Source organism: Paenibacillus sp. FSL H7-0756, from assembly GCF_038006765.1.
Lineage (GTDB): Bacteria > Bacillota > Bacilli > Paenibacillales > Paenibacillaceae > Paenibacillus_AQ.
Map to the genome: position 1 here is coordinate 1034603 of NZ_JBBOVT010000003.1, position 57671 is coordinate 1092273.

45 protein-coding genes and 1 pseudogene (2 of these 46 running past the window's edge) are annotated in these 57671 nt (G+C 53.7%); 32 read left to right on the forward strand and 14 right to left on the reverse strand.

What is annotated here, in order from left to right; genetic code table 11:
- The 9 genes from NST04_RS30555 to NST04_RS30595 all read left to right on the forward strand — a co-directional run.
- A protein-coding gene (locus tag NST04_RS30555; protein ID WP_341187590.1) for an RNA polymerase sigma factor crosses the window boundary here: on the forward strand, window positions 1-212 show its end. The gene continues 346 nt to the left of window position 1, outside the view; only the last 212 of its 558 coding nucleotides appear in the window; the start codon falls outside the window, past its left edge; it ends in the stop codon at window positions 210-212.
- Complete coding sequence (locus NST04_RS30560) at window positions 194-1378, forward strand: hypothetical protein (protein ID WP_341187591.1); 1185 nt, start codon at window positions 194-196, stop codon at window positions 1376-1378. The genes NST04_RS30555 and NST04_RS30560 overlap by 19 nt, the downstream gene beginning before the upstream one ends.
- Before the next feature lie 201 nt (window positions 1379-1579).
- The gene (locus NST04_RS30565; protein WP_341187592.1) at window positions 1580-2929 is read left to right on the forward strand and encodes an ABC transporter substrate-binding protein; all 1350 of its coding nucleotides are present in this window, start codon (window positions 1580-1582) and stop codon (window positions 2927-2929) included.
- Window positions 2930-3209: 280 nt separating this feature from the next.
- Window positions 3210-4172, forward strand: coding sequence for a carbohydrate ABC transporter permease (locus tag NST04_RS30570; protein ID WP_341187593.1), 963 nt, complete (start codon window positions 3210-3212; stop codon window positions 4170-4172).
- The gene (locus NST04_RS30575; RefSeq protein WP_341187594.1) at window positions 4169-5014 is read left to right on the forward strand and encodes a carbohydrate ABC transporter permease; all 846 of its coding nucleotides are present in this window, start codon (window positions 4169-4171) and stop codon (window positions 5012-5014) included. Before NST04_RS30570 ends, NST04_RS30575 begins: the two co-directional genes overlap by 4 nt.
- A gap of 102 nt (window positions 5015-5116) precedes the next feature.
- On the forward strand, window positions 5117-6880 hold the full coding sequence (locus NST04_RS30580) for a sensor histidine kinase (RefSeq protein WP_341187595.1): 1764 nt from the start codon (window positions 5117-5119) through the stop codon (window positions 6878-6880).
- A 43-nt stretch (window positions 6881-6923) separates the two neighbouring features.
- Entirely contained in the window at window positions 6924-8528 is a 1605-nt protein-coding gene (locus tag NST04_RS30585) for a response regulator transcription factor (protein WP_341188099.1), read from the forward strand.
- Between the two features lie 28 nt (window positions 8529-8556).
- Window positions 8557-9723: a Gfo/Idh/MocA family protein gene (locus NST04_RS30590; RefSeq protein WP_341187596.1), complete on the forward strand. Its 1167-nt coding sequence runs from the start codon at window positions 8557-8559 to the stop codon at window positions 9721-9723.
- A gap of 542 nt (window positions 9724-10265) precedes the next feature.
- Window positions 10266-10652 (forward strand): hypothetical protein, encoded by a 387-nt coding sequence (locus NST04_RS30595; protein ID WP_341187597.1) that lies wholly within the window; start codon window positions 10266-10268, stop codon window positions 10650-10652.
- 466 nt (window positions 10653-11118) lie between these two features.
- Here the strand turns inward: NST04_RS30595 and NST04_RS30600 are convergent, their stop codons facing one another.
- Both NST04_RS30600 and NST04_RS30605 read right to left on the reverse strand, forming a co-directional pair.
- Window positions 11119-12168: a HAMP domain-containing sensor histidine kinase gene (locus NST04_RS30600; RefSeq protein ID WP_341187598.1), complete on the reverse strand. Its 1050-nt coding sequence runs from the start codon at window positions 12166-12168 to the stop codon at window positions 11119-11121.
- Window positions 12165-12839, reverse strand: coding sequence for a response regulator transcription factor (locus NST04_RS30605; RefSeq protein WP_341187599.1), 675 nt, complete (start codon window positions 12837-12839; stop codon window positions 12165-12167). The genes NST04_RS30600 and NST04_RS30605 overlap by 4 nt, the downstream gene beginning before the upstream one ends.
- Before the next feature lie 215 nt (window positions 12840-13054).
- Here NST04_RS30605 and NST04_RS30610 point away from each other — a divergent pair, with 215 nt between their 5' ends.
- Window positions 13055-15433, forward strand: coding sequence for an ABC transporter ATP-binding protein/permease (locus tag NST04_RS30610; RefSeq protein WP_341187600.1), 2379 nt, complete (start codon window positions 13055-13057; stop codon window positions 15431-15433).
- 178 nt (window positions 15434-15611) lie between these two features.
- Entirely contained in the window at window positions 15612-15953 is a 342-nt protein-coding gene (locus NST04_RS30615) for a hypothetical protein (RefSeq protein WP_341187601.1), read from the forward strand.
- A 44-nt stretch (window positions 15954-15997) separates the two neighbouring features.
- On the opposite strand, the gene NST04_RS30620 is transcribed toward NST04_RS30615, so the two are convergent.
- Window positions 15998-16288, reverse strand: a complete 291-nt coding sequence (locus tag NST04_RS30620) for a hypothetical protein (RefSeq protein WP_341187602.1) — start codon at window positions 16286-16288, stop codon at window positions 15998-16000.
- 162 nt (window positions 16289-16450) lie between these two features.
- Window positions 16451-17881 carry a DHA2 family efflux MFS transporter permease subunit gene (locus NST04_RS30625; RefSeq protein WP_445667975.1) on the reverse strand — a complete coding sequence of 477 codons (1431 nt, stop codon included), beginning with the start codon at window positions 17879-17881 and terminating at the stop codon, window positions 16451-16453.
- 299 nt (window positions 17882-18180) lie between these two features.
- Between NST04_RS30625 and NST04_RS30630 the strand changes: the two genes are divergently transcribed.
- The 4 genes and pseudogenes from NST04_RS30630 to NST04_RS30645 all read left to right on the forward strand — a co-directional run bounded on the left by NST04_RS30630 (window position 18181) and on the right by NST04_RS30645 (window position 21035).
- Complete coding sequence (locus NST04_RS30630; RefSeq protein ID WP_341187604.1) at window positions 18181-18762, forward strand: TetR/AcrR family transcriptional regulator; 582 nt, start codon at window positions 18181-18183, stop codon at window positions 18760-18762.
- A gap of 123 nt (window positions 18763-18885) precedes the next feature.
- Complete coding sequence (locus NST04_RS30635) at window positions 18886-19713, forward strand: metallophosphoesterase family protein (protein ID WP_341187605.1); 828 nt, start codon at window positions 18886-18888, stop codon at window positions 19711-19713.
- Window positions 19714-19860: 147 nt separating this feature from the next.
- Window positions 19861-20312, forward strand: a pseudogene (locus NST04_RS30640) (VOC family protein).
- A 24-nt stretch (window positions 20313-20336) separates the two neighbouring features.
- On the forward strand, window positions 20337-21035 hold the full coding sequence (locus tag NST04_RS30645) for an SDR family NAD(P)-dependent oxidoreductase (protein WP_341187606.1): 699 nt from the start codon (window positions 20337-20339) through the stop codon (window positions 21033-21035).
- Between the two features lie 225 nt (window positions 21036-21260).
- On the opposite strand, the gene NST04_RS30650 is transcribed toward NST04_RS30645, so the two are convergent.
- On the reverse strand, window positions 21261-22472 hold the full coding sequence (locus NST04_RS30650; RefSeq protein ID WP_341187607.1) for a sugar efflux transporter: 1212 nt from the start codon (window positions 22470-22472) through the stop codon (window positions 21261-21263).
- A 275-nt stretch (window positions 22473-22747) separates the two neighbouring features.
- Here NST04_RS30650 and NST04_RS30655 point away from each other — a divergent pair, with 275 nt between their 5' ends.
- Window positions 22748-25570: a glycoside hydrolase family 3 protein gene (locus tag NST04_RS30655; RefSeq protein WP_341187608.1), complete on the forward strand. Its 2823-nt coding sequence runs from the start codon at window positions 22748-22750 to the stop codon at window positions 25568-25570.
- 77 nt (window positions 25571-25647) lie between these two features.
- Here the strand turns inward: NST04_RS30655 and NST04_RS30660 are convergent, their stop codons facing one another.
- Both NST04_RS30660 and NST04_RS30665 read right to left on the reverse strand, forming a co-directional pair.
- On the reverse strand, window positions 25648-26037 hold the full coding sequence (locus NST04_RS30660) for a hypothetical protein (RefSeq protein ID WP_341187609.1): 390 nt from the start codon (window positions 26035-26037) through the stop codon (window positions 25648-25650).
- A 17-nt stretch (window positions 26038-26054) separates the two neighbouring features.
- Window positions 26055-26966, reverse strand: a complete 912-nt coding sequence (locus tag NST04_RS30665; RefSeq protein WP_341187610.1) for a helix-turn-helix transcriptional regulator — start codon at window positions 26964-26966, stop codon at window positions 26055-26057.
- Between the two features lie 183 nt (window positions 26967-27149).
- Between NST04_RS30665 and NST04_RS30670 the strand changes: the two genes are divergently transcribed.
- Together NST04_RS30670 and NST04_RS30675 are read left to right on the forward strand one after the other, a co-directional pair.
- Window positions 27150-30326 (forward strand): alpha-mannosidase, encoded by a 3177-nt coding sequence (locus tag NST04_RS30670; protein WP_341187611.1) that lies wholly within the window; start codon window positions 27150-27152, stop codon window positions 30324-30326.
- Window positions 30317-31456, forward strand: coding sequence for a glycoside hydrolase family 88/105 protein (locus NST04_RS30675; RefSeq protein ID WP_341187612.1), 1140 nt, complete (start codon window positions 30317-30319; stop codon window positions 31454-31456). Before NST04_RS30670 ends, NST04_RS30675 begins: the two co-directional genes overlap by 10 nt.
- A 410-nt stretch (window positions 31457-31866) precedes the next feature.
- Here NST04_RS30675 and NST04_RS30680 read toward each other — a convergent pair whose 3' ends face one another.
- The 7 genes from NST04_RS30680 to NST04_RS30710 all read right to left on the reverse strand — a co-directional run bounded on the left by NST04_RS30680 (window position 31867) and on the right by NST04_RS30710 (window position 36832).
- The gene (locus tag NST04_RS30680) at window positions 31867-32244 is read right to left on the reverse strand and encodes a hypothetical protein (RefSeq protein ID WP_341187613.1); all 378 of its coding nucleotides are present in this window, start codon (window positions 32242-32244) and stop codon (window positions 31867-31869) included.
- Window positions 32225-33154, reverse strand: coding sequence for a phosphotransferase enzyme family protein (locus NST04_RS30685; RefSeq protein ID WP_341187614.1), 930 nt, complete (start codon window positions 33152-33154; stop codon window positions 32225-32227). Before NST04_RS30685 ends, NST04_RS30680 begins: the two co-directional genes overlap by 20 nt.
- A gap of 76 nt (window positions 33155-33230) precedes the next feature.
- Window positions 33231-33683 carry a GNAT family N-acetyltransferase gene (locus NST04_RS30690; protein WP_341187615.1) on the reverse strand — a complete coding sequence of 151 codons (453 nt, stop codon included), beginning with the start codon at window positions 33681-33683 and terminating at the stop codon, window positions 33231-33233.
- A 37-nt stretch (window positions 33684-33720) separates the two neighbouring features.
- On the reverse strand, window positions 33721-34176 hold the full coding sequence (locus tag NST04_RS30695; RefSeq protein ID WP_341187616.1) for a DinB family protein: 456 nt from the start codon (window positions 34174-34176) through the stop codon (window positions 33721-33723).
- 64 nt (window positions 34177-34240) lie between these two features.
- Entirely contained in the window at window positions 34241-34753 is a 513-nt protein-coding gene (locus tag NST04_RS30700) for a GrpB family protein (RefSeq protein WP_341187617.1), read from the reverse strand.
- A 46-nt stretch (window positions 34754-34799) separates the two neighbouring features.
- On the reverse strand, window positions 34800-35810 hold the full coding sequence (locus tag NST04_RS30705) for an alpha/beta hydrolase family protein (protein ID WP_341187618.1): 1011 nt from the start codon (window positions 35808-35810) through the stop codon (window positions 34800-34802).
- A 35-nt stretch (window positions 35811-35845) separates the two neighbouring features.
- Window positions 35846-36832 carry an alpha/beta fold hydrolase gene (locus tag NST04_RS30710; RefSeq protein WP_341187619.1) on the reverse strand — a complete coding sequence of 329 codons (987 nt, stop codon included), beginning with the start codon at window positions 36830-36832 and terminating at the stop codon, window positions 35846-35848.
- A gap of 207 nt (window positions 36833-37039) precedes the next feature.
- Between NST04_RS30710 and iolG the strand changes: the two genes are divergently transcribed.
- The 14 genes from iolG to NST04_RS30780 all read left to right on the forward strand — a co-directional run.
- Complete coding sequence (gene iolG, locus NST04_RS30715; RefSeq protein ID WP_341187620.1) at window positions 37040-38089, forward strand: inositol 2-dehydrogenase; 1050 nt, start codon at window positions 37040-37042, stop codon at window positions 38087-38089.
- 39 nt (window positions 38090-38128) lie between these two features.
- Entirely contained in the window at window positions 38129-38959 is an 831-nt protein-coding gene (gene iolB / locus NST04_RS30720) for a 5-deoxy-glucuronate isomerase (RefSeq protein ID WP_341187621.1), read from the forward strand.
- Between the two features lie 465 nt (window positions 38960-39424).
- Entirely contained in the window at window positions 39425-40435 is a 1011-nt protein-coding gene (locus NST04_RS30725; RefSeq protein ID WP_341187622.1) for a LacI family DNA-binding transcriptional regulator, read from the forward strand.
- An 803-nt stretch (window positions 40436-41238) separates the two neighbouring features.
- Window positions 41239-42249: a 5-dehydro-2-deoxygluconokinase gene (gene iolC / locus NST04_RS30730; protein WP_341187623.1), complete on the forward strand. Its 1011-nt coding sequence runs from the start codon at window positions 41239-41241 to the stop codon at window positions 42247-42249.
- Window positions 42250-42295: 46 nt separating this feature from the next.
- Window positions 42296-43756 (forward strand): CoA-acylating methylmalonate-semialdehyde dehydrogenase, encoded by a 1461-nt coding sequence (locus NST04_RS30735; RefSeq protein ID WP_341187624.1) that lies wholly within the window; start codon window positions 42296-42298, stop codon window positions 43754-43756.
- A 23-nt stretch (window positions 43757-43779) separates the two neighbouring features.
- Window positions 43780-45804: a 3D-(3,5/4)-trihydroxycyclohexane-1,2-dione acylhydrolase (decyclizing) gene (iolD, locus tag NST04_RS30740; protein ID WP_341187625.1), complete on the forward strand. Its 2025-nt coding sequence runs from the start codon at window positions 43780-43782 to the stop codon at window positions 45802-45804.
- Between the two features lie 94 nt (window positions 45805-45898).
- Window positions 45899-46795 carry a myo-inosose-2 dehydratase gene (gene iolE / locus NST04_RS30745; RefSeq protein ID WP_341188100.1) on the forward strand — a complete coding sequence of 299 codons (897 nt, stop codon included), beginning with the start codon at window positions 45899-45901 and terminating at the stop codon, window positions 46793-46795.
- Window positions 46796-47477: 682 nt separating this feature from the next.
- Window positions 47478-49745: an AraC family transcriptional regulator gene (locus tag NST04_RS30750; protein WP_341187626.1), complete on the forward strand. Its 2268-nt coding sequence runs from the start codon at window positions 47478-47480 to the stop codon at window positions 49743-49745.
- 408 nt (window positions 49746-50153) lie between these two features.
- Window positions 50154-51767 carry an extracellular solute-binding protein gene (locus NST04_RS30755; protein ID WP_341187627.1) on the forward strand — a complete coding sequence of 538 codons (1614 nt, stop codon included), beginning with the start codon at window positions 50154-50156 and terminating at the stop codon, window positions 51765-51767.
- 138 nt (window positions 51768-51905) lie between these two features.
- Window positions 51906-52745 (forward strand): ABC transporter permease, encoded by an 840-nt coding sequence (locus NST04_RS30760; RefSeq protein WP_341188101.1) that lies wholly within the window; start codon window positions 51906-51908, stop codon window positions 52743-52745.
- 25 nt (window positions 52746-52770) lie between these two features.
- Entirely contained in the window at window positions 52771-53643 is an 873-nt protein-coding gene (locus NST04_RS30765) for a carbohydrate ABC transporter permease (RefSeq protein WP_341187628.1), read from the forward strand.
- 79 nt (window positions 53644-53722) lie between these two features.
- Window positions 53723-54625: a sugar phosphate isomerase/epimerase family protein gene (locus NST04_RS30770; protein WP_341187629.1), complete on the forward strand. Its 903-nt coding sequence runs from the start codon at window positions 53723-53725 to the stop codon at window positions 54623-54625.
- 60 nt (window positions 54626-54685) lie between these two features.
- Complete coding sequence (locus NST04_RS30775) at window positions 54686-56425, forward strand: hypothetical protein (RefSeq protein ID WP_341187630.1); 1740 nt, start codon at window positions 54686-54688, stop codon at window positions 56423-56425.
- A 427-nt stretch (window positions 56426-56852) separates the two neighbouring features.
- A protein-coding gene (locus NST04_RS30780; RefSeq protein ID WP_341187631.1) for a radical SAM/SPASM domain-containing protein crosses the window boundary here: on the forward strand, window positions 56853-57671 show its 5' portion. It continues 564 nt past the right edge of the window; only the first 819 of its 1383 coding nucleotides appear in the window; the start codon lies at window positions 56853-56855; the stop codon falls past the right edge of the window.

Here is a 57671-nt window from a genome sequence, read left to right on the forward strand (position 1 = left end):
GCGAGCCGGTCTCGGCGGCTCTGGGGAAGCTGGATGTGGAGGACCGGAATTTATTGATCCTGCGGATTTATGAAGATAAATCATTTGCGGAAATCAGTGAAATTCTGGGTGTGAGTACGGCTACCGTACGCAAAAGATATGAACGGACCAGGGAAAAACTTAAAAAAGCGATTGAGCGAAAGGAGAAACAATTATGGGCAAGCGTGAATTAACTCCGGAGGAGCAGTTTCTCAAAGATGGAGACCGTTCAGCACATTGGAACACCGTTGATGTTCATGATCCAGTAATGAAGGCGCTCGGGCTTGAGGGGGCATTGACTGCTCAAGGAGACGAGAACCTGCTTCAGACCCTTCCGCCAAGCGTAGAGGCACCTAAAGTAATGCGCAGAATGGAAACAAGAACCGGGCGGAGACAGAAGCGGATGCCGTTGAAGGGCTGGGCGGCGGCGGTCCTGGCACTGGTCTTGCTGGGCGGCGGCTATACCCAGTTCTCCGGTATACTCCAGCAAGGAGCTGAAGCCCAGAGTCCGGGGGAAGTCCGGCAAGGGGCCGGAGCCCAGTATAAGGTGCTTCCGTATCAGCCGCTTCCGGCGACGGCCTCCGGCGGAACGCTGATTGAGAAGGCGAAAGAACCCCTGAAGCCTTATATTCCCAACGCAGAGCCGGGTGCAGACGATGAAGCCAACAAGAAGCTGAGTATTCTCTATAACCAGAAGTATTCAAAAGGGGCAGAGCTTATGAAGGAGATTTTGCTTCCTGGAGAGTATGCCACCTATCTAATTACACGTGAAGGAGAGGAGGGAGAGGGGAGTATGAATATGTATCGTCCGCCCCTCACGTTCAAGGACTATACCGCCTATATGACCAGTGTAGAGGAGCACAATGCTCCGGTCCTGGAGCAGCCGGCGTATCTGCCGGAAGGGTATGCCCTGGACGAGGCCATCATCAAGCCTTTTTTCTTAAAAGTTCCGGATGTGCAGGAGCTTAAAGGCGAAAACGAGAGAGACCTGGGAGACAACTTCCAGTTGGCCTGGAGAGTTGAGAAGGCGGAGAACATTGACTATCCGTATTCCTCCCTGGTATACAAGAAAGGGGAGGCTCAGGTGAGAATCAGTGTCTCGCGTGTGGATGACAACCAAAACCCGGCAGACCCGCTCTCGTGGAGTGAACATACAAAGATGGAGAATATCGAGATTAAAGGCAGACAGGCCATTTTCTCGGATGACTCGGACAACAAGGAGCTCGACTTGGGGTTTAAGTACAGACTAGTTTGGGCTGAACCGGGTACAAAGGTTAACTATCGTGTATCAGTCGGCCAGGAGAATACGGAGCTAACGAAGGATGAGCTTATCGGTATTGCCGCCAGCATGATGAAATAAGTAATACAGATTTGACACTCAGGGCTGTTTCACTATCTTAGGATAGCGGAGCAGCCTTTGAACGTTTTTTGCCTAGCTGCAGGATGGCATATTCGTAAGATTTTATAAGAATTCGTGCATCGCCCTCCTATGAACTTCCAACCCGTCTTGTTAATATAGCAATGTAGCAAGAGAATACAGATGCATACAGGAGGGTTCAAGATGTTGAAATGGAAGCGTTCTCTTTCGGTCCTGGCGATGACAGCGATATTAGGTACACTGGCTGCCTGCGGCGGCGGAGGGAATAAAGTAAACAATGCAGGAGGGGCTACAGAAGCACCCGCCGGCACCAATGCGGCTGCAACGGCAGCTGCAACTGAAGCGCCAAGCACCAATGAACCGGTCAAGCTGCGGATTATGTGGTGGGGCTCCCAGCCGCGTCACGAAGCTACCTTGGCGGCACTGGAATTGTACACGAAGAACAATCCGAATGTAACCTTCGAGCCGGAATATTCCGGGATGGACGGTTATCTGGACAAATTATCCACGCAGGCTGCGGCCAACAACGCACCCGATGTGGTTCAGCTTGACCCGGGCTGGATGCCGGACTGGATGGCCCGCCAGCAATTGGCCGACCTGGCTCCTGAGGTCGATGTAAGCAAATTCGATACGAAGCTGCTGTCAGGCGGCCAATTGGACGGCAAGCAGTATGCCGTTCCGCTCGGCTCGGTGGCCTTCGGTATGGTATATGATAAAGCCGCTATGGATAAGCTGGGGATTGCGAATCCGGCCAACGGCTGGACCTGGGATGAGTTCTTCGCCCTGGCGAAGGAATCCAAGTCCAAGCTGCCGAAGGGGCAGTATTTCACCCTCGACTATGCAGGTAACTATTTCATGTACTCGGCGTATCAGTATGCCAGAGGCAAAGGGCAGGTCATCACGGATGACGGCCACTTCAACGTGGATGAAGCCACCTATCTGGACTGGACCCGCAAGTTCGAAGAGCTCCGCAAGGAAGGGCTTGTTCCTCCGGCGGATGTGAATGCTTCCGATAAGGAAAATGATCCGCAAATGGATCTGCTCGCAGCAGGCAAGGTACTGTTCCGTTACAGCTTCTCCAACAATCTGGGAACCTGGGACAGCATTAAGCCAGGAGCCTACGCACTTGTAACCATGCCGCGTGCCGAAGAGGCCGGAGGCTGGCTGAAGCCGTCGATGTACATGGCGGTCTCCAAGAACTCCAAGCATGCCGAAGAAGCCAAGAAATTCATCAACTGGTTCGTGAATGATGCTGAAGCGGCCAAGATTACCCAGACCTTCCGTGGCCTCCCGGCCAACAAGGATAACGCCGCTCTGCTGGAAGCTAATATGAGCGATCTGGATAAGGTAGGCTTGGCTCTGCTCCGTGCTACAGAGCCGGATGGCCAGACCTGGTCAGCCGGAGCCGGCGGCTGGACGAACTTCGTGGACAAAGACTGGGTACTGGTCCGTGATCAGCTCAGCTTCGGTAAATCCACACCGGAAGAGGCGTTCAAGCAGCTGAAGGAAGCCTCGCTATCCTACGAGAAATAAGGTATGAACTGAAAGCCCGGGACAGCAATGTTCCGGGCTTTATCTTTTTAAAAGATAAGAATTTATATGCTTCACGCTATAATTATCCTTATCTTTCTCGCTGAAACGGTACCGTCCTTAAAAGGACGGCATTGCCGTTTCCACTTGGAACGCGGTTATACTCGTGTTTTCGAATTAATCGTTATATTTTGAAAGAATTCGAGCATTGCCCTCCTTTAGCCGGAGTGTGGACCAATACTATACTTAAGCTATACAAATTGACCACAAGAGGTGACCACAGATGAACCGCTCCACAACCACTTTAGCCCAAGCCTCGCCAGCGCCCAAAAAAAGCTCTTATTTCAAAAGCCGGTGGAATGCTCCGCTTGCAGGCTATTTGTTTATTTCGCCCTGGCTGATCGGGTTCCTGGCCCTGACGGCGTATCCGTTGTTCTTATCGCTGTACTATTCGTTTACCGACTACACCCTGATGCAGCCGATGAAATGGATCGGGTCCCGCAATTACGAACGGATTTTCACCGCAGACCCCAAATTCATTCAATCCGCCAAAGTCACGGTCATGTACGTGCTGGCCTCTGTGCCTCTTAAACTAATTGCGGCCCTGCTCGTGGCCATGATTCTCAGCAGAGCGGTCAGAGGGATCAGCGTGTACCGCACAGCGATCTATTTCCCTTCACTGATCGGCGGAAGTATCGGGGTATCGCTGCTCTGGCGCAACATCTTCGGGGTAGACGGGATTTTCAACAAGCTGATTGCTGTCTTTGGCATCGAGGGGAAAAGCTGGATCACCAACCCGGACACTGCGCTTGGTACACTGATTCTGCTCACGGTCTGGCAATTCGGCTCAACCATGGTTATCTTCCTGGCCGGGCTGAAGCAGATTCCGAATGACTTATATGAGGCTTCCTCGGTAGACGGGGCTAATAAGTTCATTCAATTCTTCCGCATCACACTGCCCATGCTGTCGCCGATTCTCTACTTCAATCTGATCATGGCCGTGATCAACGCCTTCCAGATGTTCACCTCGGCCTTTGTGATTACGAATGGCGGACCGATGAACGCTACATACGTGTACGCTATGTATTTGTACGAACGGGCCTTCAGCCGGTACGAGCTGGGCTATGCCTCTGCACTGGCCTGGATTATGCTGGTCGCTATCGTAGCTGCAACGCTGCTGATCTCCTACACCTCGAAATATTGGGTATTCTATGAGACTGACACTGGAGGGAAAAAACGCAAATGACAACTCTGAATTGGAAGCCTGCACTCCGGCATGTGTTCATGATTCTCTTCAGCTTCATCATGGTCTATCCGATTGTCTGGTGGGTCGGTGCCTCGCTGAAGGATAGTACGGAGCTGAGTTCACCGGGAATCTTCCCGTCCGTCCCGCAATGGGAGAATTTCACCAAGGGCTGGAACTCGGTACCCGGACACACGTTCACCGATTTCTATCTCAACACCTTCTGGCTTGAAATTATGGTGCTGATCGCAACGCTGCTATCCTGTACACTGGTCGCTTTCGGGTTCGCCCGACTGGATTTTCCGCTCAAGAAATTCTGGTTCTCGATTCTGATGCTGACGCTGATGATGCCGGGCCAGGTACTGATCATTCCCCAGTACGCCTTGTTCCATCAGCTGGGCTGGGTGAACACGTATTTGCCGTTTGTCGTTCCCCATCTGCTGGCGGGCGGGGCCGGCGGGAGCTTCTTCGTCTTCCTGCTGATCCAGTTCATCCGCGGTGTGCCCAAGGAGCTGGATGAATCGGCCAAAATCGACGGTTGCTCCTGGTTCGGGATTTTCTGGAGAGTGGTCATGCCGCTGGCCTTCCCGGCGGTCGTTACGGTGACCATCTTCTGCTTCCTGTGGAACTGGGATGACTTCCTGGGACATCTCCTCTACATCAACACGGTTGACAAATACACGGTGGGTCTCGCGCTGCGCATGATCAATGACTCCCAGTCTGCAGCTGAGTGGGGCCAGCTTCTGGCCATGTCGCTTGTCTCTATTGTTCCGGCAACGCTTGTGTTCACCTTCCTGCAGAAGTATTTCGTGGACGGGATTGCCACAACAGGCATAAAGGGATAAGATTTAAAAAAAACATCCGTCCGATAACGGTAAAGCGCCTGAGCCTTATTCGACGCTTTACCGTTTATTTCTTGTGAACCGGAGGCGAAGGAAGGGGATCATTTGACCAACCCTTTTAAAAAGTACAGGATCGACCGTCTGTTTTTTCACAGCTTTGCCATTATTCTTATTCTGGTAATTGCAGTTACGGCTTGGACCAGCTACAGCAATTCCTCCAAAGCCCTTGTGCAGACGACCTCCCATTATCAGCAGCGGCTGCTGGATGAACTGAATAATGAAATTACCACCCGGCTGGATATGATTGAGCAGATCTCACTGTCTACCTCACGGGACAACGAGCTGACGACCTTTCTGCTGAACCGGCAGGATGATTTCGAGCGGTACCGCAAGCGTGTAAGCGTTGAGAGTGCCCTCGGCAATCTGACCTATGCCATTCCGTTGATTCAGGGGATTGACCTGTATATGGATGAACCGATGCCGAGCGACGGCCAGAGCTATATCCAGTTCCGGAATATTCGCGATTTGGATAAGCAGCCCTGGTCCAGGAATCTGGTAAAAAGCGATTTCGCCTGGTCGGGGGAACATTCCATTCCCAGCGTGCAGGGGGAGATTCCGGTTCTAAGCTTCGCCAGAAAGGTAATGAACGAGAACGATTATCTCGGAGTGCTGGTCGTCCATATTAAGGCCAAGGAGATTCGGGCGCTGCTGACCGGTAACTCCGCCGGGTCGAACCGGATCATGGCGGACAGCGGGGGGAAGCAAATTCTGAGCATCGGGGAGACACTGGAGCAGAACGAATGGTCTAAATGGATCGACCTCAAGAGCAACAAATCCGGCTATGTTCATATTCCCGGCGACAAGGATTCGGGCAATACCCTGCTCGTCTATTCCAGAATGGACAACTCCATATGGACACTGCTCGAATTCACCTCCTGGAAACAGATTACCGCAAGCAGTCTCGAACTGGCGGAATGGATCGGACTGATCGGGATTGGAGCGATTCTGCTGGTCCTGCTGCTGACGCATTATCTGAGCAAGCAGTTTACCAAGCCGATCAAGCAGCTTGTAAGCGCTATGAAGATGTATTCTGTGGGAGGGCATAGGGAGGAGCTGCCTATAGATTACGAGAATGAATTCGGGTATTTATTCTCCGGCTACCGCAAGCAGACCGATCGTATCGAGGAGCTGTATCTGTCGCTGGAGCGGCGGTATGAGCAGCAGCGCAAAGCGGAGATTGAGGCCTTGCAGGCCAATATCAATCCTCATTTTCTGTACAATATGCTGGACCAGCTCAACTGGATGGCGATTGAGGCCGGACAGGATGAGCTGAGCCGGATACTGGAGCTGATGGGCCAGATGTTCAGGATCGGCTTATCCAACGGCGCAAGCTTCATCATGGTGTCGGAAGAATTGCAGCACATCCAGTGTTATCTGGAGATCCAGCAGCTCCGCTGGGGCGACGGCCTGGAGTACACCATCAATGTGGAGCCGGAGCTTCTGGAGGCTTACCTTCCCAAGCTCACCCTGCAGCCTTTTGTGGAGAACTCCATTGTACACGGATTCAATAAACAACGCAGCGGACAGGTCACCATCCGCTTGACTAAGATTGAGGAGACACTGCAGATTATAATTGATGATAACGGGGCCGGTCTGAAGCAGCCGGAGGCGCGGCCGCAGAGGCGGCACACCGGCGGTTATGGCATACGGAATGTGAGAGAGCGGATTGCCGGATATTTCGGAAATGACTACGGGGTTACGCTGAAGGAACGTGAAGAGGGAGGGACCCGGGTAGAGATTGTTCTACCGCTGCTCAGAGAGGCTCCGGCACAGATACTGACTGCTTCTCTCGCCGTGAAGGAAGGCTGAATGCGGCTGCTGCGGGACAGAGAAGCTTAAGGAGGCAGACATGATGTGGAAGATCGCTATTGTTGACGATGAGCGCCAGGTGCTTCAGGGGATGAAGCGGGCGATTCCATGGGAGGAGCTGGATGCAGAGTGGGCCGGTGAGGCGCTTAACGGGGAAGACGGTCTGGCGATGATCCGCGAAGCCAGCCCGGACATTGTAATCACCGATATCTACATGCCGGTGATGAGCGGCCTGGAGATGATGGAGCAATTAAGGAACGAGGGCTTCAAGGGCAAAATTATTATTTTGAGCGGATACTCAGACTTTGAGCATGCCAGACAAGCCCTCCGGCTTCAGGTCAGTGACTATGTCTCCAAGCCGATCAGTCTGCCTACGCTTAGAACGATCCTTCATAAGGTGATCGCGGAGCTTATCAGAGAGCAGGAGAAGGTGATCCGGCAAGGCGAGCTGGAGCTGAAAATGATGCTGTACGAGCCTTTTGTCGAGAAGGAGTGGGTCCGGTCCGCAGCGGTCGGCACCCTGGAGCCTTCGTACCGGAACAATTCCCATCTTCCGCCTTCGTACCATTACTGGCTGGAGGGCAGGCATGCGACTATCGGGATTGAGCTGATCCGCGATGACCGGGCCAGCTCCTTCTCGGTCTCGGACTGGAATCTGCTGCGCTTCGCGGTCAGCAATATTGCCTGTGAGGTCACACGCAAGCATTACGCCAATATGGAATACACCGAGCTGAACAGCTACAGGGCTCTGCTGATTATTCACCCCGAAGCTGAATGCACACAGCAGCTGGAGGAGCTGGGAATCCGGCTGGTCGACAGCATCCACTCGTATCTCAGGCTGGTGGTCCGCATAGGTATAGGGGGACTGAAGGATACGTGGACGAAGATTCCCGAATCGACGGAGGAGGCGTTCCGCGCGATGGATCACGGGGCCTTGCGGATCAGCCCGGCCTATGAGGTGTACTGCTACCGGGAGAGCCACAGCAGCGGGCAGGACCGTGGAGTTCTTTTCCCGGTGAAGTTCTCTTACAAGCTGGCCGCTGCGATGAAGGCTTCACAGGAGACGGAGGCGCAGCAGCTTGTACACGGATACATTACCGAGCTGCAAGCGCAGCAAGGGGTCTCCGCCAGCTACGTGCAGATGCTAGGGAGCGAGCTATGGGGTATTATCACCTACTCCCTGTATGAGTCGGGCTTCGTGCTTGATGATCTGTTCACCAATGACCAGATTGCCCAGGAGATCGGCAACCTGGCCATACCTGACCAGCTGGCAGGCTGGTTGTCCGCCAAAATCACAGCGATCTGCGCCAGCCGCCAATGGAAGGGCAGCAGCAAGCACCGACAGGTCGTTGATTTCATGACCAACTACATTCATGAGCATTATGCCGAGGAGCTTACGCTGGCTGATCTGTCGGATAAGGTATTCATCTCCCGCAATCATCTGTCGATTATCTTCAAGAACATCACCGGGGAGACCTTCAACAACTACCTGACCCGGGTACGGATTGAGAAGGCCAGGGAGCTGTTAATGGAGCGCAATATGCTGGTCTATGAGGTGGCAGAGAGGGTTGGCTACAAGAACATTCCTTATTTCAGCACGCTATTCAAGAAGATCACCGGCATGAATCCTACCGAGCTGATCAAATGATGACACATATAATCCACCAGAGACAAGTATGATGGTAGAAGCCGCGATGACGAAGCAGGGAATTGCGGCTGAGCCGCACCAACATCAATGTGTCATCAAGGAGGACAGGAATATGCCCGTTAACTTCAGCATTATCGGCGGAGCGGGATTCCGCGCACAGTATTATTTACGAATTGCCCGGGTCATGCCGGACCGGTTTCGGGTTGGCGGCCTTGTGGTCAGGGACCGGGCTGAGGGACAGGAGATAGAAGCAGCGTGGGGCGTTCAGACGTACCGTTCCCTTGACGAGCTGCTGCAGAATGAGGACCCGGATTTCGCAGTGGTCTCTGTCAGCGGCGGGGCGGCCATGAACTATTTGTACCGCCTGGCGGAGATTGGCCTACCGGCGCTGGCAGAGACACCGCCTGCCTCCAGTCTGGAAGAGCTGGAGCAGCTGCACAAGGAGCTGACTGTACACGGGGCCTGGATACAAGTCGCAGAGCAGTACCCGTACCATCCTGTTCAAGAGGCGCGGCTGTCGCTGATCCGCTCCGGCAGGCTGGGCAGAATCACCGAAGCGACCGTCTCTGTATCCCATCTGTATCACGGGGCAAGCCTGATGCGCAGGATGCTCGGCATCGGGTTCGAGGAGGCCGTCATCCGGGGGATGCGGTTCGAATCCAGCTGGGTTGGCGGACCAACCCGCAGCGGCCCTCCGGCTGAAGACAAGCTGATTCCGCTGCACAGGGATCTGGCTTGGCTGGATTTCGGAGACCGGCTGGGCATATATGATTTCACCAAGGACCAGCACCGCTCCTGGACGCGCTCGAATCACCTTAGCGTGCGCGGCGAACGCGGAGAGATCTTCGACAACCGGGTGCTGATCCAGCAGGATAATCTGGTGCCTCTGCAACTGGAACTGAAGCGGATCAACCGAGGAGAGCAGGAGAATGCTGAAGGCTATTACCTCCAAGGGATTATTTGCGGAGAGCAGTGGCTCTACACGAATCCGTTCATCCCTGCCCGTCTGTATGATGATGAGCTCGCCATTGCGTCCTGTCTGGACAAGATGGCCCTCTATTCCGCTGGCGGCCCCGGCTTCTACGGGCTGGAGGAAGCCTCGCAGGATGTATACCTCGGCAAGATGATTGAGAAGGCCATCGAGTCCGGCGAAGCCATAAGAACTGAGCGGATGTGCTGGGCGGAGGGGAAGTAGGGTTGTGGCAGGAGCATAGCTGCTGGCGGGAGTGTAGCTGCTGGCGGGAGTGTAGCTGCTGGCGGGAGTGTAGCTGTTGGCGGGAGTGTAGCTGCTGACAGGAGTGTAGCTGCTGACAGGAGTGTAGCTGCTGGCGGGAGTGTAGCTGCTGTCAGGAGTGTAGCAGCTGGCGGGAGTATAGCTGCTGGCAGCTGCTTGTTTGCCCAAACCTCGGGTCCGTGAATCCTCCATCGCCCCGACCATTTTCGCAGTGAGAGGTGCATTTTAGCAGTGAGAGGTACGTTTTAGCAGTGAGAGGTACACCTGGAAGCGAAGTTGATCCACCGGTGAAGGATGCTATTGACGCCTGCAGTGTGGCGATACTATAATTTGTAAAACGGATGAAGCACATCCCGCGCCCTGGTTTATCGGGTGCGGGATTTTTTGTGCGTGGATATGCCAAGTAACTTTAGGTTCAAACGCCCCGTAAGCGAGTGAGCAAGTGGGATGATCAAGCTATGTTTGCGGGGAGAGAGATGATTTTGCAGAGGAGGAAGAGAGGAATGGGATTTGCCGAAGAGCATCAGAGATGGCCGGAGTACCATAAGAAACGCAGGGCAGGGGAGCGTCTGGACCGGCTGGATCGGGGGCACCGGCATGGGGAGCAAATGTTTGTAGAGCGGGTATGGTGGCCGATTTTCGGTAACCTGGATGATCTGCATCCCGAGTACGAGGTAGCAGACTGGCGGGGCAGGCCGTATTTTGTGGATTTTGTGTGGAAGCCGGGACAGGTTAAGTTCGCTATCGAGATCAAGGGATATGGGCCGCATGTTCAGAATACGGACCGCACCCGTTACCGTCAGGAGCTGAACCGGGAGACGTATCTGCAAATTGCCGGATACCGCGTCATCGCCATCCCGTACGATGATCTGGAGTCCTCACCGGAGTAGACCATCTCCCTGCTGAAAGCTTTGCTAACCCCATGTTTGTTGAAAACCAGTTCTAAGAGGAGTAGCCAATTTGCAAGGATAGAGCGCGACATACTGCATATGGCGAGCCGGATGAATGGGATGATACGGCCGGTGGATGTGGTGAAGGGGCTTGGTATTGATCCGCGAACGGTGAAGAAAAACTTGAATAGTTTGTGTGACAAAGGCAAGCTCAAGCCTGTCTTGTTGCAAGGAAGTAATAGAATATGCCGGTATGAGCTTGTTCCATCTATTTTGGATAATGAGATATGGTAGATTGTAACGTCTGATCCCGCCAAAAGTGGGTGTGGGGAGGAAATGAGAGGGATAAATCCCTCTGATCCCGCCAAAAGTGGGCGCGGGGAGGAAATAGGAGGGATAAATCCCTCTGATCCCCCGCAAGCGGCCACAAAAGGGCGCACGCCCAAAGCCGCAAGCGCGCAGGGGCCTAATGAGCTGCCCCGCCCACCGGCAGCTTAATCGTGAACGCCGAGCCCTGGCCCGGCTCGCTGCGCACCTCGATGGTGCCTTTGCTCAGGCTGATGATGCGCGCGGCCAGCGGCAGGCCGAGGCCGTTGCCTCCGGCGGAGCGGGCGGGGTCGCCCTGGTAGAACTTCTCGAAGATGTGCTTGCGCACCTTCGGGGTCATGCCGATGCCGGTGTCCGCGATGACCACCGAGATCCAGGTCCCGTCCGAGTGGAGCGCGACCGAGATCATCCCGCCCTCCGGCGTGAACTTGATCGCATTGCCCAGCACATTAAGCCACACCTGCATCATCAGCTCTTCGTTGCCATAATACCGCTGCTCATCCAGCTCAATGTCCAGATTCAGCTGCTTGGCGGCCCAGAGGGATTCCAGCAGCAGCAGTGCCTGGCGGAGCTGCTCGTCCAGCGGATATTCGGCCAGCTCTGAGAGCATCTCCTGGTTCTCCAGCTTGGAGATCTTGAGGATGTTACCGGACAGATTAGACAGCTGCCGTGAGCTCTCGATAATCATTCCGGTGTATTCGTCATGCTCCTCCTTGCTCAGATTCTCCTCCTGCAGCAGCATGGCGTACCCTTCAATCGCTGCAATAGGCGTCTTAAATTCGTGAGACACATTCACGACGAAGTCATTGCGCAGGGTCTCGATGCTGCGCAGCTCCTGGACCATCAGATTGAAGTGATGTGCCACTTCACTGATCTCATCTACACGGTGCGACTCATTCAGGTAGATGTCGAAGTTGCCCTTGGCGATTTCTTTGGCAGCACGGCTGAAGTCTGTGATCGGGGCCAGAATTTTTTTGCCGACCATAATACTAATCGTAGTCCCGATGACCAGACTGAACAGCATCGTAGTCAGCAGGGGCGGGAACATATTGCGGTGCCCTATCGTATTATGCCCCACGCGGATATATAAGAAGGCCAGAGCAGACAGAATTACGACGAAGAATAGAATAATCACGAATACCATCGATACGAAATACCACCACAAGCCTCTATTGTTCCCCCGGATCATCCCCGCTTCACCGCCTTATAGCCCAGCCCTCTGACCGTAACAATCTCGAAATCCGCACTGTTCCGGAAACGCTCCCGCAGCCGGTTAATGTGGACTACCACCGTATGCTCATCCGACTCGGAGTCCATCCCCCAGATTTCATCCATGAGCTGCTGCTTGGTGAAAATTTTATTCGGGTAAGAGATCATTTTATAGAGGAGATAGAATTCTTTCTGCGGCAGCACGATGCTCTCAGGCCCCTGAATCACGGTTAACGTATCATAGTCCAGCACGGTATGGCCCCATTCGATTTTGCGTTCACTGATGATTTTGGCCCGGCGCAGCAGCGCCCCGACACGCAGGATCATCTCATTCACATTGACCGGCTTGACCATATAATCATCGATGCCAACGAGGAAGCCCTGCTGCTTATCGGCAAAAGTCTCCCGTGCCGTCACCATCAGGACCGGAAGCTGGCTGTTGTTGTCCCGGAGCATCCGTGTCAGCTCAAAGCCGTCCATCACAGGCATCATAATATCGCAGATCATCAGATCGATGTATTCCTTATCCAGCATCTCCAGCGCATCCTCGCCATTCATAGCCGGAACCGCGCGGTAGCCGTGCCTGGTCAGTACAGTGCAGAAGAGCTGCCGCAGCTTGGCGTCGTCCTCCACTACAAGAATAGTAAACATAGATTCTCCTCCTGGAACGGTTCCATGTAATAGAACGTATAGCTTGTATAGATGTTTTGCGGATTCTTCCAGTATACCTCATGAAGATCAACTTAATCTCAACCGGGAGTTTAGGTTTAGTTTATATTGGACGATTATACTGGGGAACAGCAGGACAGGAAGTACGAAGCACATACAGAGAATAAGAGTATAGGAATGGAAAGGGAGACTGGACAATGCTGCAATTAAAAAACATCACCAAGAGCTATAAGACCGGCGAATTCACTCAAGTCGCACTGGATAAAGTAAATCTCAATTTCAGAGAAAGTGAGTTCGTTGCGATTCTGGGCCAGAGCGGCTCAGGCAAGACCACGCTGCTCAACATCGTCGGCGGACTGGATCAGTATGACAGCGGAGAGCTGATCATTAACGGCCAATCGACAGAGCGCTTCAAGGACAGCGAGTGGGATGCGTACCGGAATAACAGTGTCGGCTTTATTTTTCAGAGCTATAATCTGATCTCACACTTAAGCATCACGGACAACGTGGAGATGGGGATGACGCTCAGCGGGGTATCTTCAGCCGAGAAGCACCGTAAGGCGCTGGAGGTACTGGAGAAGGTTGGCCTTAAGGATCATGTGCACAAAAAGCCGAACCAGCTCTCCGGCGGACAGATGCAGCGTGTAGCCATTGCCCGGGCGCTCGCGAACAATCCCGATATTATCCTGGCCGATGAGCCTACCGGGGCCCTGGATTCGGAGACGAGTGAGCAGATCATGGAGCTGATTAAGACCATTGCCGAGGATAAGCTCGTCATTATGGTTACCCATAACCCGGAGCTGGCGGAGAATTATGCAGACCGTGTCATCCGCTTCTCGGACGGACATGCCATCTCGGACAGCAACCCGCTGGCTACGCAGAAGACCTCAAGTGCGTACAAGCTGAAGCAGACAAGCATGAGCTTCCTCACCGCCCTCAAGTTATCCGGCAAAAACATTGCCACCAAGAAATGGCGCACGGGATTGACCGCTTTTGCCTCCAGTATCGGAATTATCGGTATTGCTCTGATTCTGTCCCTGTCCAATGGCTTCGACAAACAGATCAGCTCCTATGAGACCGGGGCCTTATCCAACTTCCCGGTTTCCATCAACCAGACAGCGATCAACTTGCAGAATGCGGGCCCTCCCGGCAAAGAAGCCACGGAGCTTACCGCATACCCAGCAGAGAAGAAGCTCTACCCGTATGACCCTACTGTCAACTCCGCTATGCATGTGAATGTGCTGACTAAGGAGTATATGCAGTATCTGGACGGGATTGATCCTAAGCTGCTGGACGGCGTGTCGTACACCCGCAGTGTGAAGATGAACATGCTGGTCAAGGATGGGGATAAGGCAGTGGCCCTGGATACCAGCAAAATCACCGTGGCTCCGTATCCCAGCAAACAGGATAGTGCTTCGGGAAGCTACCTGGAGCAGTACTATGACCTGCTGGAAGGAACCTTCCCTGCAGAGAAGACAGATCTGGTGCTCATCGTGGATCAATACAACCGTATGACCAAGGCGGAAGTGGATGCGCTCGGGCTGGACTATGAAGCCAAGAGCATCAATCTGAGCGATCTGGTCGGCAAGCCGGTGAAGCTGATCATGAACAACGATTATTATAAAAAGAACGGCGAACAGTTCGTGGTCAATGCTCCAGGCGGGAATATGAATGATCTTTACGACAGCCCTAAGGCGGTTACGCTTAAAATTGCTGGTGTGCTGCGCGCACAGGAAGGGTCGAGAATCTCAACGCTGTCGCCCGGTCTGGTCTACTCCGACGAGCTGGCGGCCTCCTTCATTGCTGATGCGAAGGAATCCGAGATTGTCCTGGCCCAAGAGAAGGCAGATATCAATGTGTTAACGGGACAGGGGCTGTCGGATGGCCTTACAGGCTCGGGTTCAACCGGCCCGATGGGCGGGTCTGCTATGATGAACGCGGGACAGGCTGCTGCTGCCGGTATGGCTTCTCCCACGAAGGAGAATGCGCTTGCCACTCTGGGGGCTACCGATATCCCGACAGCAGTCTCACTGTATCCGATTGATTTCAGTGCGAAGGAATCCGTAAATGCTTATCTGGACAAATGGAATGAAGGCAAAGCGGCAGAGGATCAGGTGCAATATACTGACCTTGCAGCGATTGTGACGAATATTTCCGGCGGAATTATGGACGGGATTACGATGGTGCTGATTGCTTTTGCGGCGATTTCTCTGGTGGTATCCCTGATCATGATTGCGATCATTACGTATATTTCCGTGATGGAACGTACGAAGGAGATCGGCGTATTGCGTGCACTGGGTGCCCGTAAGAAGGATATCACGCGGGTGTTCAATGCCGAGACCTTCATTATCGGGGCTTGCTCAGGGATTCTGGGCATCGGCATCACTTATCTGCTGACCATCCCGGTCAATGCGGTCCTCTACAACCTGACGGAGCTGAAAAATGTCGCCCAGCTGAATCCGCTCCACGCGCTCATTCTGGGTGTCATCAGCGTGCTGCTGACCATGCTCGGCGGTGCTATCCCGGCCAAAATGGCGGCGAAGAAGGACCCGGTGGCTGCCCTGCGCAGTGAATAACGGGCCGTAGTCCAGATCCGCCAGACTGAAATGACGAAGAACCAAGGGAATCCGTTCCTTTGGTTCTTTCTGCATTCTATTTTGCAAGAAAAATTGCCATAGATCACAGACAAATAGGGAGATAGTGGGATAAAATAACAGGAAATAGAGATTTAATCATATACCCAGGAGGGATCAAATGAAGACCAGAGGCAAGTTGCAGGTCATTGCGGGTTTTCTTATGCTGGCGCTAATTATTACCTTGCACGATGTGCTAGAGAATCAGAATCTGAGAATCGTATTATCGATCACTGTAGCGGTAGCCGCTGCTTATTTTCTGTCCAAAATCAGTCTCCCGCAGCAGGTATCCGGCAGAACGATAACGGTAGGATTGGTGTCACTGCTGGGATTCACTTGCGTGTACCATGTTCTACTGTCCCTAGCGCTGGAGCAAAGTATATTCGCTAATTATTTTTGGGTTTTCTTATGCGTCATTTACCTGTTAATCTGGATGCGTGCCCGGCTAAGTCCCTCAAAATAACAGCCGCCGCTTGCATTGGGAGTAGCCGGAGCAGCAGTCTGGGATTACTCCGCAGAAGGCAGCTGGGCGCGCAGCGTTTTCTTTTTATTAATCTCCTTGGACAGCTCTAACTGCTGCTGGGAGATTTTTTTGAGTTCAGCCTGCAGCTTGGTGATGCGGCTCATTTTACTGCTGAGGGAGCTTGGGGATGAGCTTAGCTTGCAGTCCTTTTCCAGCTGGTTGATCTTGAGCTTGGTCTTTCGGGTCTTCTTCTGCAGCTCTGTAATACCGGCTTCCATCTCTGCGATCTCCTGGTTTAAACGATCCAGCACCGGTCTTGTGAAATTAATTGCCATTCGGGCACCTCTTACTTTTCTTAAAATATAATAAGCAGTCAGGATATCATTGTACTATAAGCGCCAGGTATATGCGAGATGTGGAAGAAGACCCATGGAGTGCGCTCCGCGGGTCTTCTTCTATATGCAGCCTATGAATTAGCAAAGCATCAGGCGCTCTCCTTAGATTTCCTCGGCGACAACAGCTGGCTGCTTCAGGGCCGGTTCCTTGGCCTGACCCACCTGCTTAATGAAGAAGGAGAGGAAGAGCCCGATAATCCCGATGCCCACGATAACCAGATAGGAATCGTTGATGCCCTGGATGGAAGCCTCCATTATCATATGCTGCTGAGTCTCGCCGGCAGTTCCGCCGCTGGACATAATATCCTGGAAGTGAGTGGCGGTACGGCTGGTCATCACGGTGACCAGCAGAGAAGTGCCTACTGCGCCGGCAACCTGTCTTACGGTATTGGAGATCGCTGTGCCATGTGAATTCAGCCTGGAGGGCAGTTGATTCAGCCCGAGGGTCTGAATAGGCATCAGCAACAGGGCCATGCCAATCCGGCGGCCGGTAGACATCAGCATCAGATAACCGTAGCTTGTCGAGTCTGTAAGATTCACGAAGCTGAGCGTAGTCAGAATCGTGATCGTCAGGCCGATAATGGCGAGCCATTTCGCTCCGAAGCGGTCGAACAGCTTACCGGTGACTGGCATCAGTGCGCCCATAATGACTGCGCCGGGCAACAGCAGCAGGCCGGACTCCATAGCGGTGAAGCCGCGGGCATTCTGCAGATAGAGCGGCAGCAGCATCATATCCGCATACATCACAATCGTAACCGCCACACTGATAACGGTGGTCAAGGAGAACATATTATATTGGAAGGCCCGCAGATCCAGCAGCGGGCTCCCGGAAGTGAGCTGCTTCCATATGAATAATCCAAGCGATATAGCGCCTGCGGCCAGCGACAATAACACCTCTGCACTGGACCAGCCAGCACTGGCTGCCCGGCTGAAGCCGTAGAGCAGGGTACCGAATCCAATGGTCGACAGGATCACGCTGGTGATGTCGATTTTGGGGAAAGAACGCTCAGCCACATTTTTCAGATAAATAAAACCGCATACGATGACTATAACCGTGAGCGGAAGCATGCCGTAGAACATCATCTCCCATGAATAACGTTCCATAATATATCCAGCCAGAGTAGGGCCAATGGCTGGGGCAAAGATAATGGCCAGCCCGACCATCCCCATGGCGGCGCCTCTTTTTTCACGCGGGAAGAGGGTCAAAATAACCTGGGTAAGCAGCGGCATAATAATGCCGGCACCGGCAGCCTGAATCATCCGTCCGGTAAGCAGCACCGGGAAGCTGCCTGCGAGCGCCGATACAAGGGTACCCGTGAAGAAAATAAACATCGAGGTCTGGAACAGCTCCCGTGTAGTGAAGCGCTGCATCAGATAGGCCGTAATGGGAATCAGTACACCGTTAACCAGCATATAGCCGGTAGTGAGCCACTGGGCCGTGGCCGCTGTAATATTGAAGTCATGCATAAGCTCCGGTGTAGCCACGCTCATGATGGTCTGATTCAGCGTAGCCAGAAAGGCACCGAGAATCATTACGAAAAGAATAGGTCCCTTGGAAATGGACGGAACTTCTTGGCTTGCTGTCTTGTTACTCACTATTCTCCATCCTTTCAAACCGCCAACTCATGGACTAAATTTACAATGTGTCGTATAGTTTACAATGTATAAAGTAGATTATAAATGAAAATTTCATGTAATCAAGCAACGATTTCCGGGAAAATGTAATTTAGTTGACACTTAGAGGATATGTGTAGTGTATGTGGTTGAAAAACGACACTTTAGACTGAAATTGTAGCCTGCCCTTAGACGGCAGCAGATTGGAGAGACCAGAAATGACAAATCCGGCCCAGCGGACAGATCCGCGCGTTCTTCGTACACGCCAATTCCTCAAAGAGGCTCTGATTGAACTGATGGAAGAGATGAGCATTGAGAAAATCACCGTCAACCGCCTTGCACAGCGGGCCCAAATTAACCGTGTGACCTTCTATCTGCATTACCGGGATATTCCGGATATGCTGGAGAAAATGGCGGATGATATGGCTGAGGAGGTTCTGGAGGTGGTGAGAGCGGATACGGACTTTACGGAAGCTGCACAAGAAGAGAAGTGGCCGATGCTGGAGCACCTGCTTGTGCATATTGCCGAGAACGCCAAATTCTACAAAATCGTACTTACGTCGCGCAAGAGTACGATATTTACCGACCGGCTTTTTAAACTGATGGCAGACATTATTTCTGCACGGGTGGAGAGCAGGGTTACCGCGCATGAGGCTTCGGAACCAACGGTGCAGAAGGATATCGCTGTGTGGTACGGCTCGGCGGCCCTCATTGGTACCATCATCGCCTGGCTTCGGGAGGACATGCCGTATACACCGCAGTATCTGGCGAAACAGATTACTTCACTGCGGGCGAATTAATTGCCCGATGCATTCCTTCTTGATGGATTCATAGGTCCAAGAGCAGCCAATCCCTCCCGCATATAAATAGTAGGGACTACTATATATTCTGAAGCTATTTTTGATGGGATGGGGTGGTACGGGATGAGGAGAAAGGCAGGACCGGCACGGAAGCGGGTGCTTCGCGCCAAGCGGCAGGCTGTTCCCGGAGTGAAGCGCAGAATCAAGGCACAGACGGTTGAATTTGCGGTGTTTGGTGACAGTCATGTGGGATATGGTAACAGCTTGAGCATCTTTAAGAGTCTTTTGCCTAAGGCGGTGAGCAACGGGAACAAACGGTTTATCATCTTCGGGGGAGATAATACCCAGGCGGGAGCGGATCACGGGAATAACGCTAACGCCTACTATAAGGACTTCAAGGATACAGTGACTGCCACGCTGGGAAGCATCCCTTACAAGGCCTCTATAGGGAACTGGGAAGCCAGTACCCGGTCCTTGTTCACGCAGTATTTAGGGGCGGTGGCCGGACAGATGAATTTCCCGGGAACGCAGGGCAAGGTGAGATATGTGTGGCTGGATTGTGCGCTGGGCCAGTTCACACCGGCAAGCCTCAATCTGCTGCGTAATCTGGATGACAGGTATTTCTATATTATTGATTTCCACTGGCCGCTCCGGGTGCAGGGCATTACGGTGGATTCCAGCCATGTGCTCAGCGCGGCCGAGACCTCCAAGTTCTTCACGGCCATTCCGGCAAAAGCCAGAGAGAAGGTGCTGGCGATCTTCACTCATCATGGTCACAAATTCTACCGGAAGCTGAACAACATCTATCCCGGCTACACCAGAACCAAATTCTTCGTCACCGGATGCTCCGGGGACTACAAATGCAAGCCCGGCGGGAACATGGGGTACTATAATGCTACATTAACCAGCAGCGGGTCAGGCTACAAAGTCGAGGCTTTTATCGCGCACTGAGGGGCTAAGTGAATGAGGCATAGCGGCGGGAGAGTGTCGTGAAGACATTCTCTTTGTTTTTGGGCAGACGTCCTGAAGGAGAACTTGACAGCCCTTTCACAGGTTGGGTATGGTTGTCTGGTCAGCAGATAAAGGAGGCAGAACAGAATGTCAGGATTACTTGGAAATCACTTCATGACACAGATTGGGATTCTGGTTCACGATATCGAGAAGGTGAGTCAGGCGTATGCAGACTTTTTCGGACTGGACAAGCCTCAGATCAGCATCACGGACACAGCCGATATTGCCCGGACGGAGTATAACGGCAGAGGACAGGGGCGCGGGCGAAGCTTGCATTTTTTGACATGGGGTCCTTGCAGCTAGAATTGATTGAACCGGATCATGAGCCGAGCACCTGGCGGGATTACCTGAATGAGCACGGGGAAGGGGTTCACCATATTGCGTTCGTGGTAGAAGGTATGAAGGAGAAGATTATGCTGCTTGAAGGCAAGGGATTTCCGCTTCAGCAGAAGGGTGAATATACCGGCGGACGGTATGCTTATATGGATACGTTCAAGGAATTGAAGGTAGTGCTGGAATTGCTGGAGAATGACAAATAGACTTCAGACGGGAGGAATTATAGAATGAATATTCTAATTACAGGGGCGGGACGCGGACTGGGCCTTGAGCTGGCAGCAGCTGCGCTGGAGCGTGGACATGCTGTTATTGCGGGAGTGCGGGATCTGACGCGCGGGCAGGCAGCATTAGCTGATCTGGCGGCAGTACACGGGGACAAGCTGACTCTTGTGACGCTTGATGTGACGGATGAGGCCGGAATCGCGGCGCTTGCTGCCAGCCTGACAGAGCAGGCCCGGACACTCGGCGTTATCATCAATAATGCCGCAGTGCTGAATGCCACGGACACCGCACTTGAAGCGCTGGATATGGAAGAGATGCAGCGTGCCATGGATATCAATCTGTACGGGCCGATGCGGGTGGTTAAGCACCTCCTGCCGCTGCTGACCGGTCCGGATGCTTCAATCATCAATATCTCATCAGAGGCAGGCAGTATCACCAATGCTTACCCGGGCAGCTATCCGTATACGATCTCCAAGACCGCACTAAATATGTTCACGCAGAAGCTCCATGTCACGCTGAAGGACCGCGGCATCCATGTGCTCAGCGTCCATCCCGGCTGGATGCCTACCGATATGGGCGGAGCTAAGGCACCGCTTCACCCGCGCACCAGTGCCGAGGGCATTCTGGACCTGATCGGGCAGAGAGCCGAGCCGTCCGGCCACTTCAGATTCGTGGATTACACGGGTAAGGATATGGAGATTTAACTATACAGCATTAGGTTTAGAACTGTAAGGATGAACCTTAGGGGTGTTAAAGTCTGAGCATGAACATCGAGCTACTATTAGGCTGATACTGTACCCGTTACCGAATTCTGCTCTTACATTCAAGTAACTGATTGTACTTCCTGCAATAGAAAACGCATATCCGATAATGATCATATTCACAATATTAAATCTAATGCTCTATTACTATACACAGCACTTCACCTGTTAAGAGGCGAGTGGAGCTGTAATTTTCTCGTCCGGAGAGCGGCGGGGCCAGAGCAGCAGTCCCAGTGAGCAGACTACCAGAACTACGCAGAGCAGGTAGGAATGGCGGTATCCTAACCACTGGGCTGCAGCTCCTCCCGCCAGGCTTCCGGCCAGTCTGCCGATAGTTGTAGCGTTGGTATACAGGGTGGAGGCATAGCCGGGAAGGTCCGGCAGCAGATCCTGAATATAGCTGATGCCAATCGCAGAAATTACAGCGACAAAAAAAGCGAGCAGCACCTGTCCGGCGATGAGCTGCCACAGCTCACCTACTCCGATCACCAGTGCATAGTAGATTCCCCCCATTGCCATTCCCCAGCCCAGCAGCACCTTGCTGTCGTATTTGGCTGACAGCAGCCCCAGCACCAGCATGAACGGAATTTCCATTAACGCGCAGATACTGGCTACCGAAGCTACATTCTGTGTAGTGCCTCCCAGCGTATTGACAATGAACAGGGAGATATTCAGATTATTGGCCCAGTGTCCGGTATAGAGCAGGGTCAGGATAAGAAAAGGAACCAGTACCCTGGCGCTGCGTTGGCGTCCGGCATGCGGTTGGACACGCCGCTCGGGCTGCTGCTTAGCGGCTGAAGGCCGTACGAAGCTGAACACCAGCAGGGCGTTGATCAGGAAGATCAGTGTCGTCGTTGAGAAGATTCCCTGAAATCCGAAGCGGCTCAGGAGCGCGGCTCCAACCAGCGGACCGCTGATGAAGCCAAGGGAGAACATCGAGCGCAGGGCCGAGTTAGCCAAGGCATGATCAGGAGAGCTGCTGGCGTTCACAGCTTCTCTGGCACTGGCGAATAATTGCGGCATCGCCGGGGCGCCTAATGCGGTGAATATGGTCATATAGGCCAGCAGCGCGTAGAAGTCATGAATGAATATGTATCCGGCAAAAGCAACCGCGTTGAACATCATACAGATCACCATCAGCCTGCGGCGGTTCAGCCCGGCGTCGGAGCGTTTGGCGATGAACATGCTTAAGGCTACCCCGCTAAGGAGGGTCACCGCTGTAAATATTCCGAAGGTTCCGGCACTGACGCCGAGTTCTTCTGTGAAGTAGACCGCCAGGAATGGAGCGCTGATAGAGATGGCCATTCCCTGGAACAGCATGCAGAGCAGGAATATAGGATAGGTTGGAATGAGGAGCAGAGCATAGGTTCTTTTGAGCATAGAGTGTGTGGACTTCCTTTCCGCATCGCTTGTAGTCTTATCTTTGGTTTAATTATAGTATAACGTCAATAGCATAGGATGTGTCTGATTAGCATCTAACCAATACGGAATCCCTAATAATGAACTGGTTTTTGGGCCAATTGTGCTGGTGTTATTGTCAGGGAAGATATTCTAAGATGGAGAGGATAGGACAGCCGGACTGTGCGGAGGCAAGAGGACGCTGGGCTTGGCTGGAGATGAAACCGTTATCATGAAGAATAAAGGAGAGATTACATATGGACGCTGCTGCGTATCCTTTTAGACAAATTGAATTGCCATTAGATGAACGTGTTCAGGATCTGCTCTCCCGGCTGACGCTTGCAGAGAAGGTCAGTCTGATGCCGCAATATCAGGCAGCCATTGAACGGCTGGGTGTAGGCGGTTACAAGCATGGGACGGAGGGTGCGCACGGGATTTCCTGGCTGGGCAAAGCCACCTCGTTCCCGCAGCCAAGCGGGCTCGCCTGTACCTGGAACCCGGCGCTGCTGCAAGAAATCGGTTCGGCAATCGGGGATGAGGCCAGAGCCTTTTACCGCAAGAATCCCACTATTAACGGCTTGACTCTGTGGGCACCGACAGTAGATATGGAACGGGACCCGCGCTGGGGGAGAACAGAGGAGGCCTACGGGGAAGACCCTGAGCTGACAGGCCGGCTGAGTACAGCGCTTGTCCAGGGAATTCAGGGGGATCATCCGGTGTATCTGAAAGCGGTAGCGACCCTGAAGCATTTCCTCGGCAACAATAATGAGATTGACCGGGGCGTGGCTTCGTCCAGCATTGACCCGCGCAATATGCGCGAATATTACCTCGAAGCCTTCAAGCCTGCCTTCAAGGAAGGCGGTGCACAATCCATGATGACCGCCTACAATTCCGTGAACGGTGTGCCGGTTATCCTCCATCCGGCGGTGATGGAGATTGTGAAGGGCGAATGGGAGATGGACGGCTTCATTGTCAGCGATGCCGGAGACCTGTTCGGCATTGTGAAGGACCATAAGTATTATGAGTCCTTCGCCCAGTCTATGGCGGAATCTATTAAGAATGGCATTGACAGTGTGACCGAAGAGACGGAGGAGACCATTAAGGTTATTCACGATGCGATCCGTGAAGGGCTGCTGACTGAGGCAGATCTGGACCGCGCACTGGCGAACACCTTCCGTATCCGCTTCCGGCTCGGTGAGTTCGACCCGGAGGAAGGAAATCCGTACACGAAGATAGACGACTCGGCGATTCTCAGCAAAGCGCATGGCGAGTTGTCACTCGAAGCCGCGAAGGAATCCATTGTGCTGCTGAAGAATGACAACGCAGCCCTTCCGCTGAATGCAGCCGCGCTCTCCAAGGTGGCTGTAATCGGCCCGCTGGGAGACGAAGCGTTCAGAGACTGGTATTCCGGTACGCTGCCGTATGCTGTGACCCCTTTGCAGGGAATCATCAAGAAGCTCACAGGCAAGCAGGTCACCTTCGAGAGCGGGGATGACCGGATCATTCTGACCTCCGCTGCCAGCGGACAAGCCGTGGGGTTTACGGGGGAAGACGGACGGCTCGCAGTGTTGCATGATCTGCCGGAGCGCGGGGAGCTGTTCCGCCATACGGCATGGGGCTGGACCGCTCATACCCTTGAATCTGCCAGCCGGGGACAATATGTTACCCTGACAGATGCCGGTACACTGACTGCTTCCGCGGATGAAATCTATGGCTGGTATGTGAAGGAATCACTGAACCTGGTTGAAGAAGGCGAAGGCGGTGTCAGCTTGCGTACCTGGAATGATCAGCCGGTTGCCGTCAGTGCCGGAGACGGAACCCTCCGTGTCTCGGAAGGGGAGCCCTCCTCCGAAGCACGGATCTTCCATAAGCAACTGGTAGTGAATGGCGTAGAAGCAGCCGTTGAAGCGGCCCGTGCCGCTGAGGTTGCCGTCGTATTCGTCGGTAACCATCCGCTCTTGAACGGTAAGGAGGAGATTGACCGGCCGGATATTGTACTGCCCGCAGAGCAGGAGAATCTGGTCAAGGCCGTGTATGCCGCCAACCCGAACACCGTCGTGGTGATCGTCGGCAGCTACCCGATTTCTTCTACCTGGATCGACGAGCATATTCCGGCCGTGCTGTACACTTCGCATAGCGGACAGGAGCTGGGCCATGCCGTTGCAGATGTCCTATTCGGGGATTACAGCCCGTCGGGCAAACTGAATATGACCTGGTACCGCAGCGTCAGCCAACTGCCGGAATTCATGGACTACGATATTATCAAAGGCAAAAGAACCTACATGTACTTCGACGGTGAGCCGCTCTACCCATTCGGTCACGGTCTGAGCTACGCGCAGGTGAATTATAATAAGCTGTCGCTGGCAGCGGAGGAAGTCCAGCAGGACGGTAATATCAGTCTGACCGTAGAGCTTGAGAACAGCGGCAGCGTTGACGGTGACGAGGTAGTCCAGCTGTATGTCCAGTGCTTGTCCACACGGATCAAGCGGCCGCTTAAGCAGCTGAAGAGGTTTGTTAAAATCCGGCTGGCTGCCGGACAGAAGCAGACGGTCACCTTCACCTTACCCGCCGCTGAGCTCTCCTTCTGGGACGTCAGCCGCGAACAGTACTGTGTGGAGGATGGGGAATACCGGGTAATGGCAGGCCGTTCCTCAGGAGATATCCGGCTGTCCGCCACCATCAGGGTGCATGGCGAGACCGTTCCGCCGCGTGAGCTGTATTCGCAGGTTAAGGCTGAGAATTACGATGATTACGATAGCGTCTTCCTCGATGAATGCAAGGCTGGCGGCGCTGCGGTGCATCCGGTGAAGGACGGGGCATGGATCGCTTTCCATAATGTCCGGTTTGCAGAGGGTGCAACAGGCATTGAGATGTTGGTATCTTCCGCCTTGGGAGGCGTGGTTGAAGTCCGGACCGGCAGCCCGTCCGGCAAGCTGGCAGCTACACTTGCTGTTGCGTCCGGCGGCGTCCAGCAGTGGCACAGCCACTCGGCTATAGCGGACATAGACGCCGGAACCACAGATGTGTATCTTGTGTTGCGGGGTGAGGTTCTGCTCAGCCGCATTCAGTTTATGGTGTAACAAGAAGCTAACAGAGCAGCGTTTCTCCTGTAACAGGAGAAGCGCTGCTCTGCTGTGTATCCGGGCCCCGGATCAGTCTAGCTTAATTCATCCGTCACATCTGACCAGGTGAAATAATCAGGCAGCTGCTGCATGCCCCAATAATCCAGCAGCAGCCGGATCACGCTGACCCGGTCCGTCATCAGCCGGGAGAAATGCCTGAAGGACCCGTCTGGATAACCGAGGCGCAATTCAACGACGATGCTGTGAGGAGTATGGCGGACAGGGGCGGCCTGCATATAAAGACTTCCCTCTACCGGCACACTGGGATCAATGACGATGAAATCATCCGGATCGTCCGCGAAGCCGTTCACGATATCGGTGATAAGCGAGGCTTCAATGGCGTAGTTTGCATAGGTTTCATATTGGGTGCTGATTGTATAAGTGACATTGCTGCTGTTATCTGTGCCGGAGTTTACCGTTTCCATGTTTTATTTTCCTCCTCTTAATACGAACTCAAAGACGAAGCTCCGCCAGACAAACCCTGCGCCTTGCGGAACGCGGAGGGAGACATGCCGCTCTGCTTATTGAAGATGCGGTTGAACTGGGAGAAGCTGTTGAAGCCGCATTGTCCGGCGATGTCGGAGATCTTGTGCCGGGTGTGGAGCAGGAGCTGCTGGGCTTTGCGGACGCGGGTCATTTGGATGTACTCGGTCAGGGTAAAGCCGGTGACGGTTCTGAACTGGTGCGATAAATAATAAGGGCTAATATAGAACTCCTTGGAGATTGTATCCAGGGACAGCTCGCTGCCGTAATGGCTGTGAATATGGGCGGTGATTGAATAGATTTTTTGCATCATCGCGTTGCCGATCTCCTCCAGCACGTATGCATTCTTGTCATTCTGCTGGGACAGACTGCATAGGAACTGCTGGAACAGACTGTGAATCAGCACAGGGTTCAGCGGTGAAGCGCTGCGGGAACAGTTGAAAATAGCATTGAGCGGCTCGAACACGGCACTGCGCGGGCCTCCGGTGAACCGGTAGATCGGAACCTCCTCGGAGAACGGCTGCAGCATAGCATTGTAAGCGGTCTCAAATCCAGGCATATTCCTGGGCAGGTTGAAGTTGATAATCAGCCGCTTATGCGGCGGGCCTGCGGGATACTGGGTCATATGCAGCCGGTACGGGGCAAGCAGAACAATGTCATATTGCTGCAGGGCATGTACATTACCTTCAATAATATGAGTAGCGCTGGAATCCAGCAGAATATGAATCTCATAAAAGTCATGATCGTGCTGAAACTCCATATTGATATCGTGAGAGCGCTGATCGTAGTCAAAATAGTAAAAGAGCGGATCAGCCGGGGTATTGATTCGGATGCTATATCCTTGTTCGTATAACAGGTCGCTGTCAAGCATAGCCTCTCTCCTCACCGTTGCCTTTTTACTAAAGAAGCCTAAGCCGTTTCCACCTGTATATTATAGGCCCGAAAAAGCAAAATATGCAATGTATAGTGCGGAATGCAGCAAGAGTAGGGTAGTTTTTGGAGTGAAAGGTTTGCTATAGTAACCATATGAAAGCGGATACAGGGAGTGATAGGGATGTTATTCACAGAAGAAAAGCTGATCAAACGCCAGGCTGAAGTAGAAAAGTATAGATATCTTAAGCTCCAGGAGCTTACAGAGTTCGCGTTCGCTGAGGATGAGGAAGGGGCTAACGGTGTATACCCGGAGTCGGTGTCCTTTGATGGCATCATCAGGCTTCAGGAGCATTGGCGCGGGCGGGACCGTTACATCTGGCTGCGCACGGAGGTTGTACTGCCGCCTAGTCAGGCAGGCTTCAAAATAGCCGGCAGATTTGATTTTGGCAAAACAGGGGATTTCAATAACTCCGGCTTCGAATCGCTGCTGTTCGTGAACGGCTCGCCTTATCAGGGCGTAGATAACAACCATCGGGAGGTAATCTTCGGTGATGAATGGGGCGGACAGACGGTAGAGCTGGCCTTCCGGCTGTGGTCGGGACTTGAGGGCGGCGGAGTGCCCAGAATTCAGGAGCACCGGCTCAGTGAAGCATTTATCGGCTATTTGGACGAGGGCATTGATGATCTGTTCTACATGTCGAAGGCGGCGCTCGACACCTTCCGTTACCTCGGCAGAGACCAGCCGGAGAAGCAGTGGCTGTTAAGAGCGCTGAATGAGGCCTTCCGTCTGATCGACTGGTCGGAGCCGGGTTCGCCAGAGCATACGGCTTCGCTGTACCAGGCTGGTGCCAGTCTGAATCAGGCGATAGAGGCGATGCCGCAGACTTTTGACGTAACGCTTACCGCTGTGGGCCATACCCATATTGATGTTGCCTGGCTGTGGCGGCTTAAGCATACCCGCGAGAAGACTGCCCGTTCCTTCTCCACTGTATTACGGCTAATGGAGGAGTTCCCGGAGTACCAGTTCCTGCAGACGCAGCCTCAGTTGTACGCTTATCTGGAGCAGGATTATCCGGAGCTGTTCGGGCGGATCAAAGGGAAGGTTAAGGAAGGACGCTGGGAAGCGGAAGGGGCAATGTGGCTGGAGTCGGATTGTAATATCCCGTCCGGCGAGTCGCTGGTCCGCCAGATTATGCTGGGCAAACGCTATCTCCGTGAACAATTCGGCGTAGAGAGCAAATACCTGTGGCTGCCGGATGTCTTCGGATACAGCTGGGCGTTGCCGCAGATTTTGCGCAAATCGGGCATTGACACGTTCATGACGACCAAAATCAGCTGGAATCAGTTCAACCGGATGCCGCATGACACCTTCTGGTGGCGGGGGATGGACGGCTCAGAGGTGCTGACGCATTTCATCACGACCTCCGAGAAGGATGGGGCTGAATACACCTATAACGGACGGATGACGGCTGGGCTGCTGCGCGGGATCTGGAATTCCTATCAGGATAAGGAGATCAACGATCACCTGATGTTCGCATACGGCTGGGGTGACGGGGGCGGCGGGCCGACGCGGGAGATGCTGGAGCTTCGCCGGCGCTTCGACAAGCTTCCGGGCATTCCGAAGATTGAGATGGGCAGTGCCGGAGAGTATTTCACCGGACTGCATGAACGGATCGGGAAGACGGAGGCGTTCGTACACACCTGGAACGGTGAGCTGTATTTCGAATGCCACCGGGGCACTTATACCTCGCAAGCCCGCAACAAGAAATATAACCGCCGCCTGGAGCTGCTGTTGCGCGATGCCGAGTGGCTGCATACGCTGATGGGTGTAAGACAGGGGAATCTTGAAACCGCTTATCCTGCGGCTGAACTGACCGGGATCTGGGAGATTCTGCTGCGCAACCAGTTCCATGATATCATCCCCGGTTCGTCGATTGCTGAGGTCTACGAGGACAGTGATGCTGAATATGCAGAAGGCGAGGCGCGCTCACTTGCTCTGATCCACGGTGTGGCTGATGCTAATAGCAGCAATAAGCCAGACCTGCAAACGTTCACTCTGCTGAACAGCTCGAATTGGAACCGTCCGCGTTATGCACTGCTTCCAATAGATGCCGCAGATTCCGTAAGTGTTCATAATGCTGACAGGAACCGTCTGTGGCAGCAGAGGACGGCAGACGGGGAATTGCTGGTCTACGTTCCGTCTGTGCCTGCACTGGGTACGGCGGTGCTGAAGGTAGTTCACGGGCAAGCAGCTGTGGCCTCCCAGGAGACGCAGATTCAGCCGCTTGCAGCCGTATCCGGCAACACGCTGAGTACACCGCTTGTGGAAGTGGTGTGGAATGAGCATGGCCACTTCACTTCAATGATCGACCGGAAGAACGGCCGCGAGCTGCTGGCTCCCGGGCAGCGCGGGAATGTACTGCAGGTGTTCGAGGATAAGCCGCTGGATTTTGAAGCGTGGGATATCGATATATTCTACCAGGAAAAGATGACCGAGATTACTCAGCTGACCGGATGTGAGCTGACCGAGAACGGCCCGCTGCGGGCCGTGCTGCGCATGACCTGGACCTATCACCGTACAGCGGTCACCCAGGATATTATCTTCTACCGCGATACCGTGCGGATTGATTTCCGTACAGAGATGGACTGGCATGGGCATAACCAGCTGCTGAAGGTGGCCTTCCCGGTGGATATTCATGCGCTGGAGGCTACTTATGATATTCAGTTTGGCAATGTGAAGCGCCCTACACACTGGAATACGAGCTGGGATTACGCCCGCTTCGAAACGGTGGGCCATCAGTGGGCGGATATCTGCGAGAAGGGCTATGGGATAGCGCTGCTCAACGACTGCAAATACGGCTATGACATCAAGGACAGCGTGCTCCGGCTGACGCTGCTTAAGTCGGCGGTTCATCCCGATCCGCAGCAGGATCAGGGGCATCATGCCTTTACGTATGCACTCTATCCGCATACCGGTGATTTCGTTGAAGGCAGGGTCGTCCAGGAAGCATGGGAGCTGAATCATCCGCTGCGCAGTGTAGCAGGTGAGCTGGAAGGGAACCCGCTGCTCTATGTTGACGGCGCACATGTGACAGTGGATGCTATCAAACGTTCGGAGGACGGCAAGGATGTGGTGCTGCGTCTGCATGAATATGCAGGTTCACGTACGAAGGTTACTATAGACAGCGCTTACGAGATCGCCTCCTGGCAGGAATGCAACCTGATGGAGGAGCCGCTGGGAGACTGGCAGGAAGCAGAGGAGCTGAGCTTCCAGGTGAAGCCGTATGAGATCAGAACGTTCAGAATCAAGCTGCGCGGAACGCATGTAGATGAAGGAGGTTATGGACATTGGAAGTAACAGAGAAGCAAGCGGTGCCGGTTAGCTGTGTGAGCAAGGAAGAGGTTATGCAGAAGCTGGAACTGGTCACAAATAAGCTGCTGAAGCTGGGCCGGCCGGATAATGAAGCGGAATTGCAGAACCTGGGGGAGGATGCGGAGCGCCGGGGGTATTTTGCCAGGGACTTCGGGATGGAAGAGTGGGATTGGCCGCAGGGTGTGGGGCTGTATGGCCTGCAAAAGCTTGACCGGCATTTCGGGGATGGCCGCTATGCGGAATACACCAAGCCGTGGATGGCCCGGCAGATGGAGAAGGGACTGCCCAGCCGGAATATTAATACAACTGCCCCGCTGCTGTCGCTGATGGAGCTGGAGGAGGCCGGGGAGCTGAGTCTCGAATGGATAGAATGGCTGATGCACGGCCTGCCCCGGACGCTGGAGCAAGGCTATCAGCATGTGACTACGGGGACTCAGAAGCATGAGGTCTCGCTCCATGAGAACGAGATCTGGATTGATACACTGTTCATGGCGATTCTGTTCACTGCCAAAATGGGTGTGAAGTACGACAACCCGGAGTGGCGCGAGACCTCGCTGCATCAGCTGCTGCTGCATATTAAATATTTGTATGACAAAAAAACCGGCTTCTTCTTCCACGGCTGGCATTTTGCAGAGCGCCATAACTTTAGCGAAGCCTTCTGGTGCCGCGGCAACGGCTGGTTTGCCCTCGGCCTGCCGGAATATCTGGAGCTGATGCGGCCCTATCTGGCAGACGGAGTCTTCAGCTATCTACAGCAGACGCTACAGGCCCAGGCCGAAGCCTTGCTCGCATGTCAGAGCGGGGACGGATTATGGCATACCCTGCTGGATGACTCTGGCAGCTATACCGAAACCTCCGGTTCGGCTGCGATTGCCGCCGGTATTCTGAACAGTGTGCGCCGGGGGCTGCTCCCGGAGGTCTACAGCGAACCTGCTCTGCGGGCAATCCGTGCCATCCTGGACAGAATTGACGGTGAAGGCACAGTGCTCGGTGTGTCCGGCGGGACTCCCATCGGCGCAGCGAAGGAAGATTACAAAGGGATTATCATTGCCCCCATGGCCTACGGCCAGGCGATGGCATTGGTCGCGCTGGGTGAAGCGCTGCATTACTGCTGAAGCGGCAGGTCTGATGAAGCGTTGAAGTAGACAGTGGGGAAGTGACAGAAGTCAGCGGAACAAACAAGCGGCAGCCATGGACGAAACGTCCTCGGCTGCCGCTTGTTTTTGCATAGGAAACTATTGTTTCCTCCTGCGGTCGATAAGGTGTGTGTAAAACCGAATGCAATCGGCTGGTACAGCGGCGCCGCATAGTTCGATTGTATGTGGAAAACAGCATACATTGTGCTCGCATGAAGGCGTATGGCCGAATGTATGTGGAAAACAGCATACGTTGTGCTCACATACCGGCATATGTCCCGAATGTATGCGGAAAACAGCATACATTGTGCTCACATGCAGTAGCATGGCTCGAATGTATGTGGAAAACAGCATACAATATGCAAACACATAGAATAGGTCTGATTGCATCAAGTATCCAACCCATGGTCCTCATCGATGCACCAGCCGTATTCGTCAACAATGGCCATCACCAACCCGGTTATCGCACGCTCCAATGGCGCATCTATCTTAGTTGTGGGCAGAATGACCTCGACCAGGTTCACCTCTTCAACCCCTTCCAGGGTATAGTAAGCGTAACTGCCGTCCGGGTTGGCAGCGATCCCCTTCAGCCCTACGTGTGCACCATAGAGCGCTTTGGAGAATTGCAGCGGTCCGGTCTTCTCAAACCCCAGGGTCTGCACGACAAACCGCTCCAGCACTTCTGTTTTTACGCTTGTGGCGTAATCAATGGAATGGATGCTAATGTAATCATACACTTCACTCACCTCACGTATGCATGAACTCAATCTTGCTTCTGTACAGATTCAGAATCCGCACCTGCTCCTCGCTAAGCTCCTCGAAGTTCCAATACATATGCATCAGGTTGTACACAAACAGCTCTTTCAGTCTCATAAACAGCGGCAGTTTTCTGGATATCTCAGCGGAGAGGGGATGCTCTTCCTTATATCCGTCCGTGATTGCCTTAGTTATCGCACGCTTATAGTCCATGAGGTTCTGTCCCCCCGCGAAGGAGTACTCCAGTGCAGAATAGATGGGCACAGCTAAATCATAGGCATAATAATGCCGTTCGCAATCCTGAAAATCAATCATCGTCAGCGCAGAGTCACTGTCCACCAGGGTATTGTTCAGCCATAGGTCACCGTGGATTAAGCCGTAGTTCGCCTCATCTTTGGGCAGCATTCGGATCTGCTTGAGCACATCCTTCGCAATATCCCGTATGGCCCGCTCTTCGGCAGGAATGTACTTGAGAAAATCATATTCATCGTTATCATACCAATGCGGAATCGGCTGGGCAGCTTCAGACTGCTGATATTCTTTGCTCACCTGATGCATTCTGCCTATTTGCTGTCCCAGGGTTCTGAGTATGGTTTTGTCCCATTTGGCCCGGGGCAGGTGGATTCCAGCTGCCGCCCGGAACAAGATTACGAACTTCGATTCTTCATCCAGCAGCAGGGTGCTGATAAGCGAATTCTGTTCAGTAGGTACAACCTCCGGCACCCGTACGCCCCGGTTGAACAGATAAGTAGTCCAGTTCACTTCAGCTAATTGTTCTTCATAGGTCTTATAATTCGTAATTCGGGCGAAGAAGGTCCCCTTTTCCGAGTGGCAACGGTACATTTCATTGGTAACGGCCTCCATATTGGAGAGTTGAACAGGATAGGTGTTATTGAGAAATTGCAATATTTGTGCTTGCATAAGATGTGTTACCTCCCGCGATAATTTCTGCAGCTGCGCTATCGTTCGTGAAGCTGTTCCGCAGTCCTGAACTGGCTTACAGATCTTGAGACAGGCGGATCATATCCACCACCTGCATCCCGTTCTCATAGATGGGCTCACTATAATGTCTGATGAAAAAATCCTTGTCGATCCCGGTGATCCGGAAGCCGCATTTCTGATATAGTGCAAGCTGGCCGATACTGGAGTTGCCTGTGCCGATCTCCAAAGTTTTGAAGCCGAGCTGTCTGGCTTCCTGAATGGCGTGATTCACCAGCTGCTTCCCGATTCCCTGGCTCTGGAACGCCTCATTCACTGCAATATTGACCAGCTCAGCGGTCTCCGGCCGGGTAGGCAGCAATACATAGACACCTATTACACGGTTATCCTTTTCAGCAACGAAGCATTGCCCTCTTGCTACATAATCCTCAACCAGCTTCGGTGCAGGGTCGGCCAATAAAAGCAATTCGGTAGGTGCTTGTTCACCCGTATGTAATGCTCTGATCTCCATTTCTTATATCCGCTCCTTGTTCACCAGCAGTTGTAGCTTAAAGCCTTGAGAAGGCGATGTAATCAACAGGGGCAGGCTCTGCTGCTTCCATCCGGAGGGCCCGGTTGATCTGCCCCCGGTGATATTGCCCATGTAAAAGCACCTGCAGCAGGATGTCCCTGACGGAGGTCTGGAACGGAATTCCGCTCTGAGTTGTATAGTCAACCATCCTGTCCAGCGCGGATTCTTCCAGCTCTTGCACATAGATGCGGTATTGCTCTGCATTCGCTTCGAACAGCCGCCGGACCGCTGTCAGGTCTTCCGCTTCCTCCCATAGCCAATATTGCATGCTGCTCTTGCCCTGCAAGCGTGACAGCCAGACTTGCTCCGCCACCGCCACATGCCGCACCAGCTTCAGAAGCTCTGCGTCCTTCGTATGACTCGCTTCGAGCGCGTCCATGATCCGGCCGTCCGCCCAGTACAGATGGTCCATCATGGATAGGATCGTCTTCATTGGAGTTCCCCCTCTTTTTGTGGCCGTTTATAAGCGTAAATGCTCCGTATGGCTCACTGTGAATTCACCTCATAGCTTGGAACCAAGAAAGCGCCTGTTGTTCCATCGCGCTCACAAATGCTTTTTTGGCCGGGCCGTACTGGCTGGTATCCTCGAAGCGATCCGCTAATTCTTGCTTGAACTGACTGTATCTTGCCGCTTCTTCCGGATTCGCTCGCAAATAATCTCTAAATATAAGATGCCGCTCAATCTGAGGATTGTCGGCCTGATAACAATGAATGTGATGCGTCCTCGCCTCACCACCCTTGCGGAATAGCCTTCTGCCGGGAATCCCCCAATCTCCAGCTGCATCATATCCGAGCAGAGTCATCTTATCGTTGTAAGAATCGATTCTGGCTATGTCTTTTACAATACAGATCATATCTATCACGGGTTTGGCTTTCAGGCCTGGTACGGAGGTGCTTCCAAAGTGCTCGAAACGTACAATTTCATCTGTGAAAATAGTAGTTAAAAACTCAGCCTCCTGCTGATAAAGTCTGACCCAGTCTGGATTATAGTCGCTAAGTCTGATTTTCATACAAAATGCCCTCCCAGGTCAATGGATGTTTGGGCATCAATTCATGTTAGGTTTCTGCAGGATCACCCTCTGAATTGATGGAAATGACGGTTTCGCTGAGCTGTGATGCTGCATTCGGAGGCAGATCCCTCTTATTAAATACCGCCTCTATGAATGCGGTTGCAGCTTCTGCGGTAACCGTATGAACGGGAACTGCGTGTTGATCACCGTAATGAAGCGGAATATCCGAAAACGACATGTGCTGAGCCCCTTTTACCCTATAGAAATAGGCATTGTTCAGAGCGTTGAAGGCATAGCGCTGCCCATCGATATAATCGTATGCAATGGTCTCATTCATAGATGCTGCCATCTCCCGGTACGCTGAAGCTTCTTGCCGCAGCAGCAGAACTGGAACAGAAGACTGTACGTCTTCCTGGCGTATGAGGTGAAAACTGGGATCGAGCAGGACAGCCGCCTTGATCCGGTGATCCTGCTTGGCGGCCTCCAGGGTGGCGGCACCTCCGAGCGAATGTCCCATGACAGTAACCTTATCCAGATCGAACAGCCCGGCAAGCTCAGCATCAGAGCGGTTCAGCATCTTAAGATGGTCCATAACTGCGTTTATATATTGAACCCGGTTGTGGAGCAGACGTGACCAACTGGTGTAGTCACTGCTTGCCAGCTCCGCCATTTCTGGTGCCTGCTTGAGATAGCTGCCATCTGGAAATACGGTGAAGACAGACTCATGCGGAGCGCTAATCGTAATTACCACGTAGTTTTTGGAGACTAACTTGGAAATCACTCCAAGATACATATCGCGTTCTACACCGAATCCAGGGGAGAGGAGGACGACGGGATACCCTTCTGTTTTTGGAGCTAATGCCCCGTTGGTTGTTACACTGGCAATATTCAGGTTGTCCAGATCAACGCCCATCTCTGTCAAAAGCTTAGCTGCCTCAGCCTGGCAAGGTGCGTACAGGTCGATACCCTTCACCGGTTCTCCCCCGATGGCTGGATGAAAAATGCTAATAACGAGTCTGGGGCTTCCTTCCAGAACTCTTATGAATCTCCCGATCATGTTAGCTCACCTTTCTTAATGGATATATATTCCTACTAAATAGACGCCTGCTTGTCTGTTTGGTTGCGGTAATGTTCTCTTAATAGGTTCAATACTGAATCTATAACCGCTTGCGGCTGATAGAGTTGAATGGAATGCCAGCTATCCGTGGCGATGATCTGCCGGGTTTTTGCGGTTAACTGGAGGAGCTTCTTCTGTGATTGTTGCCAATCCTCATTCTGCCTTCCGGCAGATAATACGATGATTGGTAATTCCGAATCTAAAGGCTCTGACTCTATTAATTGGAGGGCACTTTCTATAGTGCAGAGAGATTCCAGATAGGCCGCTTTATACGCATTATTCCGATATCCCAGAGCACTCACTTTTTGTTGGACAGGTGGAGGTAACCGTTTTGCACCAATAGGTTGTTTTAATAGACGGGGTAACCCTATGGGGGATAAAAGATAACCCATTCTTAGTCTTTTCAGATGCCGCAGCCGTTCTTCATATCTGATTTGATTAAAAGTGGATTCTATGAATCTTTGCTCATGTGTGGAGTCCACCAGAATAATCCCGGAGACCTCTTCAGGATACTTAGAAGCAAACAGCCGCATGATCATTCCGCCATAGGAGTGCCCTACAAGGATGTATGGGGGTTCTAATTCAAGCTGCGTTAGTAATTCCCGCAAATCACGAACATAACCTTCGCAAGTCGGCTCACTGATAGGTGTAGTGCTCCAACCGAACCCGGCCCGGTCATAGGAGAGGACCTTGGTATGTTTGGCTAATGCGGGCTGAACCAGCGACCAGTCCAGAGCACAACCACCCATTCCTGATTCTAATAGGATCGTTGGCAGATTACTTGTGCCATTGCCGGTAACAATTGCATGAAGAAGGTGTGTTCCCGCTGAGATCATTTCTCCTGGAGCCTTATATTTATGTAGAAAATATTTGGACAGAGCGGCCTGAATCCCTGTGAATGGAAGTCCGATCAGAGAAATAATGACGCGAAGCAGGCTTTCGGTAAAATTAATTTTGCTCATAAGTCACCTCATTTGCTGTTCTCTCTTAGATAATATAGGAATCAACGGGGTGTTAAAGAGAAATCTGACAGGATTCATTTCCTATTTTATTTCGGACTACGCCTATCTGATCTTTTGGAGAAAAGATTTGCTTGAAGCTTTCGCGGGCATGAAGTATACTATTCTCGGGAAGGTTAAGCGCTTACCCTTCGAGGAGGATAAGCGAACATGGTTAAACCGATTGTAGTTGGCATTATCGGTGCGGGAAGAATCGGACGCCTCCACGCAGACAATCTGCGTGCGATGCCGTCGTTCAAGCTGAAGTCCATTGCTGAAGCTATGATGAGTGAGGAATTGCTGGCCTGGGCAGAGAGCAGGGGGCTTGGCTCTGTTTTTGCTGCGGGTGAAGATATACTGAATGATCCTGAGATTGAAGCGGTGTTCATCTGCACGCCGACCGATTCGCATGCGTCGTGGATTGAGCGGGCCGCGCTTGCGGGTAAACATATCTTCTGTGAGAAGCCGATTAGCCTCTCCTCGGAAGAGACCCGGCGGGCCTTGCAGGCGGCAGAGGACGCTGGTGTGCTGCTGCAAGTAGGCTTCAACCGCCGGATGGACCCCAGCTTCCGCAAGCTGAAGCGTCTGGTGGAGTCCGGAGAACTGGGAAATCCGCATATTGTGAAGATCACCTCGCGTGACCCGCAGCCTCCCGGTGAGGCTTATGTTCGGTCTTCGGGCGGAATGTTCATGGATATGACGATTCATGATTTCGATATGGCCCGTTATCTGGTAGGCAGTGAAGTGGCCGAGGTCTACACCCGGGGGGCGAATCTGATTGATCCGATGTTCGGCCGTTGCGGGGATGTGGACACCGCCGTCATTACACTGACGTTCGTGAACGGGGCGATCTGTGTGATCGACAACAGCCGGAAGGCCGTATACGGATATGATCAGCGGGTCGAGGTGTTCGGAACGCTGGGTTCTGCGACGGCTGACAACTGCCGCCCGACGACGGTGGAGGTATCCACCGCGACTTCGGTTACCCGGGATCAGCCGGAGCATTTCTTCCTGGAGCGCTATAACCAGGCATTTATGGAGGAGATTGTTGCGTTTGCCCGTTCGGTAAGGCTGCAGGAGCCGGTGATTTGCAGCGGCCGTGACGGCGAAGCCGCACAGCTCATTGCTGAAGCAGCCAGAGAATCGTATCTGAGCGGACTTCCCGTCAAGCTGTCTGTAACTGCTGCGGAAGCAGGGTTTTCTGAACTGCAAGCCTTGTAAGCGGATACAGATTTCGAAGACAGAGGAGGATGAACGAAGATGTCTGATTTACTCATTAAGGCCGGAGCGCCTGATAAGGATGGCTGTATCGCTGCGGTCAGCCCGGAGAGCGCCGGATGGAAATATGTCGGGTTTGAAGTGTACCAATTGCAGGCCGGGGCTACCCTGGAACGTGATAGTGGTGGGAACGAGATCTGCCTGGTACTGCTGGCGGGCAAAGCAGATGTAGAGGTGGATGGGGAGCGGTTCGCTGATATCGGCGGACGCATGTCGGTCTTTGAAGATAGAGCTCCTTATGCAGTATATGTTCCGGCGGGGGCGCATTATGAGGTTAGCGCATTGACAGCGCTGGAGCTTGGGGTCTGCCTTGCTCCGGGAAGCGGCAAATATCCGGCACGGCTGATTACCCCGTCAGATGCGGCAATCGAGGACCGCGGCTATGGCAGCATGACCCGCAAAGTTGTTAATATCCTGCCGGAGCACAGCGTGGCCGAGAGCCTGCTGGTGGTTGAGGTGCGCACGGGCGGCGGCAATTGGTCCAGTTATCCGCCGCACAAGCATGACCAGGATAACCTGCCGGCCGAATCCTACCTGGAGGAGACGTACTATCACCGAGTCAATCCCGCCCACGGCTTCGTGGTGCAGCGGGTCTACAATGATGACCGCAGTCTCGACGAGACGATTGCTGTCCCGGATAAAAGCATCGTGCTGGTGCCGGAGGGTTATCACCCTGTCTCTGCGCCGCCGGGATATGACTCGTATTATCTTAACGTAATGGCCGGACCTGTCCGCACGTGGGTGTTCCACAATGATCCCGATCATGAGTGGCTGTTCAAGCCGGGTGCAGGTGCGCCTGCGGGGGAAGAGTGAACGGGTAGGGCGGCAGTTTCATAGAGTAATCTTAAGGCTTCCGCTGGGCGGAGGCCTTTTCTGCCATTACAATCCAAATGAAACGTTGCGAAGTTGTCGATATAGTGATTCGGAGTTGGCTTTTGTGCGAAATGCTGTATTTTTTGCAACAATGAGGAATAGATAGCTGGTAGTTTGGCAGAGATGTTGCAGGGAATGCAACAATATCTCCAGTAGGTTGCCGGAAGGAGGCTGAATCCTGCTAAAAGTGCAACAATTCTGCGTTTGGAGACTATGCGGAGAGAGGATGTTGCATTATGTGCAGGATTTGCGGAAAGGAACAGGACTTGAGCGAACTGGCGGAGCTGACCCGTGTTAACCGGTAAACCAATCTGTGGCGGCACACCTGTTGAATAGACACCACTGGAGGAATTCCTTATAATTTAGTTATTAGAAGGCATGAACGCAAAGGCGGGCTTAATAACGATGAAACCTACGATTTATGATGTGGCACGGGAAGCAGGCGTCTCTATCGCTACGGTGTCCAAGGTATTGAATAAGAGCGGCCGGATCAGCGACAAGACGCGGGAAAAGGTAGGGCGGGTCATGGAGGAGCTGAACTACCAGCCCAGTCTGGTAGCTTCTGCCCTGACCAGCCGCCGGACGGGGACCATCGGGCTGATGATTCCCGATATTGCCAATCCTTTTTTTGCGGAGACGGCCCGCGGCATCGAGGATGTTGCCCAGGAGCAGGGCAGCGACTTAATCGTATGCAGTACAGACCGCAGCGATGAGAAGGCGGCCCGGTATATCTCGCTGCTGCTGCGCAAACGGGTGGATGGCCTGATTATTGCTTCTCATACGGGGAATCCTGAGCTGATTCGCGGAATGGTGGCTGATCATGTGCCGCTCGTGCTGTTCTCAGCCGATATCCGTATGCTGGAGGGCAACAGCGTCACCGTCGATGATTACAAAGGCGGCTATCAGGCCACGGAATATTTGCTGTCCCTTGGTCACCGCAGGCTAGGAGTCATCTCTGACAATCTGCCCGGAAGCATGCTGCGTGTGGAAGGGTTTCTGGATGCGCTGAAGGCGGCGGGAATTTCTTTTGACAATCCGGCGAATATGATCCATACCTCGGCTACGCTGGAGAACGGGCGCACGGCAGCGGCAGAGATGCTGAATCAGGCACAGGACATCCGTCCCACAGCCATCTTTGCCTGTAACGACCTGCTGGCGATTGGGGTGCTCAAGGAGGCGCGCAGTGCCGGCCTGTCCATTCCCCGAGACCTGTCCGTAGTGGGCTTCGACAATACGATGCTGGCCGAAATCTGCCATCCCTCGCTGACCAGTATCGCCCAGCCTTTGCGCGAAATGACTGAGCAGGCGATGCTTCTGCTTAATGAATCGATCAGCAACCCCACCAGTCCCAAGCGCAAAATCATGCTGATGCCCGAACTGGTCATCCGCCATTCTACGGGGCCGGTTCCGCAGTAACCACATACTATCTATTCAAGACCTGTTCCGGCTGCGGCCGGGAGCGGGTCTTTTTTGCGTGCTGTAGTAGTGTGGAAGAGCGCGAGTGTGTGGAGGGACATGGACCGGATGTATGCGAAAAACCGAACACAATCTTCCAGCCGACTCTCCCCGTTAGGCAGCAGCGTGTGCTAAGGCGGAGAACAAGTGGATTTACTACAATTGCTGAGGAACGATTGCCCGCCAGAGGGACATTAGTTGGAAAAATGGCACTTAAATAATCCCGGCAGCCACCTCGGCGGCAAAATCAATCAGAGGAGGTGCTGTTTGTCCACTTGCTTGCTTCTAATCGTCAAAAACCGCGGAGTTAAGCTGCGTTTTTCCACCTGTTTTTCCGAGGGAGATGTTCCTCTTCAATGCCTGCCACCCGATTATTGATATCGCTTTCAAATTGAGGATTGCCAAAAGCACGCTTCTAAACTATACTAAAGTAGAAAATTAGGTTAAGCGCTTACCCTCCCCCCAGAGATGAATTGAAACATTCTGTTCCAAAGGAAACAATCAAACGTTGAAATACTCAACTGCACGCCAAGTTATACGCCAAATGACTCTTACAGCAGCTTATCAAACTAACCTTACGATTGTGCGATTTTATAACTTCATTATGCGATGTATAGCTCCACTGTACGAATTACAACTTCCCTGCACGATGTACAGCTCCACTGTACGAATTACAGCTTCACTGTCCAATTGACGACGATTTACAGCCATTCGTATTACCGAATGAACTACCTTTTCCCTAGCTTGATCAAGGAGGCATCACTATGAACGGTTTACAGTTCGACCCTGACCGGCGGCTGGATGTAGTTGCTGTTGGCCGGTTGTGTATAGATTTGAACGCCAATGAAACTGGGCGGCCGATGGAAGAGACGATGACCTTCACCAAATATGTCGGCGGCTCTCCGGCCAATATTATCATCGGTGCAGCGCGGCTCGGTATGCGTACCGGCTTCATCGGCAAGCTGGCCGACGACCAGATGGGCAGGTTCATCCGCAGCTATCTGCGCAAGGATGGCATCGACGACAGCCAGGTCTGCGTGGACCGGACGGGTGCGGTGACGGGGCTGGCTTTTACAGAAATTAAGAGCCCGCAGGAATGCAGCATTCTGATGTACCGCGACCACGTGGCCGATCTGCTGCTGAACACGGAGGAGATCTCCGAGGCATACATCGCCAGCTCCAAGGCGCTGCTCATCTCCGGTACGGCGCTGGCGCAGAGTCCTTCCCGCGAAGCGGTGTTCCTGGCGCTGGAATTCGCCCGCAAGCATAACGTGACCGTGTTCTTCGATCTCGATTACCGCCCTTATACCTGGACATCACCCGCTGAAACGGCGGTCTACTATAACCTTGCTGCCGAGAAAAGCCACTGCATCATCGGCACGCGCGAAGAATTCGACATGATGGAGAATCTGTATAATCTGGCTGGCGCTGATGACCAGGCCACAGCAGCCCGCTGGTTCTCGCATCAGGCAGAGCTGGTGGTCATCAAGCACGGAGGCAGCGGCTCGATTGGCTATACAGCGGATGGGCAGAGCCACCGGAGCGGGATTTTCCCGGCTAAGGTCCTTAAGACGTTCGGCGCAGGCGATTCCTATGCGTCAGCCTTCATCCACGCTCTGATGAGCGGGCATAGTGTCAGCGAGGCTATGCGGCGCGGCAGTGCTTCGGCATCCATTGTCATCTCCCGCCACAGCTGCTCCGATGCTATGCCAACCCTGGAGGAGCTGGAGGAATTCCTGCGAACCAACGAGGAAGTTACGGCAGGAGCGCAATAAGCAATCATAAGCAGCTTAATATATAGAACCGAAGGAGTGGACATAAATGACAGAGCAAACGTCACAAGTACTCAAAAATTATATCGGCGGGCAATGGGTAACAGCCGATACGGAGCAGACGGAGCCGGTAGTGAATCCGGCCACAGGTGAGCTGCTGGGCAGAACGCCTCTATCCGGCAGAGCCGATGTAGACCGGGCGGTGGCGGCGGCTAAGGCAGCTTTTGCAGGCTGGTCCGCAACACCGGTGCCGCGCAGAGCACGGATTTTGTTCAAATATCAGCAGCTGCTGGTTGAGAATTGGGAGAAGCTGGCGAAGATCATCACCCTGGAGAACGGCAAAAGCTTCAAAGAAGCCTACGGCGAGGTCCAGCGCGGCATTGAATGCGTAGAATTCGCGGCAGGCGCTCCGACGCTGATGATGGGCCGGCAGCTGCCGGATATTGCGACGGGCATCGAGTCAGGGATGTACCGTTATCCAATCGGGGTGGTCGGCGGGATTACCCCGTTCAATTTCCCGATGATGGTGCCGTGCTGGATGTTCCCGCTGGCGATTGCCTGCGGCAATACCTTTGTGCTGAAGCCCTCGGAGCGGACACCGCTCCTGGCAGCCCGCCTTGCGGAACTGCTGGAGGAAGCCGGACTGCCGGACGGTGTGCTGAATGTGGTGAACGGCGCGCATGAGGTAGTGAACGGGCTGCTGGAGCACCCGGATGTGAAGGCGATTTCTTTTGTCGGATCGCAGCCGGTGGCGGAATATGTATACAAAAAAGGAACGGACCATCTCAAGCGCGTGCAGGCGCTGGCCGGAGCGAAGAACCACTCGATCGTGCTGGCGGACGCGAACCTGGAAGCCTCAGCTTCCCAGATTGTGAATGCGGCCTTCGGCTCTGCCGGGGAACGCTGCATGGCCTGCTCGGTGGTAACGGTGCAGGAGGAAGTCGCCGACGAGCTGATCTCGATCCTGCTGCGGGAGTGTAACAGCATGACCATCGGGAATGGGCTGGAGGAGGATACGTTCCTGGGGCCGGTGATCCGTCAAGGCCATAAAGAGCGCACTGTCAGCTACATTGAACAGGGGATTGCCGAAGGCGCGAAGCTGCTCAGGGATGGCCGTGAGGATGCGGCGGTGCAGGGAGAAGGTTATTTCATCGGACCTACGCTGTTCGACGGGGTGACGGAGGAGATGAAGATCTGGCAGGAGGAGATTTTTGCACCGGTGCTGTCAGTGATCCGGGTGAAGGATGTGGCCGAGGCGGTGGAGATCGCGAATCGCTCGCGGTTTGCGAACGGGGCTTGTATATTCACGAATGATGGCGGGAAGGTCCGTTACTTCCGCGAACATATCGAGTCCGGCATGCTGGGAGTCAATGTTGGAGTGCCTGCACCGATGGCCTTCTTCCCGTTCTCGGGCTGGAAGGATTCGTTCTACGGCGATCTTCATGCGAACGGAAGCGACGGGGTAGAATTCTATACGCGCAAAAAAGTCGTCACTGCCCGCTGGCAGTAGACAAGGCGAAGGGAGGACAAGAAGTGGAACGTATCCGATTAACGACAGCGCAGGCGCTGGTTAAATTTCTGAATCAGCAATATGTGGATTACGGCGGCGGGCCGGAACGCTTCGTGCACGGGGTATTTACCGTGTTCGGGCATGGCAATGTACTGGGCCTGGGGCAGGCACTGCAGGAGGCGCCGGGAGAACTGACCGTCTATCAGGGACGCAATGAGCAAGGGATGGTTCACGCGGCAACCGCATTCGCCAAGCAGAGCCGCAGGCGGAAGATCATGGCCTGCACCGCTTCAGTAGGGCCAGGAGCTGCTAATATGCTGACGGCTGCGGCAACAGCAACGGCGAATCAGATTCCTGTGCTGCTGCTGCCGGGAGATACCTTCGCTACCCGCCAGCCTGACCCGGTGCTCCAGCAGATGGAGCATACGTATAACTTGTCGATCACGGTTAATGATGCCTTCAAGGCGGTCAGCAAATACTGGGACCGGGTAACCCGGCCGGAGCAGCTGATGTCCGCAATGCTCAGCGCGATGCGCGTGCTGACTGATCCGGGCGATACCGGAGCAGTGACCATTGCGCTGCCGCAGGATGTGCAGGGCGAAGCCTGGGAGTATCCGGCGGATTTCTTCCGCAAGCGGATTCACCGGGTCATCGCCCGGCTGCCGCACCCGCAGGAGATCGCGGCGGCGGCTGAGCTGATCGCAAGCAAGCAGCGGCCGCTGCTGGTCTGCGGCGGGGGTGTCCGGTATGGGGATGCCGGAGCGGCACTGCGCGCTTTTGCCGAGAAATTCGCCATTCCGTTCGGAGAGACCCAGGCCGGAAAAAGCGCCGTAGCCAGCAGCTTCGAGTACAACCTCGGCGGCATCGGCGTCACCGGCAACGGCTGCGCGAATGCGCTGGCCCCGGAGGCCGATCTGGTGATCGGTGTCGGCACCCGGTTTACGGACTTCACCACCGCCTCGAAGAGTCTGTTCAGTCATCCTGAGGTGGAATTCCTGACGCTGAACGCTTCGCCCTATCATGCGGCCAAGCTGGACGCGCTGGCGGTAGTCTGCGATGCTGCCGAAGGCTTGAACGCCTTAGCCGCAGCGCTGGAAGAGCGGGGGTACCGCTCTGCATATACGGGTGAGATCGCCCGGGCGAAGAAGTCGTGGGCTGCGGAGAGAGAACGTCTGGCTGGGGTGGAGTATCCGGTGAATGCGGAGAATACAGGGCCAGCGGGCGGCGCGTCTGTGGAGAGTGTTGACGATAACGCCGCTGCTGGTGTGCCGGGAGCAGACCGCTCTACAACGTCGTTCACCCCGGAGGTCGCCGGACATCTCGATGAGAAGCTCCCCGAATATGCAGAGGTGTTAGGCACTTCGCTGACCCAGACGCAGGTGCTGGGGATCATTAATGAAGCTATTCCGCAGGATGCGATTGTCATTGGAGCGGCGGGCAGTCTGCCGGGAGATATGCAGCGGATGTGGAACTCGGAGGTGCCGGATACCTATCATATGGAATACGGCTTCTCGTGTATGGGCTATGAGATTGCCGGGGCGCTGGGCATCAAGCTGGCTGAGCCGGAGCGTGAAGTCTATGCGCTGGTCGGGGACGGCAGCTACCAGATGCTGCATTCTGAGCTGGTAACCAGCTTACAGGAGAAGCGGAAGATCAACGTCCTTCTGCTGGATAATGCAGGCTTCGGCTGCATTAATAATCTGCAGATGGAACAGGGAATGGACAGCATGGCCACAGAATTCCGCTACCGCGAAGCGGACGGCCAGCTCAGCGGTGAGCTGATGCGGATTGACTATGCGGCGAGTGCGGCCGGTTATGGAGTGCAGACCTTCCGCGCGTCTACAGTTGAGGAGCTTCGCACGGCCCTGGCGGCGGCCCGCCAGTCGGAACGTTCCACGCTGATCGACATCAAAGTACTGCCGAAGACCATGACCCACGGCTATGGCGCCTGGTGGAATGTCGGGGTTGCGGAAGTGTCCGGCAAAGAAGCGGTACAGGAAGCTTATGACCGGAAGCGCAGCGGTCTCGAGGCAGCCCGAAGCTACTAAGCGGGTGCTGCATGTGCGCGAACCAAGGCAGACGGCGCGCAGTGAAAGAAGGATTCTGCCATACTTGGGATTGTGGAAGGGGTAGAACATGAGCATGTTCAGAGACAAGGCCGTCCGGCTGGCGATCGCTCCGATTGCCTGGACGAATGATGATATGCCTGAGCTGGGGGGCGGCAATACGTTCGAGCAATGCATCAGCGAGATGGCGCTTGCCGGATATGAGGGCAGTGAGGTGGGCAACAAGTATCCGCGTTCCCCGGAGCTTTTGCACAAGGCACTGGAACTGCGCGGTCTGAGTATTGCCAGTGCCTGGTTCAGCGCCTTCCTGACGGTGCGGCCGTATGAAGAGACGGCTGAAGCGTTCAGAGCGCACCGGGATTTCCTGCATGAGATGGGCGCCAAGGTCATTGTCGTATCTGAGCAGGGCCGGAGCATTCAGGGGCAGATGGATACGCCGTTGTTCGCTGATAAGCCGGTATTCACCGATAGCGAATGGACCAAGCTCGCAGAGGGGCTGGGCGGACTAGGACGGCTGGCGGCCGAGAAGGGCATGTCGCTGGTCTATCACCATCACATGGGCACCGGGGTACAGACTGCAGCGGAGATTGCCCGGCTGATGGAGCTTACAGATCCAGACGAAGTGTCACTGCTGTACGATACGGGGCATCTGGCCTTCTCCGGTGAGAATCCGATGGAGGTGCTGCGTGAGCATCTGCCGCGGATTAAGCATGTGCATCTGAAGGATATCCGGCCGGAGGTGGTCCAGCGGGTGAAGGCGGAGAATCTTAGCTTCCTTCAGGCGGTAAAAGCGGGAGCCTTCACCGTACCGGGCGATGGCTGCATCGCGTTCGGAGAGATTTTTGCCGAACTGGCTGCCTCTTCCTATACGGGATGGTTCGTTGTTGAAGCGGAGCAGGACCCGGCGCTGGCCGATCCGCTGGAATATGCGATCAAGGCGCGGCGGTATATCCGGGAACATAGCGGTTTGTAGGACATCCGGGTGGCAGCCTGTATGTCTGAAGGGCAGGAATATGCGGGGGTGCACAGCTGCGGCTGTGCGCGCTCCTTTTTTTCATGAAATCCATAGATCAGGTGGAAGCTGCGGGCGGAGTTAGTTGGAATTACTCCACTTGCTGCCGGAAGAATGAATCCTGGTACAACAGCAGTTGGAAAAACAGCACTTAATTTAATCACATTTCATTCAAAGTGCCATTATCGATACTATTAAATGCTGTTTTTCCACTTGCTTGGGTATTAACGTAAGCAATTGAATAAATAAGATACATTTATCCACCTGTTGTGCCGGAGTCGGTTGCAGGGGGGCCGAGTGGGTTGAAGGCAGTGCCGGAGTCGGTTGCAGGGGGGCCGAGTGGGTTGAAGGCAGTGCCGGAGTCGGTTGCAGGCGGGGCCAAGTGGGTTGAAGGCAGTCCCGGAGTCGGTTGCAGAGGTATACCGGGGAAAAAGGCCCGGGGGGAGTTGACTTTATCTGGTTAGCTGGAGGAGAAGCGTATGTGCTATAATGGCAGGAATTCGAACGGCGGTCAGTTGAAGAAATTGCCGCAGTTGAAATAGATCTGATGTCGGAGAGCCGCCGCAGAGCAGCCTTGGACGAAGTATATATGAAGCGGCCGGATACGGCCGGGTATCCTGATGGTTGTGGAGGAGGTTGTCGAATGTTCCGTTCCTGGTACCGCCGGTTGCTGCTGTCTTATTTCCCTATATTTTTGCTGACGGTGACGATTCTGATCTTTGCCTCCTTTGTGTTTATTAATGATATTTCCCGGACGGAAACGAAGAAGGCAGACCGCATCTCCGCCAGCTATCTCAGGGATAGTGTGGACCGGACGATTAAGGAAGCTGAGCTGTCGGTGCTGGATGCGGTAGAGCGGAGCGATGCTTACAAGCTCTACTTCAATAATCAGGGGGTGACGGACAGATCGACTATCTATGCTGTTGCCTTGAGTCTGCGCAATCTGATTAAGGAATCCTCGTATATCCAGTCGGTGTATTTGTACGACCGTGTGCGTGGAAGCGTTCTAACCGATACGGGGCTGAAGGAGCTGGAAGGATTCGCCGATGAGGAATGGATCAGAGCCATGGCTTCGAAACCAACAGTACCGGAAGGCTGGCAACCAGTCAGGGATTACCATTCGGATCTGTCCCAGCGTACAGAAATTCGTGTGCTGACTACCAATAAAGCCATGCCGCTTCCCTTCGGCTCCGGGGGAATACTGGTCATTAATATCAAAATGAGTGCCCTGGAGCAGCTCATCGACAGCATGGTTAACCAGCAGCTCTCGTTCATGACGATTCTGGACGCTAATGGCAACAAGGTGTACCAGGCCCATTCCGATACGGAAGGTGCAGCTGACGGCAAGCTGCTGAACACACTTAAGCTGGAGAGAAACGGCTGGACGTTCGAGAGCGGAATCAAGGCTGGGAATCTGTTCAGCTGGGTCTCTGTGATCTCTTATCTCTGGGTAGCGATTGCGGTGGGGACCGTGGTCTGTGCGGTATTGTATCTGATCTATGTAACCCGGCGCAATTATAAGCCAATCCAGGTGATTATGAACCGGATTGAGGGCCATCAGATCCGCATGATGGATCAGTCTACCGACAGGCCGGACGAGATGATGCTGATTGACGGCGTGCTGGAGGATCTGATTAACCACATGACCGATTATGATACCAAAACCAGGGAGAACCTGCTGCTGCAGCGCAGCAAGCTGTTCACCGATCTGCTGCACAGCGAGCGGCTGGAGCAGGTAACCCGGCGGCTGGAGGAGCTGTCTCCGCTTACCGGTGCGAATGCCTCCTCGCGCTTCATCGTTGTGCTTGGGGAGATTAACCGCTACGAGCAGGTCTTCGAGGACCGGTATACCCGGGGGGATCAGAATACGCTGAAATTTGCCCTGATGAATGTATTCCAGGAATTGGCGCGGAATGCGGAGCTGCAGGGATGGGCGGAATGGGTGGGCACCGAACGCGCAGCGATCCTGTTCCTGGCGACCGGCAGCGATCAGGAGATGGAGTCCAAACTCCGGGTCTTCGCGGAGGATTGCCGCTCCTGGGTCGAGCAGAATCTGCGGATCTCGCTCAGCTTCGGCATCGGCTCCGCCGCCGCCGGGCCGGGAATGATCCGGGAGTCTTATGCGGCAGCCGAATATGTGATGCAGCACAAGCTGCTGATTCATGAGGATATCGTCTTGGCAGGCAGCGGCGAAGCGCGCCAGCCGCTGCTTGAGACGTATAAATATCTGCAGATGATCGCTGAATTTGTGAAGTATTTCCGCATGTCGAGCGGGCAGTGGCGGGAGCAGCTGGAACGGATCTTCGAGTCGTTCGAACAGGATTTCCTGAAGGACGAGGATATCCGTTCCCTGATCCAGGCTATGCTGCAGATGCTGAGCCGGGAAGTGGCGGTGATGTCTGAGCAGCTGCAGGACGAGCTGTCGGCGGAGAATGCAGAAGTCCGGCTGAAGCAGCTGGAAGAGGCAGAGGCGCTGCATGAAGTGAAGTCCATTCTATTCGAATATGTCACTGATTTATTCCGTACCTATGTCTCTGCCAGCGAGACGAAGAGCTACCGGGCCATGGTCAATGAGATGAAGGATTATATCGAAGAGAACTTCACTAATCCCGATCTCTCGCTGAAGCATCTGAGTGACCGGTTCCAGGTCTCCGGCAAATACGCCAGCTATCTGTTCAAGACTGAATTCAAAATGAAGTTCGTGGATTTCCTCACCGAGCTGCGGATGAAGGAAGCCGAGCAGCTGCTGATAGATACGGATTGTTCCCTGCAGGATATCGCGCTTCAAGTAGGATATGCGAATGCCATTTCATTCGGCAGAGTCTTCAAGCGGATTGCCGGTATCACGCCGGGCGATTACCGCTCCTCCAGACGCCGCGAAGCAGCCTCCAGATTGGAGCCGCAGGACTAGAGTAAGCTGTAATCATGAAGGAATTCCATTAGCCGGTGAAGCAGGGGAATCATCTGCTGCATCGGTGTAAGGTCCAGGCCGCATTTCTCTTACGCCAACCTCTGAACAAGGGGGCGAATAGCGATGCGGCCTGTGTTTTTGCCCATATGAAAGCGGTTTATTGTACGAAAATGGTTGGTCTGATAAACCGGATGTCCGAATTCAGGCGCTTTATCGCATCCGAAACAGGTTTATTGTCAGACCTTCTAAAGTTATGGAATACTGTGGTCATCCCGGAACAACAAGCTGCCTTGAACGCTGAGGGGAATACAGGCTTGTACGGGACATTGTTAATAGTACGGGCACAGTGAAGCTCGGGGGTATCATGAAGTCACCATTATAGCCTGCTAAGGCGAGGGAGATGGAACAATGACAGTGAACGTAAACCAAAGAGTTCTGAAGAAGGCAATCGGCATCGGCTTGACCGCAGTAATGGGAGCTACTCTGCTTGCAGGCTGTTCCTCGGACGGTAAATCGAATTCGGCAGCCGGAGGTACAGATGCACCCGGGAAGAGCGCTGACCGCGTAACCTTGAAGGTAGAGATCTTCGACCGCGGTAAAACGCCGAAGCAATACACCATTACCAATAACTTCATGTCTCAGATGATTCAGAAAAATTTCGGTGATCCGAATAATATCAATGTAGAATTCGTTCCAGTGCAGCGTTCTGAGGAAGTGACCAAGCTGAACGTACTAATGGCCAGCAATACAGATGTGCCGGATATTGTCTTCACTTATGATTCCAGTGTCTTCTACCGTTACGCCCAGCAAGGCGGGCTGACCGATGTGGGTCCCTTATTAGAGGAGCATGGCCAGACCCTGAAGAAATTCATTGGTGATGAGACGATGGCCTTCGGCCAGCTCGACGGTAAGCAATTCGCGATTCCGGGTAAACGGGCGATTACAGGCCGCTACACTTCATACATCCGCCAGGACTGGCTGGATAAGCTGGGGCTGCCAGTACCGAAGAACACCGATGAGCTCTACACAACTTTGAAAGCGTTTAAAGAGAAGGACCCGGCCGGTCTGGGCAGCAAAACTATTCCGATGGGCATGTCCCTCGGCTCCGCTCAGCTGGAGACGCTGATCTACTCCTTCATCAAGCCGATCAGCGGCGACCTTACTTACAGCCAGCGCTACGAGCTGCCGCTGCATGAGGGCTTCAAGGATGCGGCACAGTTCCTCAACAAGCTCTACAATGAAGGGCTGGTCAGCAAGGACTTCAGTCTGGATGAAGACAAAGCCCAGGTGTCCAAGGACATTCAGAACGGCAACGTCGGCTTCTTCTCCGAGGATGTGGACAGTCTGTTCTATGCCGACGGTACGCTGGATAATCTCTACAAGAATGTACCGGGCAGCAAGCTGCAGCCGGTGGATGTCCTCACCAATGCCAAAGTGGACAATAAGTATATCAAATCCCGCTATGCCTCGAACGGTATGTACATCATGATTCCTAAGAGCAGCAAGCGTGCGGTGGAAGCTGTGAAATACCTTGACTGGATGGCAACCGGCAACAATCTGATTGACATCTACAACGGCGTTGAAGGCGAGAACTACGATATGGTGGATGGTATTCCGGTAGTTAAGGCTGATGTTTCCCAGGAATTCCAAGACCGTCTGTTCACTTCCGGGGACACCGCGATTATCTCCAACGGTAAGAACCTCGGCGATCAGGCCACCAATGAGAAAGCCTGGATTATGGGCTTCCCTGCGAACAACCAGGAGGCGCTGAAGCAATCTATTGATATTGCCAACACAGATACTGTGGGTCCTATCGTCTTCGGCAAGCCGATTGAATCAGAATCGAAATACGGCACTACGCTCAGCGACAAGCTGAACGTGATTATCGTAAAGACCGCGATGGCGAAACCGGATCAATTCGATACGATTTTCGAACAGGAAATGAAGGACTACATGTCTCTGGGCGGAGACAAGCTGAAAGCGGAGCTGGAGCAGGCGCTTACAGAGATTTCAGCCAAATAAACTAAAAAAAAGTGAAAACCGGGGGGAGCTTGCATGCTGCTCTGCCCGGTTTTTTCTCCATAGGAGGAGAGGAACTTGAGCAAAGCGTCTTACATCAGAAGGTACTGGCAACTATACGCGCTGCTTTCACTGCCCATTATGTATTTCCTGATTTTCCGCTACGGCCCGATGTACGGGGTGCAGATTGCCTTTAAGGATTTCAACCTGTTCCAAGGCATCAACGGCAGTGAGTGGATCGGCTTCGATGCGTTCCGCGAAGTGTTTGGCATGAAGGAGTTCTACAGCAGTCTGCGCAATACGTTTATGCTGAATTTTCTCGATTTGATAGTGTCTTTCCCGGCCCCGATTATTCTGGCTATTATGCTGTATGAAGTGAAATCAGTATGGTTCAAAAAAATATCACAGACCCTTCTCTACATTCCCCATTTCATTTCCTGGGTCATCATCGGGGGGATCGTCTATCAATTGTTCGGCAACCAATCCGGTATGGTGAACGGCCTGCTGGAGAGTATGGGGCTGAACCCTATTCCATTTTTGACCGAAAAAAATCCATGGCTGATTACTTATCTGTTCACTGGTGTCTGGCAAAGTGCCGGCTGGGGGACCATCCTGTATCTGGCGGCGCTTACCGGTGTCAACCGCGAGCTGTTCGAGGCTGCTGAAGTGGATGGGGCTACCCGGATGAAGAAGATCCTCTACATTACGCTGCCCAGTATCAAACCAACCATTATTACCCTGCTCATTCTCAACCTGGGGAAAATGGTCAGCATCGGCTTCGATCGTCCTTACATCATCGGGAACACGGCAGTGCGCGAATACTCCGATGTGCTTAGTACCTTCGTCTACCGGATTGGTCTGGAATCGGGCCAGTATACGCTGGCAACTGTAGTTGGATTGTTCCAGGCGGTGGTTGGACTGGTGTTCATCCTTGGTTCCAATTATATATCGAAAAAAGTGACCGGCGACGGCATTCTATGATTATACAGAAAGGAGGCGGAGTACGATGAGTGAACGTACCTCTAACCGGATATTCGATATCGTTAACGTTACCTTTATTGCACTGTTCGTGCTGTTCTGCCTGGCTCCGTTTGTACACGTTATTGCAGTGTCCCTCAGCTCCACGCGGGCTATTACCTCCGGGGAAGTTACGATTTTTCCGATTGAGCTGAACTGGAAGGCGTATGTGCAGGTCTTCACCGACAATGCGATGATCCGCTCGCTGATCTTCACCATTATCCTGACGGTTGCGACTACGGTATTATGTATGCTATTCACCGTTGCAGCCGCTTACCCGCTGACCAAAAGCAAGCTGAAGGGCCGCACGATGTTCATGTACCTGATCATTATCACCATGTTCTTCAGCGGCGGTATTATTCCTGAATACCTGCTGATCCGTGATCTGCATATGATCGATTCTGTATGGTCGCTGATTCTGCCCGGTCTGGTCAGCCCGTTCAACCTGATTATCCTGATCTCCTTCTTCCGCAGCATTCCGCCGAGTCTGGAAGAGTCAGCAGAGATTGATGGCAGCTCGCATATCCGCACCCTGCTGAAAATCGTCCTGCCGTTATCCATGCCGGTTATGGCTACACTCGCGCTCTTCTATGCGGTGGGACGCTGGAACGGCTTCCAGGATTCCCTGATGTACATCAATAACCCTGATCTGTATCCGCTTCAGTTGAAGCTCTTCCAGATGGTTCAGAACAATATGATCACTGAGCTGACGAACCTGGAGGGAGCGGCCCGCACCAAGCTGCCGCCGGAGAGCCTCAAGGCCGCGACTGTCGTCTTCGCCACGGTACCGATTCTGGTCGTCTATCCTTGGCTGCAGAAATATTTCGTCAGCGGTGTTATGCTAGGAGCTGTGAAGGGCTAACTAACGACACTGCGGTACAGCGAGAGGAGAGACAGAGAAGATGGATAAGGGAGAGTTTTCATTCTCAACCTGCTGGAACATGAGACGTCATACTACAGGTGATGGATTGCTTAATGAGATCCGCGAGCTGGGATTCCGCAGAGTAGAGCTGAACTATAATGTAACGGAGGAAATGCTGGTTACCATCGAGCCGATGATTGAACGCGGGGAGATCGGCATATCGAGCGTTCATAATACGTTCCCCCATGTTCCAGACCCTGATTATGGCACGGATTCGGTCCTGCTGGGCTTCGAGGACAAGGAGAAACGGAAGCGGGCGATAGACCTGCTGGTCCGCTCGGCAGAGTACGCTCAGCGTTACGGCGGCGAAGCCGTGGTAGTGCATCCGGGCGAGGTACCGTTCCCGTATGATATCTCCGGGGAGCTGGAGCAGATCTACGGGGGGCAGGGCAGGGATTCGGCGGCCTACCGCAGCAAGTGGGCGGAGCTGATGGAGCGGCGTGAAGCGTACAGTGCAGGCTATGTGCAGACTATTATTGAGAGTCTGGACGAGGTGTGTAACCGTGCGGTGTCCAAGGGGCTGAATGTCCGCTTCGGCATCGAGACCCGCTCCAAGCCGCAGCAGATTCCGACGCTGGCGGAAGCGAAGACGATAATTAATGCTTTAAAAGGAGCGCCTGTCGGCATCTGGTACGATACGGGCCACGCTATTCTAATGGACCGTCTGGGCCTGTATGACAGTATAGGGGAAATGGAAGGGCTGATGGATGATATCGTCGGTGTCCATATTCATGAGACGATCGGCCTTGCCGACCACTGGTGCCCTTATGTGAACAGCGGAGATCCGGATTTCTACGATGCCTATCTGCCGATGATTGAGCAGGCGCAGGTCAAGGTGTATGAGCTGAAGGCTGCCTGCCGCCCGGAAGAGATTCATGAGAGTCACCGTCTGCTAACAGCCAAGCTGGCACGCAGGGGATAGGACGAAGGCTGATTGGCGAGAGCTTCGGGAGTTCCGAGATATCCGCAAGGAGGAAGCGCAATGTATAAGCAACTGGTGGATAGTAATGACAGAGCAGTAGAACAGGGAATTCCCCGGCAAGTGCTGGATGAGAGCGACCTGTATTATGGAGGAACCCTTGATCCCCATACTGGGATTGCCTGGGTGAATCACACCACCGGCACCCCGACGGACATGTGTTATTGGGGTGCGGCGCTGGTGAACCCGGATTCCCGGTATTACCGGGATGAGGAGCTGCTGGAGCGGCTGAAGCTGGCCACGGAGTTCGTGCTGCGCTTCCAGCATCAGGACGGCTCTATCTCCCCCGGCTGGACGAATTATCATTCGCCGCCGGATACGGCCTTCGTTGTGGTCGGCTACGCGCAGTTATATCAGCTGCTGGCGAAGCAGCAGTGGGCTCCGCTTCAGCCGGTGCTGGACAACATGCTCCTGTTCCTTAAGCAGTCCCTCCCCGTAATGCTTACGGGCGGAGTCCATACTCCGAATCACCGCTGGGTGATGTGCGCGGCGCTTGGGTTTCTCTATGAGCTGTTCGGCGAAGAAAAGGCCCGGCAGCGGGCGGATGAATGGCTGGCGGAAGGAATGGATATTACACCGGACGGGGAATGGACCGAGCGGAGCAACGGCATCTACAGTGCCGTAAGTGATATTATGCTGATTCATGCCGCCCGGCTGCTGGATAAGCCGGAGCTGCTGGACCCGGTGCGCCGGAATCTGCATATGATGGTCTACCTTGTTCACCCGTCCGGCGAAGTCGTAACCGATTATTCCGGGCGGCAGGATCTGGGGGTGCTCCATGATCTGTCCCCTTATTATCTGCCTTATGCGATTCTTGCCCGTTCGGACAAGGATGCCGTGCTGGCGGGTATGGCGGAATGGGCCGGACGCTCCTTGTCCAATCCGGGCGTATGCTCGGTGAACGCCCTGGTACGGATGCTGCTGGAGCCGGAGCTGCAGCGGCCGCCGGAGGTTACAGCGGAGCTGCCTGTGCAGTATGAACAGATCCTGAATGGTGATTTCCTGCGGGAGCGCTATCTGCAAAGAATGGAGTCGGCGGGTCACCAGGGGAAGATCTACCACAGCCGGCTGCATACCGACTTCGGGGCGCCTGTAGCCCGGCTTAGAGACGGGGCGACCAGCGTGACGCTGATCACAGAGACGCCATCGTTCTTCGCGATGCGCCACGGTGCTGTAAGGCTGCTGGCCGTTCAGCTGAATACCAGCTTCAATCCCGGTTTCGTGCCAATGCAGGAGATGACCCGGCTGCCGGAGGGCTATTCTCTGAAGGGCGTGCAGAAGAAGGGCTACTACGGTCCGGTTGAGGGGGCACTGCTCCCGCCGGAAGCGGGAACAGCTGTCAGTCCGTGGTATCTTTTGCCGCATCAGAGCCGTCCGCTGACCCATGAACAGACGTTATCTGTAGAGACAGAGGTACACCGTACAGAGACGGGCTGGACAATCCGGTTGCACTGCGCGGAGCCTGCCCAGGTCCTGGCCCAGTTGTCCTTCAAATTCGGCTGGGAAGGCAACTTTACTTCGGGTGAGCTGCAGACGCTGGACGAGGATAACTTCCTATGGAGCGGAGGACAGCTCCGGTACACCTATGGCGGAGACTGGATCGACCTGACGGGCGGCGAAATGGCGCATCTCGTCAGAACAGCCCCGGAATCCGGTTCGCTCAAGAACTACAAAACCGTGCAGGTTAACCTCGTGACCCCGTTCGATAAAACCTTCACGCTTACGTTGTCTCCCTCTACTTAGGGAGGAGCGCTTATAGAAGTACTGTATAGACGCCAGCATCTGCGGATGCTGGTGTTTTTGGCGTGAAGATCCGGTCACGGTCGGCAGAATGAGCGAATGAGGAGCATAAGTGCACCTGATTTCGGGAGAAGTGGGCAGAATGAGCGAATGAGGAGCATAAGTGCACCTGATTTCGGGAGAAGTGGGCGGAATGAGCGAATGAGGAGCATAAGTGCTCCCGATTTCGGGAAAAGTGGGCGGAACGCTATGGGCTGGCTGCTGTAGCTCCGCAGATCAGAGGTTTTTTGCTAATTCCCTGTTTTTTATCTCATTTATTAGATTAATTCCTATTTTATGACTTTTATCATAGTTGTCCATCCGGAAAAGTTTTACATTATTTACAAGTTAGTGAGTGCAACTCTATCAGTCCTGAGGAGGATGAGGGCGTATGAGATTGTCTAAGTATAACTACAAACACAGATTAAGCGATGATGTTCTGCTGATCATGAATACATTAACCGGCGCTGTAGACTTGGTTGAGCCTAAGGTAGCCCGTGTTCTTTTTAATAGAAGCTCCGATACATCTGCATTAAACGATCTGGATCCGGAAACGCGTACCCTGCTTAAAAGCAGGGGTTATCTTACGGATAAGAACGAAGAACAATTTGTACGGGAATCCCTGGATACTCTTTACCGCTCGCACCCGGCCCTACACTTCACGATTTGCCCTACCTATAAATGCAATCTCGCCTGTCCCTACTGCTTCCAATCCGGCATTCACCAGGACTCACCAACACTTACGCCTGCACAGATTCATGAGATGTTTCAAGCTATGGATCAAATGGTACAGAAACAGCCAGATGCGGACGTCCAGTTCGAGCTTTTCGGCGGCGAGCCCTTCCTGGCCCGTAATCAATCCCTGGTAGAGCACATATTGCAGCAGGCGATCGAGCGGAACTGGCCTATTTTCTCCATCACGAATGGAAGCGAGCTCGGTGCGTATTTCCCTTTTCTTCAGAAACATTCTGCGCATTTCCAGCATATGCAGATCACCCTTGACGGCCCGAAGGAGATTCATGACCAGCTGCGAAAATACAGGGACAACAGCGGCAGCTTCGACCTGATTTGCGCGAACATTACTTTTCTCCTCGAGCATCAGATTCCCGTCACTGTGCGGATCAATACAGGCCGGGAGAACGTCCGGTATCTGCCGGAAATATTCGCCGGGTTCGAGCGGCTGCAGTGGACAAGCTCACCTGATTTCTCC

Coding starts and splice junctions, on each gene's coding strand:
- NST04_RS30560 (WP_341187591.1), top strand. CDS start 194: ATGGGCAAGCGTGAATTAACTCCGGAGGAGCAGTTTCTCAAAGATGGA.
- NST04_RS30565 (WP_341187592.1), top strand. CDS start 1,580: ATGTTGAAATGGAAGCGTTCTCTTTCGGTCCTGGCGATGACAGCGATA.
- NST04_RS30570 (WP_341187593.1), top strand. CDS start 3,210: ATGAACCGCTCCACAACCACTTTAGCCCAAGCCTCGCCAGCGCCCAAA.
- NST04_RS30575 (WP_341187594.1), top strand. CDS start 4,169: ATGACAACTCTGAATTGGAAGCCTGCACTCCGGCATGTGTTCATGATT.
- NST04_RS30585 (WP_341188099.1), top strand. CDS start 6,924: ATGTGGAAGATCGCTATTGTTGACGATGAGCGCCAGGTGCTTCAGGGG.
- NST04_RS30590 (WP_341187596.1), top strand. CDS start 8,557: ATGATGGTAGAAGCCGCGATGACGAAGCAGGGAATTGCGGCTGAGCCG.
- NST04_RS30595 (WP_341187597.1), top strand. CDS start 10,266: ATGGGATTTGCCGAAGAGCATCAGAGATGGCCGGAGTACCATAAGAAA.
- NST04_RS30600 (WP_341187598.1), bottom strand. CDS start 12,168: ATGATCCGGGGGAACAATAGAGGCTTGTGGTGGTATTTCGTATCGATG.
- NST04_RS30605 (WP_341187599.1), bottom strand. CDS start 12,839: ATGTTTACTATTCTTGTAGTGGAGGACGACGCCAAGCTGCGGCAGCTC.
- NST04_RS30610 (WP_341187600.1), top strand. CDS start 13,055: ATGCTGCAATTAAAAAACATCACCAAGAGCTATAAGACCGGCGAATTC.
- NST04_RS30615 (WP_341187601.1), top strand. CDS start 15,612: ATGAAGACCAGAGGCAAGTTGCAGGTCATTGCGGGTTTTCTTATGCTG.
- NST04_RS30620 (WP_341187602.1), bottom strand. CDS start 16,288: ATGGCAATTAATTTCACAAGACCGGTGCTGGATCGTTTAAACCAGGAG.
- NST04_RS30625 (WP_445667975.1), bottom strand. CDS start 17,881: ATGATTCTCGGTGCCTTTCTGGCTACGCTGAATCAGACCATCATGAGC.
- NST04_RS30630 (WP_341187604.1), top strand. CDS start 18,181: ATGACAAATCCGGCCCAGCGGACAGATCCGCGCGTTCTTCGTACACGC.
- NST04_RS30635 (WP_341187605.1), top strand. CDS start 18,886: ATGAGGAGAAAGGCAGGACCGGCACGGAAGCGGGTGCTTCGCGCCAAG.
- NST04_RS30645 (WP_341187606.1), top strand. CDS start 20,337: ATGAATATTCTAATTACAGGGGCGGGACGCGGACTGGGCCTTGAGCTG.
- NST04_RS30650 (WP_341187607.1), bottom strand. CDS start 22,472: ATGCTCAAAAGAACCTATGCTCTGCTCCTCATTCCAACCTATCCTATA.
- NST04_RS30655 (WP_341187608.1), top strand. CDS start 22,748: ATGGACGCTGCTGCGTATCCTTTTAGACAAATTGAATTGCCATTAGAT.
- NST04_RS30660 (WP_341187609.1), bottom strand. CDS start 26,037: ATGGAAACGGTAAACTCCGGCACAGATAACAGCAGCAATGTCACTTAT.
- NST04_RS30665 (WP_341187610.1), bottom strand. CDS start 26,966: ATGCTTGACAGCGACCTGTTATACGAACAAGGATATAGCATCCGAATC.
- NST04_RS30670 (WP_341187611.1), top strand. CDS start 27,150: ATGTTATTCACAGAAGAAAAGCTGATCAAACGCCAGGCTGAAGTAGAA.
- NST04_RS30685 (WP_341187614.1), bottom strand. CDS start 33,154: ATGCAAGCACAAATATTGCAATTTCTCAATAACACCTATCCTGTTCAA.
- NST04_RS30690 (WP_341187615.1), bottom strand. CDS start 33,683: ATGGAGATCAGAGCATTACATACGGGTGAACAAGCACCTACCGAATTG.
- NST04_RS30695 (WP_341187616.1), bottom strand. CDS start 34,176: ATGAAGACGATCCTATCCATGATGGACCATCTGTACTGGGCGGACGGC.
- NST04_RS30700 (WP_341187617.1), bottom strand. CDS start 34,753: ATGAAAATCAGACTTAGCGACTATAATCCAGACTGGGTCAGACTTTAT.
- NST04_RS30705 (WP_341187618.1), bottom strand. CDS start 35,810: ATGATCGGGAGATTCATAAGAGTTCTGGAAGGAAGCCCCAGACTCGTT.
- NST04_RS30710 (WP_341187619.1), bottom strand. CDS start 36,832: ATGAGCAAAATTAATTTTACCGAAAGCCTGCTTCGCGTCATTATTTCT.
- iolG (WP_341187620.1), top strand. CDS start 37,040: ATGGTTAAACCGATTGTAGTTGGCATTATCGGTGCGGGAAGAATCGGA.
- iolB (WP_341187621.1), top strand. CDS start 38,129: ATGTCTGATTTACTCATTAAGGCCGGAGCGCCTGATAAGGATGGCTGT.
- NST04_RS30725 (WP_341187622.1), top strand. CDS start 39,425: ATGAAACCTACGATTTATGATGTGGCACGGGAAGCAGGCGTCTCTATC.
- iolC (WP_341187623.1), top strand. CDS start 41,239: ATGAACGGTTTACAGTTCGACCCTGACCGGCGGCTGGATGTAGTTGCT.
- NST04_RS30735 (WP_341187624.1), top strand. CDS start 42,296: ATGACAGAGCAAACGTCACAAGTACTCAAAAATTATATCGGCGGGCAA.
- iolE (WP_341188100.1), top strand. CDS start 45,899: ATGTTCAGAGACAAGGCCGTCCGGCTGGCGATCGCTCCGATTGCCTGG.
- NST04_RS30750 (WP_341187626.1), top strand. CDS start 47,478: ATGTTCCGTTCCTGGTACCGCCGGTTGCTGCTGTCTTATTTCCCTATA.
- NST04_RS30755 (WP_341187627.1), top strand. CDS start 50,154: ATGACAGTGAACGTAAACCAAAGAGTTCTGAAGAAGGCAATCGGCATC.
- NST04_RS30760 (WP_341188101.1), top strand. CDS start 51,906: ATGTATTTCCTGATTTTCCGCTACGGCCCGATGTACGGGGTGCAGATT.
- NST04_RS30765 (WP_341187628.1), top strand. CDS start 52,771: ATGAGTGAACGTACCTCTAACCGGATATTCGATATCGTTAACGTTACC.
- NST04_RS30770 (WP_341187629.1), top strand. CDS start 53,723: ATGAGACGTCATACTACAGGTGATGGATTGCTTAATGAGATCCGCGAG.
- NST04_RS30775 (WP_341187630.1), top strand. CDS start 54,686: ATGTATAAGCAACTGGTGGATAGTAATGACAGAGCAGTAGAACAGGGA.